This window comes from Legionella sp., from assembly GCF_047605385.1.
Classification (GTDB): domain Bacteria; phylum Pseudomonadota; class Gammaproteobacteria; order Legionellales; family Legionellaceae; genus Legionella.
Genome location: NZ_JASGFU010000008.1, coordinates 1 through 57,671, shown reverse-complemented (window position 1 = coordinate 57,671; position 57,671 = coordinate 1). Strand labels below are relative to the sequence as shown.

The following is a 57,671-nucleotide window of genomic DNA, read 5'->3' as shown; positions in this document are numbered from 1 at the left end:
TTTGCATCAAACAATATCCGGATGCTTTGGGAATCAATAAAGCTAAACCCAGTGTAGAACGTACTGGAATCCAGATAGAAGACCATTTTTGCCCGAGCATTTGTCCTTCATGAGCGGTATTCATGGTTGAAACCATTAAGGTATACATGATAATTATGCCACCGAGTGCCAAAACTGCAGCGTTAAATACTGCAAACATGCTTCCCATGATTTGGCTGCCCGTACCACTTAAAACACCATCAACGATACCAAACAAATTACCAAGAAATACAACAGAATAATCACTGGGAGGAGGAGCAAAATTTAATGAATTATCTGCGAGTGCAAGTGCAGGAAACACCAAGAGGAGTAAGGCAGCAATTAATCGATTCATTTTTTCTCCCCTAACAACCCTTGCCTAAACCATTCATTAAAAGAACATCCTAACTTCCGTTGCTTGATTTGGTAGTACCAAAAATGATAACGAAAGGCTAAAGTCAATGCGATAAGCGTAACAATCAGACTCACTATCATCGCCTTAAAAGAACCATACATCAGCTGATAGCCTGCATAGCTAAAAATTATGAACGCAGCAATAAGCATAATGATACTCAAGCGTAATAAAGCATTTTGTTTTATATGAAGATTTTCATCATTTAGATTTAATTTGGTACTTGCTTCTTTAAAGGATTGTGCTTTAAAATTTTTTTGTGGGACGAATAAGCGCTTGAAACCATTTACCAAATACAATGTAAATGCTCTTACTCTTTCCCAATCGAACCATGCCCGCACATTTAAAATACTTCCTAACAACTTCACGATCTTCGAATTAGAATGTTTTTTCATCTTTATTTACTTCTTTAATTTAGAGAAATAATATCTTTTATCTTTAATAATATACTATAGTAGTAAGTAATAAATTCGTCCATTAATCTACATAGAGTAAAAAAAGAGTAAAATCATGCCTGATCTTAGCCATAAAGCATCCGCCCAGTACTGGTTCGAATATATTGACCCAATGATATATAGAGTGATTACCTTTATGGAAAGTGTAGAAGACTGGACGCTTGATGGAAATCCAGAATTTGAAGCGGCTATTGAACAGCTTGGAAAAGAATTAGATGACATCGAAAAAATTGATATGGGATCGCTTGCAGAAGAAGAGAAATTCATACGCATCGTCGGTAATATTAAATCCGGTAGAGGATTGCGTTTACTACAAGCAATCGACACAGTTCATCCAGGAAGTGCTTCACGCGTTTTAATACACGCAGAAGAAACAAGCACAGGAAGCCATGATCCAGCAGGAGTATTTCTCAAAAGAAACATTGTGTTTGAACGTTTAAGATTATTATCACGAGTTTTTTGTCAATATCGACTAAAACTTGTATTACGAGCACTCGAAGGGGATGAATGATGAAACGATTTTCAAAATTGGCACTGATAAATTTATTTTACTTCAGTATGCTTCCAGCTTTTGCAGACGACTCAACAGATCAATACAATGCACAACAAACTGCTACAAATACACAAAACTTAGTGCAATATTTGGTGTATCTTGGTGGTTATTTAGGTTATGACATCACCAAAAACCCTAGTCAAAATAACACGAGCATCAGTCAAACACTCCTTAACGCTCAAACACTACAAACTTTACAGCTATCCATGTATAACAGCCTTTTCGGAGCAATTCCCGTGGATGCATTTAGTGCCGCATTGACTCAATTTGCCCCTAATCAAATTTCTGCCTCTTCTTATTGGAATAATTTTGCAAATTACACCTTTAATTCGCAGAACTTCAGCAATCCTTCAGCACAACAACAAGGAAATGTCTCTGTAAACAGCGGCATCGACCAACAAACCTTCCAACAAGATCCAGTCAGTCAAGCGGTATTAAATATTTTGGGAACACCAGATTACAGTTATTGCATGAATTATGATGGCACTACATGGATAGGCTGCTCATCAACAACGAGTAACAGTGGCGGTAGCTTGCTCCCCTATAATTATGTTACTGCTAATGTTATTGGGACCATTCCTTCAACTTATCAATATTATACTTATCAATATAATCAACAATTTTTAGGACAACTCAACAGTAACGTGTTAACCTCCCCACTAATGTATACAACACAAAGCGCTTCTGGAAATACCACCTCCAGCCCTAGTACCACAAATCAAAATGGTGGCTTAACAGCACAAAATCAGGCACAACAAGCCGCCAATTTTATTCGCTATGTATCCGGTATCGTAACTCCCTTGCCATTACCTAATTTAAAAGATTATGATACCTTGTATAGCCAAGCTACTCCACCTAGTTCATCATCCACACCTACCTTACAGCAAGTACAAGCCCAAACAACACTGAATAATTATTTCACAACATTACGCACCTATGCTGCACAATATTCGGTAAGCCTGAGCAACCTATACTTCATTATGTCCAAAAGATTGCCACAAGGCACAGGTTCCAGTAGTCAATCTCAAAATCAGATTCCTATGAGCCAAGCGTTAAGCGAGTTTACTATGGCAACCTGGAGATTATACAATCCTGATATGAGCACCAATAATCAATGGATAAACCAGCTTAATGGGGCTTCTTCAGCAACAGTAGAAAAAGAAATAGCGACCTTATTAGCGGAAATTAGCTATCAAATGTATTTGGATCGTCAAATACAAGAGCGAATTTTATTAACGAACAGTATTATGCTCTTGCAAAATACGCGCACCTCTCAACCCAGCTTATCTTCGAGCTCTACTGCTACAGCGGCAGCGTCATCTCAATAATAAATTGTGCTGGACCAATAAAAAGGTCCAGCCTTCCTTTCATTTTTGGTAAATAAATAATTCACCCTGAAACTCAAAAAAAGGGTGCAAAAAATGACATATATGATATGATTTCATGCAAATTGTAAGCCACTGTTTTTAGACACTATTCTTACCACAAGATCAATTGTGCTCTTTCTACAATGAGTTCAAAAATAAATAAGTAATAAAATGGGTGATTATTTATGTCCAAAACCTATGTTTTTTATGTTGATGGAATGACCTGCTCCAGTTGTAGTGACATCATAGAAACTTATATAAATAAGCACTTAGCATCCCAAGCACTTAAAATTGAAAAGTTTGATGCAGATTTCTTGGAAAATTCCGTAACGATCGTGCTTCCGGAAAATCATCCCAATCTCAAGATATCCAATGAGGCTCAAAACCAAGAAAAAAAAAATAGAAACAACAAAGATAATGCAAATTGGCTTGTTCTTAAGGCTTTAATTGAAGAAGCAGGTTTTGGCTGTGCACCTCCCCCTCTATTTTCTCACTGGTTTCAAGGAGTCGTTGGCTGTATTGCTGGAGTTTCTGTTTTAACCATCTGCATGATGTTTAATACCTTGCCCTTAGCTGCAGCAATTGTTATGGCAAGTTTTAGCGTGCCCTTAACCTTGGCTTTGGGTGCAACATCTTATTATAAAGCATGGAACAATCTGGTTAAGACACACTCTTTAACTATGGAGAGCCTTTTTGCACTCAGCACCACCATCATACTTATCGTATCTCTATTGTCTTTATTCGCCGCCCCTTGGCTACCTATGATGTTTGATTCCGCTTTATTCATTTATGGGTTCAATCATATAGGCACGGCAATAAAAGATACCATCAAAGCCAAAATCAGTACGGATAAATTCCAGGCTCAAGCAGCAAAAACTGTAAAGCAAAAAATTGCAAATGAATTAATCGATACGCCCATTGAAAACATAAAACCTAGCGATATTATTATGGTTTATCCTGAGGAAATTATTCCCCTTGACGGAATCTGTGAAAATGCAAGTAGTATTTACGATACCATTAGTACTGGCGGAACATTGCCACGATATTATACTCAATCTCAAGCAGTATTAGCAGGTATGCGCCTTGCAAAAGAAACGAACCCGTTAGAAATACGTGTCAGTAAAAATAGAGAAGATTCATACCTTAGTCAGCGAGAAGAACGAATTAAACAAGCTGCTTTGGATAAAACTCCGCTTGAAAACGCAACAAAAACAGCTCTTTCTTATTTTATTCCTGCAGTAATTGGAATTTCCATTGTCTCAGCTTTTATTATTAGTATCTTCTTCGATCCGGCAATAGCTATCCAATGTGCGGCATCCGTTCTGGTTAGTGCCTGTCCTTGCACTTTAGGCTTGATCGTGCCGCTTGCGGTGAGAATTGGAATGTACAAAGCGTTCGATAATGGCGTTCAATTTCAAAGTTCGGAGACGCTACAACAAGCAGAGCAAATCGATACAATCATTTTTGATCTCAATGGCACGCTTACTACTGGAACTCCCACAGTCAAACAATTTACGTTCTTTAAAGACAATGCTCCTTTTACTGAATCGGAACTACTTAGACGATGTGCTGCTTTAGAAAAAAAATCGTCCCACCCTATTGGCAAGGCCATTTATACCTACTCGGTAACCAATAACAATGAATTAGAAGCAACAGAAATAGATACGAAACATCATTCAGGAATATCTGGCTTAGTGGAGAATAGACGCTACACTATGGGTAGCCGCACCTTAATGCAGCACAATAAAATTCCCTTACCTGATGTAAAAATGCTTCCAACATTAGAAGCAGGTGAGCATTTAGTCTATATTGCTTGTGAACAGCAAATTGTAGGCTGTATGGTCATGACAGACCCACTTCGCGAAGACGCTAAATGCACGATTAGTGCCTTACGTGCCATGAATAAAGAAGTGCATCTCTGTACCGGTGCTGATGAAGAGGTTGCCAAAAGATTTGCACAGACACTCAACATTGAACATGTAAAAGCAAATTGTTCTCCGCAAGACAAAACAAAATACATTCAAAAACTAAGGCTCATGAAAAATAGCCGTAAAATAGCAATGATTGGTGATGCTGCCAACGATATCGAAGCAATTGCTACCAGTGATTTTAGTATCGCCATTAATTCAGAGGGTAGTGATAAAATGACCTTAGCAAACGCTGGAGCTATTATACATACAGGTAATTTATTAGCAATTGCATCTGCATTTGCTATTTCCAAGCAAACTGTAACGAATATCAAACAAAATTTATCGTTAAGTTTTGCCTATAATCTTGGGGCAGTTGCGGTTGCCAGCGGTTTTTTATTAAGGGCAGGTGTTGCACTTAATCCAGCTGTTGGTGTGGCGCTCATGATTTTCCAGGCGTGCCTTATTTTGCTTAATGTTTTTCGTTTTAAGGAGCAACCCATCCCCCATTTGCAGGAAGCAAAGCAAATCCCGACAACAATTCTTGATGATTTTAAATCATCATATCAACGCATGCATCAATGTAAAAAAGAATTACAAAAAGATAAAACGGTAAGTACAACAGTAGCTCCTTCAATGAAGGCCGTTGTACCAGAAAAAAAAGCAGCCTCTAATTTTTTTTGGTCTTATTCTGTTGACCCAAAATCAGAGACTACTAATCCAAATCATAAAACTGAATGTCGACTGTCTTAGTGACAAGCACAAGTAGGTGATTGACTACCGTCTTTACACATCTGGAAGCCAGTAGAGGTATTACATTGTGCTACCCCGCCATGACGTGAACAACAGCCTTTGGTAGAGCCAGTAGTTGTAGCTCCTTTGGTAGTCGTTGCAGGTGTTGTCGTTGTTGATTTACCGCCCCACCAACTGCGTTTGGGCTGAGTTGTTGTACTTGCAGGAGCTGTAGTTGTTGCTGGCGTGGTTTTTGTTGTTTTCTTTGGGGATTGGGTTTTTGTAGTCGTTGTTGCTGGTGTTGTAGTCGTTGTTTTTTTTGCTGCATTTTTTTTGGTGTTTTTAGGAGTCGCACACTTACAAGTTGGAGAAGCAGTACCATCTTTACACATCTGGTGACCCGTCGATTTATTACATGAAGCAACACCCCCATGACCTGCGCAACATGCAGCATATGCGCCTGCTAAAGGGCTAGCGAAAAGGAACAGTGCGATAACAAGCTGGTTTAAACTTCTAATTCTAAAAGTCAAATTAGTGTTTTTCATTTGGAACTCCCTATCCGTTATATTAACATTGTATAATATAGACCATATTTTATATTTTTTGAGTAAATATTGAAAAATCAACTGTTTTAAAATTCATTTGTTCTTTAAAATGTGATTTCATAGGAATTACTCATTCTGTTTTCTATTTATTAAATATGACAAATAATAATCTGCTATGCTTCATATAATACTTGATTATTCTAGCCACTAATTGTTATGGGCCTTGGGAAATTAGTTTCAAATCTAAAATTCAAAAAATTTAGTGTCTTAATGTGGTTTATCTTTTTATACCTTATTATTGGAGAGCTTATTGCTTTTACCATTCTGGGTGGATGGATAAGTCATTCTTTGTCACCAAGATCTTTAATTATTTTGAGCTTTGGTTCGTTGATGACTTTTCTGGTAACACTTTGTACCTACCTTATTCTTAAATCTTATAAAAAAAGTAAAGCGTTGATGGATAGTGAAACTCGCTATCGTCTGATTTTAGATGGGATCAAAGACTATGCGATTTTTATGCTCACTCCCTCTGGGAGTGTGAAAAGTTGGAATAGCGGCGCACAACGCCTTAAAGGATATACTGACAAAGAAATCTTGGGAGAACCATTTTCAATTTTCTATACTACCGAAGACATTGCTAATAATACTCCTGATACCATCTTAAAAATTGCTAAAAAACAAGGGCGTTATGAAGAAGAAAGTATTCAAATTCGAAAAGATGGCAGTACCTTTTGGGCAAAAATTTTAATTGAACCCTTATATTCTCCTGATGAACAATTGGTTGGTTTTGTAAATATTACTCGTGATATCACCAATAGTCGTGAAATGGAAATGGAGCGCTCTAAATTGATTGCCTTGATTGAAGAATCTTCTGATTTTGTAGGGATTGCTGATTTAGATGGCAATTTACAATACCACAATCCTAGTGCCCGACTCATGATTGGTTTACCTTATGATTATGATATGTCGCATATGAAAATTGCCGACATGCATCCAGCATGGGCTGCCAAGCAAATAAAAGAGGTTGCCATTCCGACAGTATATGAAAAAGGTATTTGGACTGGTGAGACGGCTCTTCGCCACAAAGATGGTAGGGAAATCCCTGTATTACAAGCCCTTAATTTACACCGTGATGCCATGGGAGAACCCTTGTGTTTTACCACCATCATGCGTGATATTACCGAACGTAAGGCCGCTGAGGAAGCAACTAAAGCCAGTGAGGAAACTTTTCGCTCTGCTATGCAATTTGCCTCAATTGCCACTGCTTTAGTTTCCATGGAAGGTAAATGGCTAAAAGTGAATCAAGCATTATGTAGTATGCTGGGCTATACTGAAGAAGAGCTACGAGCCACAAATTTCCAAGCCCTTACTCATCCAGAGGATTTAGCAGAAGACTTGGAAAATATAGAACGCATGCTAAACAAAAAAACCGATAAATATCAAATGGAAAAGCGATATTTTCATAAAGATGGACATATTATTTGGGGTTTATTAGAAGTAACCATGCTCCGTGATGCGAAGGGAGCGCCTCAATGTTTCATCTCACAGATCCAGGATATTACTGCACGTAAAAAAGCAGAAAATGCGAATAAACAATTAATGGAAGCTCTGGCAAAATCAAATAACGAGTTAGAGCGATTTGCCTATATTGCCTCACATGATTTACAAGAACCAATACGCATGATTAATAACTTTGGCGAAATGCTTCTAAATGAAAAGCAAAATGAACTGGATGAGGAAGCGAAACAATACCTCATGATTATGACAAGTGCGGGCATTCGCATGCGCGATGTAATTAATGATCTACTGGCTTATTCACGTGCAAGCAAAGAAACTGTGACTTTTGTTGATTTTAATGGTGAAGCAATTCTACAAAGTGCCTTAGAAAATATAAGGCCATTAATTGAAGAGCAAAAAGCAGAAATTACCTATGATTTGTTGCCGATACTTCATGGAAATCCAATGCAAATCATGCGATTATTTCAAAATCTTATTGCTAATGCAATCAAATACCAACCCGAAAGAAATAAACCTATTATTCATATTGGAGTTGAAGATCAAGGCCAAACTTGGTGTATATCCATTCGTGATAATGGTATTGGCATTGAAGAACAATTTATTGAAGAGATTTTCGAACCATTTCGTCGTCTGCATACTTGGGAATCGATTCGTGGCAGTGGATTAGGTTTATCAATTTGTAGAAAAATAGCAGAAATCCATAAAGGCAGTCTTTCAGTAACTTCTATTGCTGGTCAAGGTAGTGTCTTTTTATTAACACTTCCCAAACAATAAGGTAAAAGTAGGAAATTGTTGATGTGCGCAGATTTTGATGTAATGAATTGTTATAATAATTATGCCAATTGTTATATAAAAAAGCTTCAAACCTGGAGAAACTGTATGAATTTGCTGCTAAACTAGAACAATTCTGTAACCAGGTCATTTTTACCTGATAAAAAAGGCCTACAATATCCAAATTAACCAAATTTATTTAAAAATAAACATGATAGTGCAATAATTTTACAGCAAGGATGAAGAGTACTAATATTAAGAAGTAAGAAATAAATACAAACCAATAACCAAAATGAACGAAGCTGGACTGACTTAGGAAGAGTATTTAGAGCTTGATGGCAGATTAAACGAAAAGAGGAATTTTGATGAACGTAACATCTGCAAACCCCTTAAGAATATTGCTGATTGAAGATTCCATGGGTGACGCTATTCTGATAAGCAAGGTATTGCAACAAGCCATGCCACAAACTCATGTGCTGCTTAAAACATCCACAATAGGAGAAGCACTTAAAATTGTCTCTGAACAGGAATTTGACGTGGCGCTGTTAGATCGTACATTACCAGACACACGTGGATTTAGTGGTTTGCACAGTATCCAAAATATGTCTCCCAGATTACCGATAATTTTTCTTACCGGGTATAAAGACGAATACTTAGCACTGGAAGCCCTAAGACAAGGGGCACAGGACTATCTATTCAAAGAGCAACTGGATGCACATCTTATCAAGCGTGCAATACAGTATGCTGTTTTGCGCAAACAATTTGAGAGTGTCCTGATTATGCGAGCAAATTTTGACATGCTTACTGGACTTGCTAATCGGATGCTGTTTGAGAGTAGACTTGACGTTGCTTTAACCAAAATGAAGCGCTTAGGTGGCCTTATTAGTGTCTTGCTTATTGATCTTGATAAATTCAAAATAGTCAACGACACACTAGGCCATATTGCCGGCGATAAATTACTAAAAGAAGTAGGAACACGTTTAAAACAATCTTTGCGCTCTTATGATGTAGCGGCACGCTTTGGTGGTGATGAATTTGCGATATTGCTTGAAGATCTCTCTGAATCAGCACAAAGCGAAGTTGTAGCGCAAAAAATTACTCAAATGATGTCCATACCCTTTAATTTATCCGGCAATGAATTATCGATTGATGTAAGCATCGGCATTGTGAATTGCAAGAATAGTCAGAATATTAGCCGTGAAGCATTATTGTTGCAAGCAGATACAGCCTTGTATGAAGCCAAATCATCCGTTGGCAGTTCCTATTGCATCTTTAGTACCTCAAACAATGTACATAGCTCATGATCGAGAGTGTCAATAAATAAACCAAATCTAGTGACACTCTTATAAAAACACGAACATCATTATTAGAGTACAAAATTCCCAGACCATATCAGTTACATTGTCACTACTTATTTTTAAATCTGATATTTTAAAATTCATGTAGGTTGTTGTAAAAAGATCCTATAGAATAGAACCAGGGTCAGAAGGAATAAAACCATGATCAAGAATTGCTTGAACGCAATGACGTTATACCTCATTTTGACTGGTAAATTCTCACATCAAAGCAGTGAGAGATACCGTCCATGAGTCGAATTATTAGTTTTGCCTGTTCCTTGGTCATCATTTGGATCGTAGGCTATTTTCTTATTGTCGGCAGCAATATCTTAATTCCTCTAGTTATAGCGGTCTTGATTTGGCATCTACTCAATACCATCAGCAGCACTATCCAAAAGACGCCCAAATTAGGTCCTCTTCTTCCCAATTGGCTGAGCATGGTCTTGGCGTTTTGTGTGGTGATAATTTCGCTGACTATTTTTGCAAATATCATCACCAATAATATTAATAACGTCATTGAAGCCTCTGGACGTTATCAAGAAAATCTGCTGCGTATTGTCGATGGAATTGATGCGAAATACCGCATCGAACTCTTGGCCAATATCAATCAACTTGTAAAAACGATGAGCCTGCAAACCATGCTCATCAAAGTTTCGAGTATGTTTACCACGCTTGCCAGCTCTACGGTGCTGATTGTCTTGTACGTTGCCTTTTTATTCGTAGAGCAACATTTTTTTCTTAGAAAAATGGATGCATTATTCCCTTCTTGGGATAATCAAAAATTGGTGAACAACATCCTTTCACACGTTGCTCACGATACACAGGCCTACTTGGGTTTAAAATCGATATTAAGTATTATTACCGCTCTTGCGAGCTGGGGAATTATGAGGTGGGTTGGTGTAGACTTTGCTGAGTTTTGGGCCTTGCTTATTTTCTTTCTTAACTTTATTCCCAACATCGGCGCTATTATTGCTATTCTTTTCCCTGCTACATTGGTAGTGGTACAGTTTGCTAGTTGGCTACCTTTTTTAGAGGTCATTCTTGGTTTAGGAATCATCCAATTTTTTGTGGGAAATGTCATTGAGCCACGTTTTTTGAGTCATACCTTGAATTTAAGTCCTTTAATCATATTACTGTCTTTAGCATTGTGGGGAACCATTTGGGGTGTTTTAGGAATGTTCTTATCCGTACCCATTACGGTCATGATGATGATCATTTGCGCTCATTTTGAAAAAACACGGCCTATTGCCATTCTTCTATCCCAAGATGGTGATATTTTTAAGGCTTACGAAACCATTTCTGATGAAAGCATTCTTGAGAAGAACTGGCTACAATATTAACAAAAGAACTTTCGCGAAGATGAAGGTTATGTTGGCTTAGACAGCGCACTAATTCTTTTTTGTATGATTGTTTTAGGTGTATTCTCATTTAGTTTTTCGGCCCCAATTGCGCTCCAGGAGGGAATCATCATGTCACAGACACTTCTAACTAATGCATTATGTAAGAAACTGCATTTAAAATGGCCATTGATCCAAGCCCCAATGGGAGGTTTAACTACTGCAAAATTAGTAGCAACCGTGTCAGAAACTGGAGCTCTAGGTTTCTTGGGTGCCGCCTATATGCCTCCTGCAGTTATGGAAGAAACAATTAATGACGTCAAAAAACGCACCCAACGTTCTTTTGGTGTCAATTTATTTGCTCCAACGAAAATCCCACACTTAAGTGCTCAACAAATTAATTCTGCCATACAGGCAACTCATGCTTATCGTGCGGAACTTGGAATTTCCGATCCTCAGATCCAGGCACCTTTTGATGAATCATTTGATGAGCAATTTGCCGTGCTATTGAAATGTAAGCCTGCAGTCTTTAGTTATACTTTTGGGTTAATCAGTAAAGAAATGCTAAAGGAATGTCGGCAACAACAGATTATAACTCTTGGCACAGCAACCACTTTAGAAGAAGGATTACTATTGCAAGAATATGGTGTCGATGGCGTGATTGCTCAAGGAATGGAAGCAGGTGGTCATAGAGGAGCATTCTCACCAGAACAATGCGATCCCCTGATAGGTACTCTTGCTCTGACATGCAGTTTGTTGCAAGAACTAAATATTCCAGTCATCGCCTCTGGCGGCATCATGGATGGCGCCCAAATTGCTACGGCACTCATCTTAGGAGCTCAAGCCGTGCAATTAGGTACGGCATTCTTATTGTGTCAAGAAACATCAACTTCCCCGGCATATAGAGAACAAATAAGGAAAGCAAAAGATCATGACACGCAACTTACACGTGCCTTTTCTGGTCGTTGGGCGCGTGGGATAAAAAATCGGTTCATGGTAGAAATGGAACACAAAGATCAAAGCATTCTCCCCTTCCCTGCACAAAATGCATTTACTCGCGATATTCGCAAAAAAGCGGCAGAATTAGGAAGAGCCGAGTTTTTATCTTTATGGGCAGGTCACGGAGTTAGTGCAACACGACAAATGAATGCACAAGAATTAGTACAAATACTCTACGAAGAAACGCTTAAAGCCTTACATACAAACACCTAAATTGCCAGCAAAAATACGATAAAAAACTTTGGAGACGTTGCCTAGCCAAACGAAACTCGTCATCCTTAGTCATAAACTTCAGATGACGAAGCTTCTTAAATTCTAACAATTGGGCTTAGAGACCTTAACAAATAAGGCATCTGAGGAATTAGAGCGCCCCACAGGGAAGAATCCTCCTTTAAATCGTTCCCTTTCTTTATCTGGCAAACTGTTGGATTTCTCTTGAATATGATGACGCAGTTGCGAAAAATTACTTAAAAATCGTGCAAGAGAACTTCCTGGTTTTTTAACTCCAAGTTTCTTTAATTTTTCTTCATTCAATTTTCCACGTTCTATAATGGCGTCCCATAGCTCAGCCCTTTGTAATGTGGACTTTTTATCATCTTGAGAACTATCCTCGGCTAAAAATTTAAGTTCTTTTATTTCTTCTTCTTTTAACTCTTTATAGATGGCAAAAACTTCTTTAAAATCTCCATATTTTTTAACGAGAGAAGCGGAGTAATCTTTATTCTTATTGTTTTTAATTTCATCAAATTTTTTATGGTTAATTTTTAGACTTTCTGAACATTTAATTAATCCGGAACTTTTAATTTCTTTTAACTTACTCAGTGCATCTTCCATTTTGGTTAATGCATCTGCAATTTCGACTTTGGTTTTTGTAGATTTAGCAGCTTCTTTTAAAAACTTTTCTTGTTTTTCATATACATCCATGTTTTCTTGTAAAATTATTAAATCTCTTAATTGAGATGCGCTTAGTTGTTTGATCTCATTAAAAAGTTGCTCATAATTTTTCTTAATCTCCTCACAATAACGATTATTATCTGTGAAAGTAGGTTCTTGTATTTTAGAAAATTTTTCATAGTCAAAATTAAGATATTTAGCTTCTTCTTTTATTTCAGATAGAAGCAATCCATCTGCCTTTAATAGAATTATCTTTTCAATAGTTTTTTCTCGTTGATATATTTTTTCTAAAATAAATAATGCATCAATTTTCTCTTGGCGGCAAAAACGCATAGCCAATTGTTCTGTCTGAATACAAAAATCAATGTCAATCTTTACTTTTGAAATAAATTCTTGCGTTTCTTTGATTCTAAGATAAAAAGCAGAATCAAAATCATATGTCGTCCTTAATTTTTTAATAAGAACATCATCCTGTACAACATGGTTACCATTTATAATGTCCCATAGAGTATTTAAACGGTTCTGAAGTATTTTAATTTCGCTTGCAAGTTCTGGTTTAGTGAAAAAATCCTTTTCTACAACATGTTTATCCTTTTTATTGTCTAAACATGTTTGATACGTTTTAGCTGCATTTTCCAGTTCTGAACTATTTATTTCTTTCAATTCATTAACCGCTGTTAAAAGCGTATTAATTTTTCTTACTATATAATGCGGATCCCTCTCGAGCTTTGATTTCCCGGCTTTAGTTGATAAACATTCAGTCAAAGCTGCTCGAGTTTCTATATAACGGTTTAAGTTGTTTTCAATTGGTGAATAAGACATGTATTTTGATCCTAAAATCGCAAAAAACCAATTATAACCCACTAAGAGCAAAATTCAACCTTAATGACTTTATTTTGTATTCCCTAGTGATTTCCGTAAAAATGACAGACATAATTTTGCGATTTCTGGATCTACACCTTATCTGAACGTCTCGAGCCAAAATTTATCTCTTAACTCACTAAGTATAGGACATGCAACCCTCTACAATGTGACCCACAGTACTTCCTGTGCTCGCTTCTAGTGCTGGTTTAAAGAAATTATAATAATTAGTATTGTCTTTTTCTTTAATTTGGCGTTCATGTTGCAGAGTAGGGCCCTTGGGCGGACTTGCATTCACTAATATACCCTGCCGAGCTTTAATGGTTACTTCTGAAAAAATCATCCCATTTTTTTCCGCATACAAGATGTAATCTCCTGGTGGAACATTAGGAAAAAGGACTCCCCCATCTAAAGACGTGGATGTTAAAGTTCTGATAAAAGGATTCGTTTTATGAACAATTGGAAAAATACCAAAATAATAAGGTATTGAATTCGTACAAGGAGAGAGTTTTACCGTTACTCCTTCAATACCTTGTGGAATATCGTCTAGAGTTGTATTAGGTGGAGTAATAGTTGCTGCAATTTGACAAGCCAGAGGATCTTCCGTCAACCCTGTAGCAACTGCAAGAAACTTATAAGCCATATTTGAGGGAACTTGAAAGGATATATTTTTTAGATATTTTTCACTATCTATTCCTTCAGGAGGTACAATAAGGGTTGCAGTTTGTGTGGTTTTATAACCTGACCAAAACGATCCCTGTTTTTCTAACACTAAAGTGATGGGTTGCCCAACAGGCCATTCAAAAGGACCAAACTTTCCTGCGGAGTTGGTGTGAAATTTTAATTGTTCATTTTCAATAATGGTAATTGTTGCATCAGCAATAGGCATCCCCGATACAAATGAACGCGCAAATCCTGAAACTAAAGCTGTTTTATTTTTCATAATCAATATCCCTTTCATTTAAATTATAATTTAAATGCCTTTTGGTTTCAAAGAGATAATCTCAACTGACACTCTTCCATTTGATAAATTTCATATTGGATTCTTAATTACATCAATCGATGCTTACCTTTTTAAAAAATTGTCCCACGAAAAGAAATTTATTAAATCAAGTGATACATTTAACGAACACTTAATAAAAATGATATACAATTTATAAAATACTAAACAATTATTAGGATTTAAAAATGACTCCTTTATTTCCAATAGATGGGAAACTTCAAATAAAGCAAGGTGATACAGGAGATTGTTATTTGCTTACTGCGTTAGAATGTATTTACTATGCTGGTGAAGAAGCTCAAAGAGCATTTAAGTCATTATTTAAAAGAAAATATACTGGTGTAGAACTACGAATTAAGCAAATGGGCGAATCTGATCTGTTGCATACAAAAGATCGCCTCGCTAAAAAATATAATTATCACTATGATGCTAATACAAAAGAGCATGTTTTCTTTTTCACCAATGATGTTCTTCAAGAGATTGATGATTTTAAAGGAGGCATACAAACTAACTCTTTAGCAGTTAAAATTTTGGAACGAATCAGTGCTCATTTTTACAACTTTGACTGGCAAAATGAATTTAATAGTGTTACGGCACATGATAAAGAAGAGGATATTAAGCAAAGATCCCCTAGCTTTTCAACTTTTAGTTCGAGCAAGAATCAACATGACTTGGATTGGGCAATATTAAATTTATCTGAAGCTGATGGCAAATACATCGCCACTCACCCTGAACTGTATAATAAGATTTTGATAATTAAAGAAAAAAAAGATATAAATCCTGCTCTAATTAGTTATTGTATTTTATTACACAAAGAATTCCTTATTGATAAGCATGAAAAATTAATTGAACAATTAATAAAGTTACCTAAAGAAGATTGCAGCTATATATCAGATCACCCAAACTTGCATAAAATGCTTATAGAAATGCAAGAAGTAAAATCAATGGATCATAATATCATTAAAGCATGTATAGAACTTTATAAACCTAAGAATTATAAAGCAGACTTTGAAAATAAATATACACTAGCAGATACTAATGAACACCGTGAATTTCTTATTAGAAAATTAGTTGGAAAAACAACAAATGCGTTAAATGATTCTCTCCTTTTTTATAAAGACCACGCTCCTCAATTTAATCAATTACTTTCCAAAATTAATACCGATATTAAAAAAGCGGCTAAGACTCACTGTGACGATCTCAAACAGGCTGAAGCTAAAACTGAAGAAATTATAATCAAAATAAATAATTATAAGCCATGCTATGACGGATGTTTATCCATTAGCAGTTTGGATGAACAAGAAATTGAGCATATAGATTTTCTGAAAACTCTAGCTCAACTTGATAAACTTTCTGAAGAAAATCATGAAAAAGTAAGAAAAGCCTATAATAAAAAAATGAAAGAAATCTCCGACAAAAAACAAGATCATGAATTGAAGCTTACACCACCAGCAGATCTTATAATTCGCATGCATGTTGCACAAAATTTTAAACTATATAGAGACAAGTTATATTTTTTAAATCAACAACTTGAAAAAGAACCTTTGCTGGATGGACTTAATAAGTTAGAAAGTTCCATTAAGGAGATAGAGAAAAGTTCAGGATTTAAAATACTTCGTGATCATCAAAACCCAATTATTCAAAACTTCAACGCTTTTAAGCAGAGAATTATCTCTCAAAAAATTAAGTTTATTGAGAACTATACCGTTGATTTTAGCGCTTGCGCTTGCCGCAAAGAATGTGAAAACGTCAAGAACGATTGTCGAAAAGAACTCTTAATTGCACAACAAGATCCAAATCAGCAAATAGGAAATGCCCTACAGAAAAAATTAGATCAAATTGAAAACGAAAAAGAACAAGTAATGGCCAATATAAGAGCAACTAACTTTGCTATTATTGCTAAACTAGAACCGTATATCGGCGATCTGCGTACAAAAACAGCAGAAGTGGCAGAAAAAAATCAACCTTATGCGCTTGCAACAACGATATTCTGGGATTCTATAGATAAAGCAAACAACGCTTTTGTTCAGGGAGAGATAAATGCATTTGATCTTAAAACCCAATATCAAAGCGCTATTAATGTCGTTCAATCCACATTGCAAGAACATCGCTCTTTATTTGTTAAAATCTTGCAATATATTGCTGAAGCACTAGGTATTTACCACACAGGAACTAATTCATCCAGCTTCTTTGCAACTGATTCTTCTAAAAAATTTAACTCTTTAGCTGAAGCTGTTAAATTAAATACTCAAAGAGACCCTGCTTCTGGAGGGTAACATCTTTCTTTTTAAGAGTAACGTTCACGGCTCCTGCTGTAGTTCATATGGATAGCAAACTAAAGCATTTGCAAGAGAGAAAACTTGCTTCTTAGTTAGATTTTTGATAAAAATATGATCATAATGATTTATTATCAATACAATAGCCTATAATTATAAAATATAAGTCTCAGGAGTTTTCTATGCCCAAACAAAAAAAACGCGTAACATTCACAGAAGAAAAAAAATTTTATGAATATGAAAAGGTTCCTATCGAATACGAACCAAATCAACTCAACACAACAAACAACGACACTGAAAAAGAAACAGCAGATAGAAAAATTAATGAACGACTGGAAACCGCAGAAAACGCACACAAACAAGAAAATATGGATACTATAGGAAGAGTGATACAAAAATATTTAATTGCAAAGTTTCCTATTAATTTTTCAAAAATAGATTCACTAGAAACACTAAATGAGAAGGTCAATGACTTGATCACACCTATGAGCAAGAATTCATTTTCTGACCAGTTAACTGATTTTTTAAAAAAACATTTTGATCAATCATCAGATCTTCTAATTAAAGTTAAGATAAAAGCAATTACAAATTCTTATATATGTGAGATAAGAAGAAAAGGAAAAGAGCGGCAAGAAGAAATAACTACAAGAGATAATAGAGCAGCAATGAATTTTTCTGATTGTAATGATCTCAAGGAATTAGAAGAAAAATATGAATTTCTAAGCATAATCATACCTGAAAGTTTATCTAATGAATTAAAGCAAAAATATCAAGACAAAAAACATCAATCCCAACAAGAATCAAGAAAAATAATTAAAGAACACATTGCCTCAGATTCGCAAATAAAAGAAAATGAGATAATAGAAAGAGTTATCGAAAATTATTTAATTGCAATGTTTCCTATTGATTTTTCAAAAATAGATTCATTAGAAATACTAAGTGAAGAAGTTAATAACTTAACTATGGCTATCAGCAAAAACTCATTTCATGACGAATTAACTCATTATTTAAAAGAACATTTTAAAAATAATCTATCCTCAGACCATCTAATTAAAATCAAGATAGATGCAATTATAAATTCTTATATACGTGAGATAAGAAAAAAAAAGGATGCGCGAAAAGAAGAAATGGATTATAAAGATAATCGAGCACTAATAGATTTTTCTGATTGTAATAGTCTTAGTGAAATAGAATTCATTTATAACGATCTAAGATTCAGAATGCTTGACAATACAGCTTTATCTAATGAATTGCAGCAAAAATATCAAGACAAAAAACGTCAATTCCATCAGGAATCAGAAGAAGTAATTAAGGAATATCTGAATAAAATAAAGAATGTTCTCATTGATTTTTCCTCGATAACCTCAAAGGAAAAAATAAAAGAAACATCAGAAAACTTGACTAAAACACTTGATAAACTGTACATAGAACCTGATCTTCAAAAAGCTTTAAAAAAAAACAAGTTTCCCCAGATAGGAACACATAGCATAGAGCAAGCAATTCAAATTCGAAAAAAAGAAATTAATGAAAAAGCTCAAGCAAAAGAAAAAGAATTAGACATCAAAGACTTGAGGAGTGAGGAAGAGCAAAACATAGCTCATACAAGAACAATTAACTCTGCTGTGATTGCTAAATTAAAACCGTATTTCAATGAGCTTCATATACAAGCTGCAACAATAACAACAAGAAATCAAACTCATGCGATTGCAGCAAAAACCTTTTTGGACGTTATAGACAAAGTAAGTAGAGCTTTTGCTAATGGGGATATCAATGCCACTGAGTTTAAAACTCAATGCCAGAATGCTCTTCTCGTCGTTCCATCTGGATTGCAAGAGCATCGTTCTTTATTTGGTAAATTCATGCAATATATTACTGAAGTGTTGAGTATTTCTCAAGCAGGAACAAATACATCGAGTTTCTTTGCAACTGATTCCTCTAAAAAGTCAAACTCTCCTCCAACAGATGAATTAAATATCCAAGGAGGTCCTGCTTCTGGAAAGTAACATCTTTCTTTTGAGAATCAGAGATCTTAAACAGCTCGTCATCCTGAGGAGTTACGACGAAGGATGACGCACCCTCTCATTATTTTTTACAATAAGACTTGTGCCAATTTCTCCATAACCTCATCCACAGTAATCAGTTTCATGCTTTCATCACCATGCACGTGCTCTCCCCAAACTTTCTCCAAAGAGGCACTTCCGAGAATTTTTTCCGCCGCTTCCGGATAGCGATTAACCACTAAATGCGGGAATAAATAAGGGCCAGAAATTAAAGGATTAGTCACTGCGTGTAAAGCAATCACCGGCGTATTAACTGCTGTGGCCATATGAGAAGGCCCTGTATCAGGACAAAGTACTACCGTTGCTTTACTAATCAATGCTAATAACTGTTTAGGTCTGGTTTTGCCAGTCAAATTAGTTGCAGGAACTGCGTGAATAATTTGTTCTGCCAATTGCTTATCAAATTCGCCTGGCCCACCGGTAATCACTACCTGCACGTGCCATTGTTTACGTGCTAATTGTAATACTTCAATATAGCGTTCAACAGGCCAACTACGCTCCGGCTTACTTGCAGCAGGGTTAATGATTAAAATAGGTGCATCGTCTTTAGGTAAATGCTGTTCTGCCCATTGATAATCAGCAGCAGAAATAGGTAAATCCCAACGAATAACTCGTTTATTAATTCCCAAAGCATGGGCAAATTTCAAAAAACCATCTAAGGTGTGCTCTAGGCCAGGAGCAATACGTTCGTGGACAAACCAACGATGTCCGTCATTAGCGCGACGATCATCATAGCCAATTTTACGCTTTGCTTTGATTAAGGGATAAAGAAAATTAGTACGTAAACTCGCTTGCGGTGCGAGAAGTACATCAAAAATACGCCCACTTAATTGCCGTTTAAAATGCCAATAGTCTATCATTCGCTGAGGTTTATCAATCACAATAAATTCTACACCATCCATTCCCTCAACTAAGTCATAGGCGGGTCTAGAAATAATCCAGGTTAATTTGGTTTTTGGCAAACTGGCTTGCAATGTCCTGATGAGAGGCACTGCCATCAGCACATCGCCTAAAGCAGATAATCTGACAATACAAATAGAATTAATCATTCTGCAATACAAATCTCGAACCGCAATAGGGACAAACTTCCACGCCTGTTTTTTCTATTGGCAAATAAACTTTAGGATGAGCATTCCATAACAACATCTCATCAGTAGGACAACATAATGGCAATTGATCACGATGCACAACATAATTCTTTTTTGCGCAAGCGAGTTCTAATTTATCGTCAGTCATGATCTTCCTCATTATAAAACCATTCTCCCTCAAGGTATTTAAAATGACCTAAAGAGAGCTAATTGCAAAAATATTCAGAGATTATCTAATATTTCCCTTGTTTTCGCTACAATCTCATCACGAAAAGGTGTATTTTGTGGATCATAATACAGCACATTCTCCCAATGTCTTAACCAAGTTAACTGTCTTTTTGCAAGTTGTCTGGTTGCAGCAATACCCTTATCGCGTAAGATGTTTTGATTATAATCACCTTGTAAATATTCCAGCGTTTGCCGATAACCAACACAGCGCATCGAAGGCAAATTCATCGTTAGAGCCCATTTTTGCTGCAATTGCTGCACTTCAGCAATAAATCCTTGCGCTAGCATTTGATCAAAACGCAATGCAATGCGCTCATGCAGCCAAGAACGTTGTTGAGGAAATAAGGCTATATTAATAAAACGATATGGGTTTTCTTTTTTTTGTTGCTCTAAAAACTCTGATAAGGAAATTCCAGTAAGTTGATACACTTCTAAAGCACGTTGAATACGTTGTGTGTCATTGGCATGAATTCTTGCTGCTGCCAAAGGGTCAACCTGAGCTAATCGCTGGTGTAAGGCTTCCCACCCTTGTGTTACCGCTTCATTTTCTAATTGCTGGCGCAGCTCAGAATTTGCCTCAGGCAAGGTCGATAAACCTTGTTGTAAGGCATGAAAATACATCATGGTACCACCAACTAATAAGGGAATTTTTCCTTTATGTGCGATCGTTTCTACCAAAGAAAGTACATCAGAGCAAAATTGCGCCGCAGAATAAGTTTCTATAGGATCGATAATATCAATTAAATGATGCGGCGCTACCTGTAATTCCTCTGGTGTAGGCTTTGCTGTGCCAATATTCATATCCCGGTAAATCATCGCCGAATCAACACTAATAATCTCAAAAGGAAACTGGCTTAGCAAATCGCAAGCCAATGCCGTTTTACCAGAAGCAGTAGGGCCCATTAGGCAATAAATCAATTTAGACATTCAATAAATTCCGACAATCTTCAATGGTTAAGGCTTTAAAAACACCTGTTTTTTTCTGTTGATGTCCATAAAATTTCATTAGCAATTGATTTAATTCCATTTTTTCAGCAGCGCTTAATAGCCTGGGCTCAAAAACTTGTGACTTAATCATCAACACGAGTAATTGCTCTGGAGATAACTTCTCCAGAGTAATCATAGCATCTAAAAATAAGCGCAGTTCCAAATAAGGCAGGCTAATTGGAATGCTTCGAATTAATAATTCATGAGTATTACTTTGCTCTAGTTGTATTCCAAGCTGAAACAAGCTTTGCTGTAGTTTAGCGATCTCACCTTGTAATGCATTAGGCAAGGAATAGCGCACCGGAACCAATAGCGGCCTACTTGGCAAAGGCAAGACAGACTGTTTCAAACGCTCTTCAATCATTTGTTGGTATAAAGCCTGTGCATCAACTAAATAAGGCTGTTGTTGCACCAAAGCTAAAATATAGCAATTATTTAAAATCACCCAAGAAACTTCATCATTTGGCTGCTCTATTCGTGGCTCAGGCACAAAGGGTTGGGGATAGGGTTCACAAAGATGTTTCTGAGCTTGAGGCGGCTCAGAAATCAACTCATAAAGCACCTCTTCTTTTTGCTTTTCTCCTGCATGTAAAGCCATACTTAATTGAGAGGTGAAAAAATCATGCACTAAACGTGGTTGTTGAAAACGTACTTCGTGTTTGGTCGGATGCACGTTTACATCCACTTCTTCCGGGTTAATCGTTAAATATAAAACACAGGCAGGAAAACGCCCCGGATGTAAAATGTCTTCATAGGCTTGCTTTATTGCATGATTTACTAATTTATCTCGCACCATACGTTGGTTAATATAAACCCATTGCCGATCATTTTGACTGCGTTGAAAATTTGCACCACTGATCCAACCATAAAGACGCATCGAACCACGCTCTACATCCAGGTAAATTGCTGCCTTCATAAAGGCAGTACCTAAAAGACGTGTCATGCGTGTCAGCAACACGTGTTCATTGCTGGCTGAAGGCAAAGATAATACTTGCTTGCCATTATGCTTTAAAGTAATAGCAATCTGCGGCGCAGCTAAGGCAAAACGCTTGACCACAGTCTCAATCGCTTGAAACTCTAATTTTTCGCCTTTTAAAAAGCGTTTACGTACAGGCGCATTAAAAAATAAATCAACTACATCGATGGTGGTGCCCACTGCACGTGCACAAGGACCAACAGAAATATCCTCAGCTTGCACACGTAACATCACGGCAGTCTCTTGCTCTGCAGGACGAGAACTAATCGTCAGTTTGGCAATAGAGGCGATACTGGCTAAAGCTTCACCGCGAAACCCCATGCTATCAATGGCATATAAATCATTAAGCGTTTTAATTTTACTGGTGGCATGAGCAGCAACTGCCAAAGGCAAGTCTTCCGCAATAATGCCCATGCCATTATCACTGATTCTGATTTGATTCAAACCACCATAACCCACTTCAATAGTAATGCTATCTGCACCTGCATCTAAAGAATTCTCCAATAACTCCTTTACCACAGAAGCTGGGCGCTCAATCACTTCACCTGCAGCAATTTGGTTGGCAATCAAAGGCGGTAATTGCTGTATTCTCATGCTGTTGGAATCACCAGTTTTTGTCCAACTTTAAGGCGGGTTATGCCCTGTAAATAATTTGTCTCTTGCAAGGCGTTGACCGTCACACGATAACGTGCGGCAATCATCGGTAAAGTTTCTCCTGCTCGCACAAGATGGATTTTATTCACAACCATTGCTTCAATACGTGAGCCATGAGGGGGATTTTCCCAAAAATAACCTTTGATACCTTGAAAAATCGCCTGGCTCAAACGCATTTGATATGCAGGATTAGTCAAATTACGTTCTTCATGAGGATTAGAAATAAATCCGGTTTCGACTAAAATCGATGGAATATCTGGAGATTTCAATACCACGAATCGTGCTTGCTCCACTCGCGTATTATGCAAACTGGCAAAACTCCCTAATTGACCTAAAACACGTACCCCCATTTGCAAACCGGCATTAATCGTTGCCGTTTGTGATAAATCAATAAGTACTGAGCGCACAACGCCATTCTGGTCGTCTAGCTCACCTAAATTAACTCCACCTAATTCAGAGTAGTTTTCTTTTTCTGCAAGCCATCGCGCTGCCTCACTGGTTGCTCCTCCTTGTGATAAAGCAAATACTGAAGCGCCATGAGAGTTAGGGTTATGAAACGCATCAGCATGAATGGCAACAAAAATATCCCCATTGTATTTTCTCGCAATATCCAAACGCTCTCGTAAGCCAACATAATAATCCCCTGAGCGCGTTAATACGGCATGCATTCCTGGTTGCTGATCGATTAAACGTTTTAACTTTAGTGTAATAGCCAAAACTACATTTTTTTCCTGGCTATCATGTGGCCCTTTAGCACCGCAATCCTTGCCGCCATGTCCGGCATCTAAAACAACAATGACATCTCGTAATCGTTTTGCGGGATTATTACCTACCTTCATCAACGCTTTTTGGTGCAAAATTGGTGATGGTTTGACCATTGTCACAGCACCTATTGGCTTGATAGCAGCAGTTTTCTGTGTTCGAGCTGAAGAGGCCACAGCCATTGGCTCATGTTGATACATTAAATCCACTCGTACTCCATAAGATCCACTTGGCGGCAGCCAAGGAGTAGAGCGAATTTGTACTTGCTGACTGACATCGAAAACCAAGCGCAGCATGTGCACATTCGCACTTCCGGTACGAATACGCTGAATCAGCGCATTATGTAAATAGGATTGATTTAAGTTCACAGCCAAACGTGTTTCGTTTAAATCGACAACAACGCGTTCCGGCTGAGATAATGAAAATAACTTATGCGTAAACGGCCCATCAAGAGTCAAAAATACTGAGGTTCGATTTTTTTGTTGTTTTACATCAACAGCAACGAGGTGAGCGGCGAATGCCCCTAGTGAGCACAACCATAACATGGCAAACAAAAACCATAAGCGACGAATCATAACTCACCTGTTAGGTGAGCTAAAATGTTTTTGCCCGCATCACTAAATGATGTAATTTGCATTTCGCGTCCAGCCCCTTTCATAGTTAACTTAAAACGAATGTCTCTTTTAGGCAAGGCCCTTCCTGCTTTTTCTGCCCATTCAATACAACAAATACTTTCCTTAGTGAAATAATCCCTAAAACCTAAATACTCCAACTCCTCTTCGTGATGAATACGATATAAATCAAAATGATGCACTGGAATATTGTGGCAAAGATAACTTTCTACCAATGAAAAGGTAGGACTTTTAATCGCGGACTCCACACCTAAATGTTTTAGCATAGCGCGAATTATAGTTGTTTTGCCCGCACCTAAATCCCCACTAAAAGTCATGATTAGCGGTGGATTTAATAAAGATGCCAAGCAAATTGCAAACTGCTCACTGGCTTGTTCATCCGGTAAATCTAAAATAACCATCTGGTTCAATTCATTCACAGCTATTCAATACTAAAGGTAAAACATCACATAAATCACTGGCCAGAATACCAGCGCCTCCCAGATCAAGGGCCATTGCATCTCCAGCCTTCGCATGGGCATATACTCCACATTGAGCAGCATCAGACAATGACAGCCCCTGGGCACAAAGGCCTGCAATAATACCGCTTAATACGTCTCCCATGCCAGCACTTGCCATTGCAGGGCTACCTTCAGTACAAACAAAGGTATTATGCTCTGTGTTTTGAATAAGAGAGCCTGTCCCTTTAAGTACGACGATACCACCGTATTGTTTTTGTATTCTTTCTGCAGCCTGATAGCGATCTTTTTGAATTTCTCCAGTAGAACAAGAAAGCAATGCAGCTGCTTCACCAGGATGAGGCGTTAACACCCAATTATCATCCATTTGAGGATGCTCTGCCAAGAGTCTTAGTGCCGAAGCATCGATCACCATGGGTAATTGCGAACTTATGGCTTCTAAATACAAGCTCACTGCCCAATCACTGTCCCCAAGACCGGGGCCAAGAATACCAATGGTTGCTCTAGTAAGTAAAGGTTGTAATTCTTTGGCGGACTTGATGCCATAAATCATTGCTTCAGGAATCAATGCCAATGCACCTTTAGCATACTCTGGCCAAGTTGCTACGGTTACCGAGCCTGCGCCAATACGCATAGCAGCCTTAGCGGCCAAACTCACAGCTCCCGGCATTCCTGGACCACCACCAATAATTAATACATGACCAAAATTGCCTTTATGGGAATTTTTTTTACGTGCTGCTAAGGGTAATGGTACAGTTGCATTATTTAATAGATACGCAGCTGGAATTTGTTTGGCAACACATGTTTCCAGTTGTATCGGGCAACAATAAATACTCCCACAATGATCTGGGCCATCGGCGGTGTATAAACCGGTTTTAAGAGCAATAAAGGTTAACGTCGCAACAGCATTCACACAAAAATTTTCTACACATCCTGTATCAGCATTAAGACCAGAAGGAATATCTAGAGCAATAACGGGTAATTCACTGGCATTAATTTGTTGAATTGCAGCTGCAATCATACCATGCACTGGGCCTTTTAGGCCAATACCTAAAAGTGCATCCACAATTAATTCCACATCAGCATCTAAAGGTTCATCTGCTGGCTGGCATTCGACACCGACAGCGGTTGCCATCAAAGCAGCATAATGTGCAGCCGCAGGTAAATCAACTAGTGCTTTACATTGATAAATAGTCACTGCCAGTCCATGCTCATGGGCTAAACGCGCCACAACATAACCATCACCAGCATTGTTGCCCACACCACAGAATACAGCAATGTGTTTTATATGTGGGTATAATTTTATAATATAAGCAAAAGCCTCCGCACCTGCACGCGTCATTAATTCATTTTCATCAATTTGATATACAGAAGTAGCGAGCTGCTCACAGGCTCTTATATGTTCACAACGATAAAGGGCAGTTTCTGGTTTTATCACCTTTTTGCTCCAAGATCGATTAGATTTTGCGGATAAATACACAATTTGCGCATTTATTCAAATTAAATCAATTACTTCTCAACTAATTTTAGCGATGGCTTGCTGCCTTTACCTGCCAAAGATTTAACATCTACTGTAGCCGCTGGAGGAGGTGGTGGTGGTGACTCTTCTATCTCAAAAGGAATTCCACGACCATTTTCCTTAGCATAAATTTCCAATACTGCCCCTGGAGGAATAGAAATTTGTTCAGTTTTTCCTGAAAAACGCGCAGCAAAGTCAATTCGATCATTCTCTAACAGCAAACCACGTGTTGCAGCTGGCGAAATATTCAACACAATCCGTCCTTCAACAACGTGCTCCTTAGGAACCTGTACCCCAAAATAGTCAGTACTCACTAAAATATAGGGCGTTAATCCATTATCCACAATCCAATCGTAGGCTGATCGGATTAAATAGGGTTTGATTGATGTCATATTCATATTATTTATGCCGCTCTTAATTGTCTCTCAGCATCAGTTAAGCTTATTTGGAATGATTCACGTTTAAATAAGCGCTGCATGTATGCCAATAATCCTTTATGTTCCAGTGCAATATCAATTCCTAATCGTGGCAAACGCCACAACAAGGGAGCTAATGCACAATCTAATAACGAAAATTCATCACTTAAAAAATAAGGTTTATCTGCAAAAACCGGATCAAGACTGGTTAAACTTTCAAACAAGTTTTGGCGTGCTTTTTCAGTATTAGTATCATGGAGAATTTGATTCATTAGTGAATACCAATCATGCTCAATACGATGCATCATTTTACGTGTTTCCGCGCGCGCAACCGGGTAAACAGGTAATAATGGCGGATGAGGAAAACGCTCATCTAAATATTCCATAATAATACGTGGTTCATAAAGTACCAACTCTCTATCAATCAAGGTGGGTACAGTTCCATAAGGGTTCAGAGCCAATAAATCTGCGCTAGGCTCACTTTGTTTTACAGCAAGAATTTCAACATTAACACCTTTCTCTGCTAAAACAATACGAACCTGATGACTGTATACATCATCAATATCAGAAAATAAAGACATTATAGTGCGCTTTGCAACAATTGCCATGAGCAACTCCTATGATTTATGAAAAGCAAAAAGGGACCTTACCGTACAAACCTCACACTTTACCACATTTTTAACTTTTTTGGGGGACTTTATTAAAGCTTTGGTATTTTTCGCCAATATATTCTCTTTAAGCAAAGCATTACTAACCCTAAAATTAATAATAAACTCATTACCGGTGGGCCAATCTGTTGGCGTTCTATTTTAGTCGGTTCAGCAACATAGGCAAGAAAAGTTACTAGATCCTGCAAAAATCGATCCATTTCTTGTGGTGACAACTCACCTTTGCTAACCATAAGCAAATGCCCTGCCTGTTCTTTGCTCTGCAGGATTAAAACCTTTTCGCCAATTAAAGGACCTAAAATATTTGGCATAGCCACTCCCGGCACCAGCAGATTATTAGTACCAAAAGGACGTGAATTATCTTCATAAAATCCCTGTAAGTAGGCATAAAGCCAATCAATCCCTTTGGATCTGGCAATTAAGGATAAATCATTGGGTATCACCCCAAACCATTGACGCGCATCTTCTGGTGGCAATGCAATGCGTATGGGATCATTAATCGCCGCTTGAGTAAAAATAAGATTATTTTTTAATAAATCCTCATCCAAATGCCCATTAACAAACAAGCCAAGGCCTTCTGCCATACGGTTGTAACGCAAATATTTTAAAGAATGACAACCGGAACAATAATTCATAAATGATCTCGCACCACGCTGCAGGCTCGTTTTATCATGCAAATCAATTTTGAGGTACTGGGCAAACACCTCCTGACTCACAAACAACAGCAACAAACTGCTAAACCATGCATATAGAGAAATATAATACCTTGCTCTATTTATTTTCATTGGTGGCACCTAGAAGGCAATGAGCGCACCGTTTCCCAACGGGTATAAAACGGCATTAATATAAAATAAGCAAAATACAAGATTGTACACAACCGCGCACTCAATAGACGCCCAGGATTAACCGGTATAGTGCCTAAAAAACCCAAAACGATAAATGCGACCACGGCAAGTACTAACATAATCCGCGAACTCGCTCCTTTATAACGCATGGAGCGTACGGGACTGCGATCGAGCCAAGGCAAAAAAAATAGTAAAACAACTGCAGCCCCCATACACACAATCCCCGTTAATTTATCAGGAATTGCACGTAACATTGCATAAAAAGGTGACATGTACCACATAGGAGCAATATGATCCGGAGTACTCATGGGATCTGCCGGTATAAAATTAGTATTTTCCAAAAAATATCCGCCCATTTCGGGAGCAAAAAATACTACTGCAAAAAAAAGAATAAAAAAGACGACAACACCCAGAAAGTCTTTAACGATATAGTAGGGATAAAAAGGAATACCATCTATAGGCTTACCTTGTTTGTCGCGCTGAGCATTAATATCTATTCCCTCTGGATTGTTAGACCCTACTTTGTGCAAGGCAACAATATGCAAAAAAACTAGAAATAAAATTAATAAAGGTACACCAATCACATGCAAAGCAAAAAAACGCTGCAAGGTAACATTAGTTACTGAATAATCTCCACGAAGCCAAACCATTAAACTTTTACCTATTACAGGGATGCTACCAACTAAAGAAGTGATTACTTCTGCCCCCCAATAAGACATTTGCCCCCACGGCAACAAATAGCCTAAAAAAGCGGTACTCAAAAGCAATACGTATAAAAGCATGCCTAACAGCCAAACCAGTTCTCTTGGACGTTGATAAGAACCATATAAAAGACCACGAAACAAATGCAGATAAATAACAATAAAGAAAGCGGAAGCACCAGTAGAATGCATATACCGCAATAACCAACCATAATTGACGTCACGCATAATATATTCCACTGAAGAGAATGCTTCTGCTGCGGTTGGTGTATAAAACATGGTGAGCCATAAGCCAGTAATGATTTGGTTGACTAAAACGACTAAAGCAAGTGAACCAAAAAAGTAAAAGAAATTTAAGTTTTTGGGTACATAATAAGCACTGAAATAGCGCTTCCAGGTGCTTGCCAAAGGAAAACGTGCATCAAGCCAATTAAATAATCTTTTCACTATTTAGTCTCTTTTATTTCCTGGTCCATCCTCACCAATAACCAAAGTTTGCTGATTAATAAAATAATGTGGGGGTACTTCCATATTAATTGGTGCGGGAACATTTTTAAATACGCGTCCTGCCAGATCAAAAGTAGAACCATGGCAGGGACAAAAAAAACCACCAGGCCAATCAGTTCCTAAATCACCGAGAGTTGGTTTATATTTTGGAGAGCAACCTAGATGCGTACAAATGCCAACCAATACTAAATATTGAGGATTTAGAGAACGATGCTCATTTTGCGCATATATAGGCTGCTGCGCTACCCGAGATTGAGGATCGCGTAAACTTGTTGTATTGCCAGAAAGTTGTTGTAACATTTCTTTGGTACGGCGAATGATCCAGACCGGTTTACCACGCCATTCCACAGTAACCTGCTCTCCAGGCTCAAGCTTACTTAAATCAACTTGTACAGGAGCAGCATCTGCTTGAACTTTAGCACTGGGCAACCAAGAAGACACTAAAGGAGTTAAAGCACATAGTGCACCTACACCCCCCAAAATACAGGTGGTAGTCAGTAAAAATCGACGTCGCTCTTCATCAACAACATCTTTATTTTTTTGATCATTAGAGTCACTCATGATGAGATCACCTCAAGAAAATCCAAAAATATAAATGAGACGAAGCCCTGCCTGTATACAACGTAAAGAAAAGGCGCGGCAATAAAAAACCCCGCTTGAGCGGGGTCTTCGTATCCAATAAACGATTAGCGCTTGGAGTATTGAGTTGCGCGACGTGCTTTGTGCAAACCGACCTTCTTTCTTTCCACACGGCGTGAGTCGCGAGTTAATAGACCACGTGCACGTAATTTTCTACGGAATGAATTTGGATTAGGCTCTGCATCTTCCGCTAAGTCTTTTTCGTCGTAAGCAACTAAAGCCCGAGCAATACCTAAACGTACAGCACCTGCCTGGCCAGAAATACCGCCACCAACAACAGTTACATAAACGTCAAACTTATTAACCAAGTCAACAGTTTCTAATGGCTGCATGACAACCATGCACGAGGTTTCGCGGCAAAAATATTCTTGTAAAGTGCGACCATTCACTTTGATCTCACCTTTACCTGGACGTAAAAACACACGAGCTGTTGAACTTTTTCTACGGCCAGTGCCATAGTATTGCTTCACTTCAGCCATAATACTTATTCCTCAATCTCAAGTTGCTTGGGTTGCTGAGCAGCATGTGGGTGATCGCTACCAACATATACTTTTAGCTTGCGATACATTTCACGACCCAATGGGTTTTTAGGTAACATGCCTTTAACAGCAAGTTCAATAATCCGAACAGGATTTCTAGCCTGTAATTTCTCAAAAGAATCAGATTTTATCCCACCTGGGTGACCAGTGTGACGATAATACATCTTATCAGTGAACTTACGACCAGTCACAGTAATTTTTTCTGCATTGGTGACAATAATGTAGTCGCCAGTATCAACATGGGGGGTATACTCAGCTTTGTGCTTACCGCGTAAACGACGGGCAATCTCCGTAGCTAAGCGACCTAAAACTTTATCGCTGGCATCAACCACGAACCAGTCACGCTTGACTTCATGGCTTTTGGCACTAAATGTTTTCATTAAATGAACTCCGAACTGCCTAAATTAGTAATCTTTTATCATGGACGGGCGATTTTAACCAAAACTAGAACATCCTACAAGTAAAAAGGATAAAAATTTACAAACAAATGGTTAAAACGCGGTAAATCTAACAAAATCTATACTCAAGTAAGGTCCTCATAAACCTCTTAAATTTGCAACAAGAACCAGGGTCTTGGAGTCTGTTGACATTTCGCTTGCGGACCAATAAATTATTTAAAATTCTGTAGGTTGTTCTGACTCAAGAACGAGTTTTTGGACAACGTGACCGGAAATTAAGTGCGATTCAATAATTTCATCAATATCTGCAAAAGTAGAATAACGATACCATACACCCTCAGGATAAATCACAATGCACGGACCCAAGGCACAACGACCCAAACAGCCGGACTTACTGACACGAATTTTTCCTGGACCATGCAAACCCAGCTCCGCCAATCGTGATTTCATGTAGGCAAAATACTCTTCACCCCCAGAATTAGCACAGCATTGCTTGCCTGCAACCTTCTGGTTTGTGCATAGAAGTACGTGTTTCGAATAATAACTCAACGAACTACTTTCCTATTTCTTCAATTTTATTTTTTAATTTAAGTCCAGCCTTAAAGGTAACTACTCTTCGAGCTACTACTGGAATTTCTTCTCCAGTTTTGGGATTTCTCCCTGGTCTTTGTGGCTTATCCCTTAAAATGAAATTGCCAAAGCCAGATAATTTTACATGATTTCCATGTTCAAGGCCATGACGAAGAATTTCAAAAAAATTTTCGACCATTTCCTTTGATTCAGCTTTGGACAGCTTTAATTCATCACACAAGGTTTCTGCCATTATTGCTTTGCTCAATGCATTCACGATTTATTCCCTCAATATGATTGAAAATTTATTTTCCAACGATTTGAGTATAGCACTGATTAAAGAATTGATCTCAGAATCAATCAAAGTACGATTATCATCTTGTAAAGTCATTGCAATTGCAAGACTTTTCTTGCCCGCTGGAATACCTGGACCGGTATAAACATCAAATACATTAAAAGCCTTGAGCCAATTTTCTTTCACGCTCTCTCTAACAACAGACTCAATCTGCAGCACACTAATCTCTTTATCAACCAAGAAAGATAAATCACGGCGGATCTGTGGATATTTAGAAATCGCTTGGTAGCATGGCGCACCATGACCTGAAAGAAGAGCTAAATTTAATTCAAATAAAAATACATCGCGCTGCATATCCAAAGCATCAACTAAACGAGGATGCAATGCACCAATCCATCCAGCAAAAACACCATTAATTTGGATTTGTGCAGATTGTCCTGGGTGTAGGGCTTCATGAGGTGCAACTATAAACTCTACATGATTTAGTTTTAAAGCAGTAAACAACGAGTGTAAATCACCTTTTAAATCAAAAAAATCAAAATGGCGCGTGGTTTCACTCCAATTCATACTGCCTTGCTCACCGGTCAATAAACCTGCAACGCAAGAACGCTCAGTGAGTTGCTGTTGCTCAACATCAAATACCACTCCAATTTCAAAAAACTTAATCAGATTTTGTTGACGATGAACATTATAAATCATTGATGCGATCAAACCAGGCCACATCCCTGCACGCATCTGGGATAATTCGGAAGAAATAGGGTTAAGTAATTGCATTACCTCATGTGAAGGATAAAATGCTTCTTGTAATTCAGGATCAACAAAGCTATAACTGATGGTTTCATTGTAGCCTCTACTACTAAACCAACGAGCAATACGGGTAGCTACTTCTTCATTAGCACATGCACTTCCAGCATGTACTGGGATATACAAAGGTTCGGCCTTTAAATTATCATAACCATAAAGACGGATGATTTCTTCGACTAAATCAACATCTTGTTGAATATCAAAACGATGTGAAGGAACAATTACATCAAAAAGATGCTCATGTTCATTAGTGATTGTAATGCCAATACCTTGCAACAAGGTTTTCATTTCCGCACGGGAAATGGCAAGACCGGTCAATTTTTTTACTTTATCAGTATCAAAAGTAAAACTTACTGTCGCTGGAACATATTTTGGCTCCTGCACTTCAATTACTGGCCCTGCTTCACCACCTACTATAGATAAAATTAATGCAGTTGCTTTTTCTAATGCTTTACCTTGCAATTGTGGATCAACCCCACGCTCATAGCGTTGTGAAGAGTCACTGAATAAACCAAATTTTCTCGCAACACCTGCAATTATTACAGGTGTGAAAAACGCACTTTCTAAAAATAAATCCGTTGTATCTTCTTGAACTGCACTGTGTGCACCGCCCATAACACCGGCTATAGCCAAAGGCTTCTCTTTATCAGCAATAACGAGCACTTTGTCATTTAGCGTTAACTCTTGGCCATCAAGAAGTTCAATTTGCTCTTTATCATTACTAAAGCGAACACTAATTTCGCCTTTAATTATTGATAAATCAAAAGCATGCATGGGTTGACCCAACTCAAGCATGACATAGTTCATGATATCAACCACAGGATGGATTGCTCTTATGCCAGAACGACGCAGACGCTCATTCATCCATAAAGGGGTAGTTGCCTGGGGATTTATACCACGAATTACTCGACCAAAATAACGTGGGCACGCTTCTGCATTCTTTAAATGCACAGATACCACATCATCAATACTTGGGGTAACCACGTTCACTGGCTGTTCTAATAAAGGCAGCTTATTTCGCACCGCAACTTCACGTGCAATACCTAAAACACTGAAACAATCTGCACGATTAGGAGTAAGATCAACATCAATAATATAATCATCTAACATTAAATATTCGCGTAAATCCCTACCTACAGGCGCATCACTGTCTAACTCCATGATGCCATCTGACTGCTCTGCCATGCCAAGCTCAGTGGCAGAACACAGCATACCTTGTGATAGTTGGCCACGTAATTTTGATTCCTTAATTTTAAAATCACCTGGTAAGTTTGCACCAATCATTGCTAAAGCAACTTTTAAACCTGCGCGCACATTGGAGGCACCACAAACAATTTGCAATGGCTTATCGGCATTGATATTCACTTCACATAGAGTCAATTTATCTGCATCAGGATGAGGCTTGGTACTAAGTACCTCTGCAACGATGACATGCGTAAAGGGACCGGCTACCGGACTTACTGCATCGACTTCCAATCCAGCCATAGTCAATTGACTGGCCAATTCATCTTCAGTCAATGAAAAATTAACCCATTCACGCAACCATAATTTACTTAATTTCATCTATAGTCCTTACCACCTGATTAAATTTTTATATGCACTGCCACAAATACTTAAAACTGACTTAAGAAAGTAAGATCATTTTCAAACATCATACGCAAATCATCGATACCATAATACAACATGGCTAATCGATCCATACCCATACCAAATGCCCAACCCTGATATTCATCAGGCGAAATACTCACTGCTTTTAACACATTAGGATGTACCATTCCGCAACCCAAAACTTCCAACCAACCGGTGAATTTACAGGAGCGACAACCTTTACCACTGCACTGAGTACACTCAATATCCACTTCCGCCGAAGGCTCTGTGAAAGGGAAATAAGAAGGTCTGAAACGCAAGGCTAATTCGCGACCAAAAAAGTTAGCAAAAAAATCGTGCAACAACCCTTTTAATCCTGCCAACGTAGCTTCTTTATCAATGAGCAAACCTTCTACTTGGTGAAACATAGGGGTATGTGTCAAATCAGAATCACAACGATAAACACGGCCAGGCGCAATAAGACGAAATGGGGGAGTGCGTTGCTCCATAGTTCGAATTTGTACTGGAGAAGTATGTGTTCTTAAAAGCCGGCCATCACCAAAATAAAAAGTATCATGCATTGCACGTGCTGGATGATGTCCGGGAATATTTAAAGCTTCGAAATTGTAAAATTCTGTTTCAATTTCAGGCCCATCAACAATATCAAAACCTAAACGAATGAAAAACTCGTTAATTCTATGTTTTACTTGGGTGACAGGATGTAATGAACCACATTCATTGTTGCGCCCGGGCAATGTCACATCGACACGCTCAGCAGAAAGTTTTTCTAATAATTGTTTTTCTTTGAGTGCGTGCATTTTGGTTTCAATCAAAGCAGTAATTTCACGTTTTGCCTGATTGACTAATTGTCCCACTTTGGGTTTTTCTTCCACAGATAAGTGAGCCAAGCCCTTTAAAATTTCGGTCAACTTGCCTTTTTTACCCAAAAAATCAACGCGAATTAATTCTAATTCAGCAACATCGTGTGCTTTCTCAATTGCGTTTGCCGCCTGTTCTTGTATGGTGATGATATCCCGCATAATTATACCCACAAGTAAAAAGGAGGCCTAAGCCTCCTTAAGTAGTTCATTATAATCATATCTCTTGCATATGTTGAGCCGCAGCACAACGAGCATAGAATAATTAATTTGCTAATGCAGCTTTCGCTTTCTCAGCTATTGCAGCAAAAGCCACTTTGTCGTGAATAGCCATATCAGCCAATACTTTTCTATCTAATTCAATCGATGCTTTTTTCAAACCATCGATCAAACGACTGTATGACAAGCCACATTCACGAGCTTGTGCGTTGATACGAATAATCCATAATGCACGAAATTGGCGCTTTTTCTGACGTCGATCACGATATGCATATTGGCCCGCTTTAATTACAGCTTGCTTAGCAACACGATAAGTACGACTACGAGCGCCGTAATAACCTTTTGCTAAATCCATTATTTTCTTATGACGTGCTTTTGCAGTCACACCACGTTTAACTCTTGGCATTATTCATTCTCCCCTTAACTACCGTGCAACATACGTTCTGCTAAACGAGCATCGCACGCTTTCAAGCTACTAGCACCTACGCGTAAATGACGTTTTGCTTTGGTAGATTTCTTGGTGAGAATGTGATTTCTGTAAGCGCCACGGCGTTTAACTCGACCACTTGCAGTTTTAATGAAGCGCTTAGAAGCTCCACGATGTGATTTTAACTTCGGCATAACACTCTACTCCGCATTGTTTTTGCTACTTTGTTTTTTTGGGCGCTAAAACCATTAGTAATTGTCTTCCCTCGCGTTTTGCATGTTGTTCAACAACAGCAAACTCAGCAGTATCCTGCTGAATACGTTCAAGAATCTTCATACCGAGTTCTTGATGAGCCATTTCACGACCACGAAAACGTAGCGTAATTTTGACCTTATCGCCATGATTCAGGAAACGTATCAGGTTGCGTAGCTTGACCTGATAATCCCCATCTTCCGTTGTAGGACGGAATTTTAGTTCTTTAACCTGAATTTGCTTTTGCTTTTTACGGGCTTCAGCTTGTTTTTTGCTCAGTTCAAAGAGAAACTTACCATAATCCATAATACGACATACCGGCGGTTTGGCTGTTGGTGATATTTCCACCAAATCTAACCCACCTTCTTCTGCCGCACGCAGGGCTTCGCGAGTTGAAACAATTCCCGCTTGATTACCATCGACATCAATTAAGCGTACCTCAGGTACATTGATCTGTTCATTAATTCTTGCGCGATCACTTTCACGCTTAGTCGGTGCACTAATGGCTTAATCTCCCCTGCTTGTTAATTGGTCATTGATCCCTTACGGGCAATTTCTTGCGTTAAGGTATCACAAATTGTATCTATTGTCATCACACCCAAGTCGACTCCTTTACGAGTACGTACTGCTACCTGGCCTGATTCGACTTCTTTGTCCCCAATCACTAATAGATAAGGAACCTTTTGTAAGGTATGCTCGCGAATTTTAAAACCAATTTTCTCATTTCTCAAGTCAAAGTTGGCGCGAACACCTCTTTTTTGCAAACTTTGTGTTACTTTTTCTGCGTACTCGTTTTGTTTTTCACTAATTGTAAGCACTGCCGCCTGCACTGGAGACAACCATAACGGCAGCTTTCCAGCATAATGCTCAATCAAAATTCCCATAAAGCGCTCAAAAGAGCCAAGGATAGCACGGTGCACCATTACTGGTGTTTGCTTACTGCCATCTTCTGCAACATAACTGGCATCAAGACGCCCTGGCATGGAAAAATCAACTTGAATGGTTCCACACTGCCAAATACGACCTAAGCAATCAGCTAAAGAACATTCAATCTTAGGGCCATAAAAAGCGCCTTCTCCAGGTGCATCCACCCACTCAATATTTCTGTCAGTCATTGCCTGCTTCAGCGCAGCCTCTGCTTTATCCCAAACAGCATCGTTACCTACTCGTTTTTCGGGGCGTAAAGCCAGACGGTATTTAATTTCGCTAAATCCAAAATCAGTATAAACAGATTGCACGAGCTGCAACATCATGTCTACTTCAGATTGGATTTGGTCTTCAGTACAAAAAATATGCCCATCATCCTGTACCATATTACGTACACGCATTAAACCATGTAAGGAACCTGATGGTTCACAGCGATGGCAATTACCAAACTCAGAAAATCGTAGAGGTAAATCTCTATAGCTTTTTAAACCTTGGTTAAAGACTTGAATATGGCAAGGACAATTCATTGGCTTCACCGCATAGAAACGGTTGTCGGTCTCAGTAACAAACATTTCATCGCGAAAATTCGCCCAGTGCCCGGACTTTTCCCAAAGCACACGGTCTACTAGTTGTGGTGTTTTAATTTCTTGATAGCCAAAATCAACCAGACGTAAACGCATATAGCGTTCCAATTGTTGGTAAATGGTCCATCCTTTGGGATGCCAAAACACCATGCCTGGAGCAATGTCTTGAAAATGGAATAACTCCAAGGCCTTACCTAATTTGCGATGATCTCGCTTTTCCGCTTCTTCGATACGGAATAAATAGTCAGCCAATGCGTTCTTATCTGCCCACGCGGTACCATAAATACGTTGTAGCATTTCATTATTAGAATCACCACGCCAGTAAGCCCCCGCTACTTTAGTCAGCTTAAATGCTTTTAAGAAACCGGTTGCAGGGACATGGGGACCACGGCATAAGTCTTCAAAATCTCCTTGTTTATAGAGAGAAAGAATCTCTCCTTCAGGGATATCTTCAATAATTTTCGCCTTGTACTCTTCTCCAATGCTTTTAAAGTATTTAATCGCTTCATTTCGCGGTAATTCTCTGCGTGTAACCGAATAATTCGCTTTCGCAAACTCAACCATTTTGGCTTCAATGCGTTCTAAGTCTTCTGGCGTAAACGGACGATCAAACGCAAAATCATAATAGAAACCATCTTCAATCACCGGACCAATGGTCACCTGCGCACTAGGAAAAAGACTTTTCACTGCTTGCGCGAGTAAATGCGCTGTAGAATGACGAATAACTTCAAGACTTTCACTCTGTTTTTCGGTGATTATCACTAACGCGATATCTTTCTGAATAAGAAATGAAGTATCAACTAAACGATCATCAACACGCCCAGCAATCGCTGCTTTAGCTAAACCTGGGCTGATACTGTGAGCAACATCATACACAGTCACCGGTGCTTCAAAATGTTTTACACTTCCGTCAGGCAGTTTAATGTTTGGCATGATTGTATCCGTCGTTCCGTAACCACTTCTTTTCAAAAAAAAACCCTGCATCGCAGGGCTTAAACCGTAATAACTTAATGCCGGAAAAGGCATATCATCTTATTCTAGCAATGTATTGTAAATTCATTGTATGGTAGGCACGAGTGGGATCGAACCACCGACCACCACCATGTCAAGGTGGTGCTCTACCACTGAGCTACGTGCCTATAAACAGACCTGAGTCCTTATTTGGCAAGCAGTATATAATAAGCAGATATTATAATGCAAATAATTTAACTGTTTTCCCCGGTTAATTTTTTATTGACTTTTGACTGTTTACATAACTTTTTTACACCTATGTGTTCCACTATTATTTTGTATCATCAAAAAAAGGCCTGAATGATGGGGGTTATTCAGGCCTAGATGTCTGCGAGGTTGTAACCACTATGGGTTAGACCACTTTTTCCGTTTGTTGAACTGTGTGATACCTGTTCCATCGTGTATCACGATTTTTCCATGTTTGTTTGGACTATTTGTGAAATTTTTTCCGTAAATTTCACAGTCATTATATCGATTTAGTTTCTATTGTCAACCTTTAATTTCCAAAAGAAACTAAAAGTTTCCAAAAATACTAATATTTGCAGGTTAGCTTTCGCTTTGTTACACTGTATGAGGCCCTCAATCTATAGGTTTTTTGCACATTCATGGAAAAAGTTGATCTAACAAAACAATTTGCATACCGTTTACGGGATGCCATGATTGCTGCTGGATTTAATTCTCAACGCTCCACATCTGGGGTAAGTATCCATAAACTTTCTGAAATTACTGGTTACTCTTTACAAATTTGCAGAAAATATCTCCGGGGTGAAACAATTCCTGAACCACTAAAACTGGTAGAAATTGCGGCCAGACTAAATGTTTCACCCGGATGGTTATTATTTGGTGAATCTCACACTGATCAAAATATTAATGAAAACAAAATCGCTATTAGCAAAATTTTACTGCACTATATTTTCACTAAAGCGGCAAACCTATATAATGATGCGCTAGGAAAAGAGGAAGTGACTGATTTTTTAATGGAGTTAGTTCATGATGTAAGTATGATTAATGCAAATGAAGAGCAGTCTAAAAAAATTATTGATTTGGCTTTAGCTTCAGTAAAGCATTTTAGCCATCCACATGGAACATAAAATAAGAATGGTTTTATGGAAAGAAGTCGTAATAATGTAAGGCTCCACCCTGATATTCTCGAAATGCTGTTTGCTTTTAAAGGTAAAGTCTCCTCTGTATTTCGTGATGTATTAGGCATCCATGAAATTGATCATATTGCATGTACGCGTATTAGCAAAGACAATCAATTACTTACTTTATCTTCAACTCCATCCTTAGAATTTAATTTATTTAGTAGCCCACTTTGGCGTTGTGATAAAACTTATAAATTTCAATGGCTTAAATTATGCCAACATGATTATTGGCAAAATTTATATTCTCATAACCGTTATGACGAGCTTTATTACTTAAAGCAAATTAAGCACGCTTATCCACTAGGAATAAGCTTGGCCGCACAAATTGAAGAAGAATATATGATTTACTCTTTAGCAAGCAAAAAATCCTGTGCCCATACTCGCGACTTATTCGCAACTCAAAGTGAGGATTTTTATAAAATAGGCCAGTATTGTTCCAACAGATTATATTCAATTTTTAAAACATGTGACACTATAGGCGTGGATCAACGTCTGCAGGAAAATAGCTGCCGATAATTAGTTACAAAAGCGCAAGGCCCATGTCTGTCAGACTAAAGGCCCTGATTCAACATCCCTACGCAACTTCTTTAACAGAAAGAACGGTAACTTCTTCAACAGGAACATCTGCATGCCCTTTGCTTTGTCCTGTTTTTACCTTAGCAATGGCATCAACAACATCCATTCCTTCGGTCACTTCACCAAACACACAATAACCATAGCCTTGCATGTTTTCTCCGCTGAAATTTAAAAAAGCATTATCTGCGACATTAATAAAAAACTGTGCTGTAGCAGAGTGAGGATCCATCGTTCTTGCCATAGCAATTGTTCCACGTTTATTGGGTTTCGCATTTTTAGCTTCATTCTTAATAGGAGTTTGTGTTTGCTTTTGTTCCATATCAGAATTCAAACCACCACCTTGGATCATGAAGCCAGAAATAACACGATGGAAAATTGTGTTATCGTAAAAACCACTACGAACGTAGCTTAAAAAATTCTCTACAGTAACGGGCGTGCTTTCTGTATCTAATTGGAGATGAATATCCCCTTTAGATGTGCTAATAACTACCATTATTTCTCCTGTGAATTAATTACGAAATCACGCATTTTATCACAAACATCATGCATCACATGAACATTATGAATCGAAGCTAATGCCGTAAACAAATTAGCCTTTTGCTTAAACAATTGGTGTAGATAAGCGCGTGAATAATAACGGCAAGTGTAACAGGTACAATCCGCCATAATCGGTGACATATCCTCAGCAAAACATGATTTCTTAATTTGAATGCGTTCATTCTCATGCTCACTGGCAAAACGTAACCAATTTCCTTCTTGCACAACTTTGCCACAATATAAAGCTCCATGTCGTGCATTACGTGTTGGCGCAACACAATCGAACATATCTATTCCTTCAGCAACAACATCCAAAAGATCTTGCGGAGACATACCAACGCCCATGGTGTAGCGTGGTTTGTTTTCCGGTAAATAATCACGCACCCAACGAATGACCTCAACTGTGATTTTCATATCAAAGCCAACCGTTTCACCACCAATGGCAATGCCATCCGTATTCATTGAGGCCACAAAATCGGCACTTTCGCGGCGTAAATCTTTAAAAATGCCTCCTTGAATAATACCAAATAAAGCTTGTTGGTATCCATAGCGCGAACAAAGATGAGTTTGGTGATAACGTACTGACTGCTGCAACCACCGATGAGTACGTGTCATAATTTGCCCTACTTCATCCTTGGTACAATTATCAGGGGTGCACTGATCAAAAGCCATAATGATATCTGCGCCAATGATCTTTTGCGTCTCTAAAGACATTTCTGGCGTCATATGAATAAGCCTCTGTGTGCCAGGTAACTTAAAATGAGCCCCTTCTTCATCAATAGTACAGATTTCTTTATTCTTAGAAAGGCTAAATACTTGAAAACCACCACTGTCGGTGAGCATAGGCCCATGCCATCCCATAAATGGATGCATCCCTCCAGCCTTTTCAATAACTTCCATACCTGGAGCGCAGAGCATATGATAAGTATTGCCACCTAAAATAATTTGGCTATGCGCTACCTGCAATTCTGCAGGAGTCATATTATTCACACCAGCCCGAGTACCTACAGGCATAAAAGCAGGTGTTATAAATTCACCATGTGCCGTAGTCACGCGAGTCACACGCGCTTTAGTTGCCGAGTGTCGATACAACACTTCGCAGGAAAAGGTTTTCATTAAGATAATGACGTAATTCAAAAAATGCGATGATAGCTAACTCAACTATAGATTGCTAGTATTTAGAATATTACTTGCTGCTTAATCTATGATAAAATCATGCACTAATTTACAAGAGGACTACAATTTATGCCATTGCAATTCATGATTGATATAGAAGGAACTGAACTTTCTGAAATTGAATGTGAACTATTAACGCAAGCTAATGTAGGGGCAGTTATCCTGTTTACACGCAATTTCATCAATGGCAAACAATTACAAAAATTAGTCACTGACATTAAAGAAATCAATCCAGATTTGTTCATTGCTACAGATCATGAAGGTGGCAATGTACAACGCTTTCAGCGCCGTGGTTTCAGTTCTATTCCTGCCGCTCGCGCTTATGGTAAAGTGTATGATAAGGATCAACAAATAGGCCTGGAGTTTGCCCAAGAATATGGTGAAATAATGGCCAATGATCTCTTAGTGCATGGCGTTAATCTAAGCTTGGCTCCCATTCTTGATCTCCATAATCAGTGCAGTATCATTGCCGGATTAGACAGAGCATTTCACCACCACCCCGATGCAATTATTGATTTAGCCAGCGCCTTTATTCAAGGCATGAATAAAGCAGGTATGCCAGCAGTCGGTAAACATTTTCCCGGTCATGGCTCAGTAAACTCAGATTCCCATATCAGCATGCCTGTATCCAAAGCCAGTCTTGAAGAATTAATGGCTAATGATTTAAAACCCTTCATCGAGTTAATCAAAAAGGGATTATTGCCTGCTCTGATGCCAGCACATGTAACCTATGAGGCAATTGATAAAGAAAATCCTGCCGGTTTTTCAAGTACTTGGCTGAAAACAATTTTACGCACGCAATTGAAGTTTCAAGGCTTAATTCTTAGTGATTGCCTGAGCATGAAAGGAGCTGATATTGGTGATCTGAACACACGGGCACAAAGAGCATTATCCGCGGGATGTGACATGCTGATTGTATGCCATCAACCACGAAAATTATTATTAGACTTAGTACAAAACCAAGCAATTGAACATAATCCCGAATCTGTAAAGCGTATTGCAGCATTTAAAAAATTAATGTCTCAAAGCAAAACAGCACTCTGCTCACCCTCCTCGTTTTTTGAAGAAAAACCATCCAAGGTGAAAAACACCACTAGGAATGATGAGGAACTTAATAAAACCTTAACAATTTAAGTAAAAATTAACTCCAGGTAATATCGCTTGAAGTTACAATAAAGGATTATTTCTATTTACACCCAATGGACGTGTACACCAAAATAAAAAAAGCCCCATAAGCAACATAAACGCAAAATACATTGCCGACCAACCAGCCATGGAAATCCCCCACAGATGCCAGGTTGCTTCCGCACAATCACCTGTTCCCCACAGCATTGTTTGGGCAATAGTCTTCCATGGAAAATAGCGAACTAAAATATCGAATCCTGGCATACAGGCAGGAACTTGTGACTCCGGTAAGGATTGTAACCATAATTGTCGCAAGGCAAAGAATAATCCTGCAGCAGCAAAAAAAACTTGCAGAAAACTAACCCAATGCGCTCGCCTTAACGTGCGAAAACTTAAGGACATTAGCCCTAATAAAATAAACACACAAACACGCTGCATAATACACAAGGGGCAAGGCGCTAAGCCTAAACCATATTGAAAATAAAAAGACGCAAACAAAACAAACAGCGTCACCAAAGCATTAAATGTTTGGATTCGTTGATGCATTAATTTAGTCATGATTTGGGCAACATATAAGCGATCGCAGCGTTCAGATCATCCTCACTGCATTTAAGACAAGTTCCTTTTGTAGGCATAGCATTCAAACCTTTTATTGAAGAAGCAACTAAATCATCTAATGTTCGACCAAGCAAACGAGGACTCCAATCGTGTTCATTTCTAAATTTTGGTGCACCCGCCAAACCGTCTTTGTGACAAACTGTACAATGTTGCTCATAGATTTCCTGGCCCGGTTCTTTTTTAGGCACCGCCTCAAGAGCTTTCGTCGCCATCGTCGCCGAACCGTCTATCGTCACTTGGCCTACGGGTTGAATTCTTAATTGTGTTTGCTCACGCTCTGTGTCTGCGCTTACATCAGGGACCAAAGAACAACAAAAAAGTAAAACAACAAACTGCTTCATACCCATACACCTCATAAACACAATTTAAAATCATACCCATAAGTAGGTTTTTTTTCCAGCTTAGCAGTACTAATTCGCTTAAAAACATAGCAATTAATTGCTCTCACTCTATAAAATCAGCCTTCTTTATAGAAATAGGCTATATTAAAAGTTAAAACCACAAAAAGGAACTGATATGACTAATAATAAAAATGTTGTGGATATTCCGGATACAGAAACATTTCAACGTCATTGGGGATGGCTCCTAGGCTTAGGTATCCTGCTCTTAATTTTAGGTTGTATTGGCTTAGGTATGGATATTATGCTAACGATTGTGAGCATGTATTTCTTCAGTGCCCTGCTCTTGGTTTCTGGATTGTTCCATTTTGCAGATGCATTTAAGTACAAGCAATGGAAAGGAGCTGTGTGGCAAATTCTGATTGCAATTCTTTACATCATTGCTTCCGGTATCGTCTTATACGATCCTTTATTAGCGTCAACCATTATCACGGCGCTTTTAGCTTGGGCTCTTATTATTATAGGAGTTGTCCGTATTGCCATGTCGTTCTCTGTTAGAGATACCAAAGGTTGGGGCTGGATCTTATTCGCAGGGATTATTTCATTAATGTTGGGAATGCTTATTTTACTGCAATGGCCAATCAGTGGTTTATGGGTCATTGGAATGTTTATTGCCATTGATATGATCGTCAGTGGTTGGACTTATATATTCATTGCTATTGCTTTGCGTGCAGCAAAATAATCGCGTTGGACCACAAAAGGTCCAACCTACACAAATTAAAATAAAATGGTATCATAGCCCATCATCAATCAAATGGTTGTTGCCTATGAGCACCAAAACAATCCGCATTGCAACTCGTCAAAGCCCTCTAGCCTTATGGCAAGCCAATCATGTCCGCGATCTTTTACTAAAACAGCACTCGCAACTGACCATAGAACTTTTGCCGATGACCACTTCTGGTGATAAATTTCTTAACGATAAATTGTTGACTGTGGGTGGTAAAGGGTTATTTGTCAAAGAACTGGAAGAGGCATTACTTGCACAAAGAGCAGATTTTGCAGTGCATTCTGCCAAAGACATGCCTGCGGAATTTCCTGCAGGATTAAATTTAATGGCTATTTGTCAACGCGATAATCCCTTTGATGTACTCGTAAGTAAAAAATATCATCACCTCGACAAACTCCCGCAAGATGCGATTGTTGGTACAAGCAGTCTTAGACGTCAATCACAATTACTGGCATATAGGCCTGATCTCACCATCAAACCGTTACGTGGCAATATCAATACACGCTTAGCCAAACTTGAGTCTGGAGAATATCATGCCATTATTCTGGCGGCAGCAGGTTTAGAGCGCATGGGTTTTAAGCAAGAAATTAGCGAACAGTTATCTGCTAGGATCATGCTCCCTGCTTGCGGGCAAGGGGCTTTAGCCATTGAATGTCGCACAGATGATGATGAAATAAACGCCTTAATTGCAGGTCTAAATGATCAAGTATCTGCTATTTGTGTACATACAGAGCGAAAAGTAAATGCCTTATTAGGAGGAAATTGCCATGTACCACTTGCTGTATTTTGTGCCCCAACGAAGGATAAGCGACTGATACTACGTGCAAAAATTCTAAATTATAACGGCAGCCAAATGCTCGAGTATGAACAAATCGACACATTGGAAAACGCACCACTGATGGCTACTCGATGCGCTCAATCACTGCTCGACCAAGGAGCAGAAAAATTACTTGCGTCAATTCCTAAATGAAGCGATTACTGCACAATTTACGTGTTTTAAATACACGTCCCCAAGGACAAAATGCACCTTTGAGTCAAGCCATTCGTGATGCGGGGGGTATTGCCATTGAACTACCTACGATAAAAATTGAAGCAACTCAAACTTGGGTACGCTCCTTACCTGATTTAAGCACTATCCAAAAAGCAATCTTTATCAGTGCCAACGCTGTTGAGCATTATTTTAGTGTGCTAAAACAACAGCAAATTCTATGGCCTGATTCTATCGAAATCATTGCTATTGGTAAGGCCAGTGCCAACGCCCTGCAGCAGTTGCATATTCGCGTCAATGAGGTTCCTGAGCAAGCAAACAGCGAACATGTTTTAGCATTAAACACACTCACGAATCCTGGTCAGCAAAATATTTTGCTCATCAAAGGAGAAGGCGGAAGACCGCTAATCGAAGAAACACTAACGCATAAAGGTGCTAATCTGCACGTCTTGCGCGTGTATCAACGGACGTTACCGAAAATAAACCATCAATTTATTAAATCAATATGGCATGATGATTTAGTGGATATTATACTGTTAACTAGTGAGCAATCCATCAATCATCTTTTTCAGTTATTTGAAGAAGAGGCTCATACTTGGCTACGCAATAAAACATGCCTGGTGCTCAGCGAACGCCTGGCAGAGGCAGCCTCGTCATTGGGGATAAAAAATATTATTCGTAGTCATCCAGACGGGATAATGGACTCGTTGTTTGACTATGTTACCAAGGATTAACTTATGGCCAATAGCACTAGAGAACCTAAAAACACTGAAGAAAATAGACTAAGTTCAACTGTGAAGCCAAATCCTAACTCTGGAAGCAATTCCAACACTTTTGCACCTAAAAATAAATCGTTTATGACTGCAGGAGCAATGCTGATTGCCTGCGGAGCCTTAGCCACTTCGATTTATACCATTTCTCAAAACCAACACATACAAAATCAGTTAAAAGATAAAAATAATCTTTTATCGGCACAAATAGATACAGTTGCACAAAAACAAGAAAAAGTACAAGAGCAAATTGAAACGAAAACAAATACCATTGAAGAAACACGCTCTTCTTTACAAGCCAAATTTGATGCATTAAATAATCAATTACAAACGGCAATGAGCCAAAAATTTTACCAAAATCAAAATTGGCAGTTACTCAAAGCACGCTATTATCTTGAATTGGCTCAAATTAATGCTCATTGGAGCAAAAATTTTGATTCAACAGTGGCACTCTTACAACAAGCCGACCAATTATTACAACAGGTTCATGATCCTAAAATCTTCGCGATTCGCCAAGCTATTGCTAAAGACATTGCACAAATACAAGCGCTTCCAAAAATTGATCTTGCAGGGATTTTAAGCCAGTTAGATGCAACTCAAACCAGTCTAAATGATTTGAGCATTCTAGCGGTCATCAACGATGAAAAAACAAAAGCAGAAGAACAACTCGACTCATCAAAAAAGGCTTTACCTGTTTGGCGCTTGCGTTTACAAGACAGTATGCAAGTATTGAGTAAACTGGTGGTCATTCGCCGCAATGATGAGCAGATAAAGCCACTTATTTCTCCAGCCTATGAAGCCATAGTAAAAGAAAACATTTGCCTTAATCTGCAAGAGGCACAATGGGCAGTTTTAAATGGTAATCCGGAGGTGTATAAATTAGTGTTAACTCAGGCCATTACTACGCTTAAAAAAAATTTTAATCAACATGCGCAAAACACTATGGCCTTAATCAACAAACTCAATGAACTACAACAAATTCAAATCACACAGAAAAGACCAGAAATTGGCACAGCCCTGCCTCTACTAAATCAATTGATTGCCTCTCAGGAATCATCAACAAAACATTCCAGCACCATTAATCAGGGAGGAAACGCACAATGACCCGTTTGTTTCTCTCTTTTTTTATATTACTAGCAGCAATCATTGTTGGCATACAGCTGAATAAAGATCCAGGTTATGTATTGATTGCCCTTAATCACTGGACGATTGAAACCACATTATGGATAGCAATTTTAAGTCTTCTGTTTTTATTTTTACTGATATACCTATTTATACGTCTTTGCCATAAAATTTCTCATACACCTAAAGCCATAAGTCGCTGGCATTCCAAACGTCAGGCGCAAAAAGCACAAGCAATTACGCGTAAGGGATTGATCGAATACAGTGAAGGTTATTGGAAACAAGCCCAAAATCATTTGATCCAGGCGTTACCTAATACGGATACCCCTCTACTCAATTATTTAACTGCAGCCCGTGCAGCACAAAAAATGGGAGACAGTCAATTACGTGATGACTTCTTACGTGAAGCACAGCAATCTATGCCAGAAGCTAAAATCGCAGTCGAATTAACACAAGCTCAGTTACAATTAGCCAATCATCAATGGGAGCAAGCTTTAGCAACCCTAAGACATCTTCATGATATAGCGCCACGCCATCCTTATGTATTAAAACTACTCGTACAATTATACCAAGAAGTACGAGATTGGCCGCAATTAATTGCCTTATTATCAGATATAAAAAAATATCACGTCTTTGAACTACAAGAATTTGAACGCTTACAACGTAATATGTATTTACAGGCATTGATGGATCTGGCCAAACAAAATCAGGTTGCAGCAATAAATTCATTATATCACTCCATGCCTAAAATCTTAGCTACGGAACCCGAAGTGATTGCGGAGTACGTCCAGTTTTTACTAAAAAACAATGATAATGACACTGCAAAAAAATTATTGCGTCGTGCTCTGCGTAAAGAATTTAATCCACAATTGATTACACTCTACAGTAGCTTACCTGGTGATGAAAAACAGTTAGCATTTGCTGAAAGCATGCTAAAAAAGAATGTGCACTCCGCTGCACTTTATCTATGCCTTGGTCAACTATGCATTAAGCAACAATTATGGGGAAAAGCGAGACATTATTTAGAACAATCCAATGAAATAGAACCCTCACCTATTGCTTATGCAACCTTAGGTAAACTGCATGAAAAACTGGGTGATCCAGTACTTGCAAGCGCAAGCTACAAACACGGCTTGGAGTTAGCAACAAATAAGAGATAAAATCATAACAAAGTCACTAATAAGTGTTTCCTATCCCATTTGCATCCTTAAAATAGCGGTAAACGTTCAGACAATGGCTCATGGTCAACCTGCTCCAATTAAATCTTTTGCTTTTGCTGTTAAAAATTGCCGCGACTTAACAAAAATAAGTTGCGAAGTAAAAAATTAAATTGGCATTTTCTAACACATTGTCCTATATTTTTAAGGGAAATTTATTAAGGAGAATAAAATGAATAAAGATATATTTGAAGGAAAATGGGAAGAACTCAAAGGTAAAATGAAAAAAACTTGGGGTAAATTAACTGATGATGACTATAAAGTTATTGAAGGAAACCACCAAGAAATTTTTGGAAAACTTCAAAAACATTATGGTTACTCCAAAGATGAAGCTGAGAAAGCCGTTAAAGACTTCCAAAATGACACAAGACATTAATTAAAAACTATGAAACAAGGAAATGTTATGAAAAAGTTAATTATTTGCTCTTTAGTTTTAAGTTCATCTATTGGCTTTGCTGCAACTCAAACAGATATGAATTCAAAATGGATTTGTACTACAAATGCGAGTAGCAGTGATAATCCTAGTGATAAATCTGCAGATGATAAAATGGCGAATACCCAAGGTTCTGCAGCCCAATCTTTTTCTTTTGCAGCTCAAAATTGTCGCGATTGCACAAAAATAACTTGCGAAGCAAAAGATTAATCATATTAAATGAAGCTGGATAATATAATCCAGCTTCATTTATAAACTTATTATGTTTATTAGAAATCAAGCTCTTGCAAGCTGGGGATTTAAAATTTCTTTTTGGATTAGAATCTACTCAAGGAAGAAAATATGAAAAAAATAATTTTTGGGGCTTGTTTCATCGGCTCTTCCTATGTATTTGGGGCTAATACCATCAATATAAACAGTAACTACTAACGATCAAACTGCTGCCGGAATAGGATACGCTGTTAACGGTAAAAAAATAGGAGGCTCCGGTAGAAGTTATACGGGTAAAAGACCTATTAATAGCAACTATTCATTTGGATATAGAAAAAACACTCCTCAAAGCAAAGATATCTCTTGTGGTTCTCATCGGTTAACCAAAGATAGCCAAGTTTATTTAATTGCGAAAGGGAATAAATGTCTAAGCATCGTAAGACGATAATTACAAAATACCTAATAGGGTCACCTAATACCTCACTGAATTTTAAACATATAATTCCGAATGAAGTTTATCAAAACTAGCCTCACATTTTAAATGAGTTTTCTTCCAACACAAATGAACTGGAATAGGTGATTTACTTTTTTTAAGCTATATTTAAAATGGTTATCCGAAAAAGGAACTTTGAGATGAACTTAATTTTACTCATAATATTGATTGTACTTATAGTAGGGTTACTCCCGGCATGGCCCTATAGTGCGGGTTGGGGATATTATCCTAGTGGTGGTGTTGGATTAATACTTCTAATTTTGCTTATTGTTCTGCTTTTACGCGGAGGACCACCTTAGTCAAAAGAGAGTTCCCTGGTATCACATCCTAATTTATTTAAAAAAATTTCCGCAATTATATAAATTGCGGAAATATATATCATTGATTTCTCTATAAGTTAGCCTTCATCAGTTGTTCTTCTTTTTCACAGCACATACCGTAGCAGGCACTAATACAACTTGATATGCCGCCAAGAAAAAATAATACAAAAAGTATCCAACCCTTCCAATGTAATTGTTTCGGATTAGTATCCATCATTTTTTGTGTTGAAGTATTTTGTGAAGGAGTCACAGAGACGTTAACATCTGCTGAAGATATTTGTGTAGGAGCAAGATTAGGATCTAAATTTTCCTCATAAAACGATACATAATGGGTAAAAGGCATGATTAACAGGGCACTTAACATTAATACCAAGCTCCAAGTAATAAAGCCATAAATGACCCCTCCATGACAATAACAATGATGGAATCGACCTAAATACCCCGCTACAAATCCTGCAACCCCCATTGAGACGATAACTCCTATTAGTAAACCTAAAACCCCACCTATTGCAATAGTAGGAGCTACATTTGGTAAAGAGCTATAGGCACTTAAACCAATTGCCATGCTAAAAATATTAAGCAAAAAACTAAGTCCCACCCCAACAAAGGCTCCTGCAATAATCGCAGTCCAATGAATATGAGTTAAGGTCGCTTTATAACATTTTTGATTATCCATAATAAAAGTATCCTTATTTTAAATGTGAGAAACCAACCAAATTAATACTAATAAACTGACCGGAACACCCAACAACCATGCAATGATGTATCCCATAATTTTTCTCCCTGTGATAAAACCTTATTTTGCTTTAAAAATTATAGACTAAAAACAAAGGGTCACTATTTTTTTGCTAGCTGGGGTCAGAAGAATTAGAATAGAGGTTATAATCAAGCAGCTAAATCATTTGCATAATCTTAATCTTCTTGACTTCTAGCATACTCATCTTGAGGCTTGATTAAAAACCAATGTTTTTCATCTTTGAAGCGAATTAAATTCCAGCGGCCTTTTAACTTTTCTGCATGTAGAATAAAGCGTAAATGGCCATTTTCATAGGCTTTATAAGGATTTTCATCTAAAGAGTCTCAAGTTCCTCTATCTCATAACATATAGCATTGCCCGCTACCTCCTCTACTCTATAATTTGTTATAATTTTTCTTTTATAACAAGGATGTAATGAGTGCCGTATAGTTTGGATTTAAGAAGACGAGTAGTATCAGCAGTTCATGGTGGGATGAAAAAGACAGAAGTATATAAGCTATTTTCTATATGTAAGTATACATTGTACAGCTGGCTGGAACTGGAAAGAACTACTGGAAATCTAGAGCCGCACACTGGATTTCAGAAAGGGCACAGCCATGGGATTAAAGATGTGGAGGAGTTTAAAGAGTTTGTGGACGCACATCCAGACTACACCCAAAAAGAAATGGGCCAACATTATGGGGTAGGTAAATCAACCATTGGACGATGCCTGAAAAAGATAGGCTATTCTAGAAAAAAAAGAGCCAAACTTACTCCGAACGCAGTGAAGAAAAACGAAAAGCCTACATAGAAAAGATAAAAGACATTGAGGCTGAACAGATAGTATATGTGGATGAATCTGGAATGAATGATAATGATTTTTATCCCCATGCATACAGTGCCATTAGTACTAGGCACTATGAAGCTCACCCTAGACATTATATAAGAAGAATCAGCATGATAGGCGGGTTATCCAGCCAGAATTTCATAGCCCCCTTTATTTTTGATGGGCATTGTAATACCGTTGTTTTTGAACTGTATGTTGAGCAGGTACTGGCGCCTGTATTAAGTAAAGATATATTGGTGGGGATTGACTATGCCAGCTTTCATAAATCAGTAAAAATCAGGAATTTGATTGAGGCCACTGGAGCGAAGCTCCTTTATTTACCGGCCTTATTCTCCTGATTTAAATCCTGACTTTTACCCATAAATAAAAAGTACTAAGATAATCGTATGATTTATTAGACAATTTAAAATATAAGCTATAGAGAGATTATGGAAAGAAGTTCTACTAGTAAGCATTGGATAGAAAAGGAATTGCAGCATGTTAATCTTGGTGATAAAAGATTAAATAGGCGTTTTTTAAAAACAAGTAAACTTATTGAAGCCAAAGCATCGGGTTCAATTAATCAAAGCTGTGGTAGTTGGAAGGAGGCAAAGGGAGCGTACCGATTGTTTCGTCATGAAAAATTAAAAGAGGCTGATATCTATTCCTCTCATGCACAGGAAACGTGTAATAGGATAAAGGGACATCCCTTCATTTTGTGCGTTCAAGATACGAGCTATTTGGACTATGATACCCATATAAAAACTCAAGGGCTAGGAAGTATTTCGAAAGCTTATACAAAACACAAACAAGGTTTGCTGCTTCATAGTACGTTGGCCTTGAGTGAGGATGGATTACCCTTAGGTCTAACCTCTCAGCAGAGAAAACGAATATGAGGACACACCTACAAAGCCTATCAAATAAAAAAGAAGTACTCATTCATGTTCCTCAAAAAAAGAATGCCCCTGCAAGAAAAGCATCTGTTGAAATTAAATTTTCTTCAGGACTTATTTCTATTCGCTCAGCTTCAATTTATGGTTCTAAAAATAGTTCCCATAAAATTAGTGATAAGCTATAGCCTAGTCCCAATAAAATGATTACAAGCAATGGAAGCGAAAAAGGTCGTCAATAGAACAATTAAAAGTTCTACGTAAGCTTTTAGCTTGAGCCCATTTATGTTCAATAGGATTAAGGTCTGGAGAGTAAGGAGGTAAATATTCTAAACTTACTCCAGCTTTCATTAATTGCTCCTGCATTGTTTTGTCTTTATGAAAAGCAGCGTTATCCATAATAACTACACTTTTTTGGGGTAGCTTGGGTAATAAATCGTGCTCAATCCAACTATTAAAGGTTGCTGCATTAATTGTTCCTTCAAATAAGCTTACCGTCAGTAATTGATTATCTCGTAATGCCCCGATGGCATTGATTCGGCCTCCCTCTCCCCAAGCACGCTGCCCATAGCATCGGGTTCCCTTTAAGGAGTAACCATGAGTACGCGGCATATTGTGTGCAAAGCCGCTTTCATCCAGCTAAATCAGAGGACGTCCTTCTTCTTGATAGGCAGCTATTCTTTTTTGAAAAGAACAACGCTTTTCCTCATCTGCTTTAGGATGATTCCATGTTTTTTTATAGCTTAATTTTAACCGAATTAAAGCAGAACGGATCCCCGTCTTACTTACTTTAAAACGCGCAGCTCGTTCATATTGATAACTATCTGGATACTGTTCTACATCTTTTTTAAGAGCTTCCATATCTATTTTGGTTGCTGGTTTATTTCGTTTTTTTTGAGGTTCCAGAGCAATAAGCCAGCGCATCACGCTTGCTTTACCTACGCCAAAACGAATAGCTGCCGCTTCGATACTTAAACCTTCTTCAGCTCTTATCTTTAATACCTTTTTTCGAAAATCTAGTGAATAAGTCATAAGTAATTGATTATAATCAATTTACTGGAACTAGGCTATATGAATATGAACGAAACAGAATTTATTATGACATCACTTTTTCAGTCATCCAAAAAAATCGTAATTTAAAACCCAACCCTTACCTTGTTGATACAGCGAAACACTTATTTGCTACTGCTTTAGGAGCAGCTCCTGGTTATGCTCCTGCAACAGATAATAATGCGTTACCTGTTGATATCTTGCAAGAAGCTTTTGTTGAGTCTTATGGCTTAAAAAAATATAAACCAACCATAATGCAACCTAAGCACTTTAATTTTGAAACAGATTATTTCCCAATATATTACTCATTACAGCATCCTGCTACTCGTGTATTCTCACCAAGATCACGCTTAGCCGCCAGTACAATAAATGAAATGCGTGAACTGGAACATATCATGAATATTTTTATTGAAGAATTATCAAAAGATGGGACATTGTCCTCTGATACTGTTGTCGGACAAATTGCAAAATTCGTTAAATTCAACTATTTTCATAACGCTATAGATACTCATAACATACTTAGAAACTCTCTCGAACTATTAAATAATGATCGTCGATTCAATAATACTTTATTTCCACATACCTCAGAAGCAGTATTTGCAGCAGATGCCTCCTTCTTAAGAGGTTGTGTCAGTATAGATTCTGCTGAAATACCAACACAGCAAAAAACACATTGTCCCGATGAGCATGCTGCAATGCCAGAGTAAATTTCCACCCCAATTCTGATAAATGATACCGCCTAATGTTGATCCTATCACATTACTTGTTGCAAATGCAGTTTGAAATAATCCCAAGCTTTGTCCTGTCTTCTGATGGCTGCTGTGCTCATAACATAGAAGTTGAGCTGTAGAAATAAAGAGCATTTCACCCGGTGTCCAAATAATGCAGGAGAAAACAGCCAGAGCAAATACAGAAGAATAACTTAAAATCAGCATTCCCAAGCCCATTAATAAAGCTCCAAATCCTGTCACCAATAATTTATTTTGCTTACCTGCCAACGTAGTCAATGGCGCTTGAAAAAAGACAATCAAGAATGTATCTAAAATAAATAAAATACTTACAGCTTTCACTCCTAAATATGGAAATAACCTTTGAATATACAAGGGATAAGTAGAACTTAGCTGCGCAATAATTAGTCCGACGAAAAAAACACATGAAATAACCAATAATGAGATTATCTTAGCTCCATTTGTATGGCTGTCATAATACTGTTCTTTAATTGATAATGGTACGTTAATGCTCGGATTATTTTGGAATAAAAGATAAAGTGCAGAGCACAAAAGTAACAAGCTTGATAAATAAAAAATTGACTGAAAGCCATAAGTGATCATACTCGCAATGAGCACACCGGATAACCCTAACCCAAAATTAGCAGCAACATGAGAAATACTAATCGTTTTATAATGTAAATTTGCATCATTTCTACACATACCAAGCATCCAGACATTGTTGGATATTTTAAATCCATAAGCTGCAAATCCAAGCAAAAACAAATTAACCATCAACATAAAGGCTGATTGTAAGTAAATTAAAAGAAAAAACACAGCAGATTGCACTAAGAGACTAAAGATTGAAATATGTCTAGGGGAGAATCTATCCGACAACTTACCAATAATAAGCCCACCAGATATAGTACCTAAACCATAAGAAGAAAGTAACAGTCCAGTCATCGATGGAGTAAAGTGTCGAACGGTAACAAAATAAAGCGACAGAAAAAAACAAATACCTATTGTAAATGTATTAATACAAATTAACATAATACCTTGCCAACAAAACCTGGGTAATCCTTTATAGTTTGCTGCATATTTTCTAGCAAAAGTTATTAAATAATCCGTCATTTTTATTTTAATCTACTTAATATTGCCTGATTGCAAAGAGCTTTTTTACAGGTGGAACATATAAAGTTGAAAGAGTAGATAATTGAATATCTGGTAAATACTGTAACTGTATCCGGATTATTTTAGGTTCAAAACCAGGATATTGTGCTGCTTCATAGATAATAATTTCATCTACAGGCTGATAAAAATGCTTTAAATAATCCAACAAAAGCAAAATACCTGTTTTTTTATTATTTGTTGATCCATGATCAATAATGCCTACCGCATCAATTTGCCACAAAATCAAATGAGATGAAGCATCAAACTGTCGCTGATGAATTAAAAAATCCGTTGCTTCAAATGATTGACACCCTGAAGAGCCAGGATCTATCAATAGATCAGCAAAAAGACAAGCCTCTGCAGATATGGCAGGTAAAATTTTTGCGAAATAACCTTTTTTTTGCGCTTGTTTAACTGCTTCTAATCCTGGTTTGGAAAAAACACTTGGATGACCATACAGAGCAAAGCATACATGTTTTTTTTTGATAGAGATGCTCTAAAACATAATTAGTAATACTCTGATAAGCTTCCGCACGAAAAGAACACGAACCATATAAAAGATCCAATGATTCTGTATTTTGATTTTGTTTTTGTATCCATGACTTCAGAACTGGATCATTTACTAAATAAAGAACAATATCAGATTGTTGTATATAAGCAATTGCCTCTGTAGTTAAATGAGCACAAAACTTAATTCCACATCCAACAACAACTAATGAAGATTTATCTGAATTTATTTGCATGTCTAGCAAAACAGCATCTTGAAAATCTAGAGATCAAAAATTGTAGTTCGATCAGCAAGCATTGCCTTTTCATTGAAAATGAGCTTTTAGAGATGATGCATCATTCTGTATCAACATACGTTGTATGCTCTCATGTTCTTCTTTTAATAACTCTTCAAAATTTACTTTATGGTGAGTTGTGCTAGCCAATTGCTCGAAAAGTGTCACGATACTCATACTGCAGCCCCTCATTGATTAAGTTTTGATTCTAATACAGGGTTATAATAGTTTAAATCTGATTAAATTTAATTTTTACTGGGGAGAAATTGTAGGTGGTCTATTTTGAGTAAATTATGCAGGAGATAGTAGTTTGATCTTGTGAGTTTATTAAATCAAGCCTATAACTATAAAAACATAAAGGGAGCTTGTGATGTCAGAAAAAAAATCTACAAACCAAGTAGACTCTGCTGGAAATGGCAGGCATGGCTTCTATTCTCGGAAAAACCGATTTTGAGATGCCTTGGGCCGATACCGCACAAATATTACGTGAGCATGATTTAAAGGTAATGACATTAAATACACCACTCGAGGTCGAAGAAACAGTAACCTTAGCATCAGGACAGCAGGTTATTGTATTAACAAGAAAAGCACCTTTACATGATGAGCAAGGTAACGTCATTGGCATCATTGGAACCTCATTAAACATCACTCATCGTAAAGAAGAAGAATCTATTCTTCGTTCTACACAAGAGCAAATGCAATCCACTTTAGAAAACATCGTCACCAACATGCCAGGACATGTATATTGGAAGAGCAAAAATGGCATCTATCTAGGCTGTAACAATCGTCAAGCAAGAAGTCTAGGCTTTCAATATGGTCATGAAATCATAGGAAAAACTGATTTTGATTTACCTTGGGGCGAGAATAAAGCGGAGCTGTTTCAAAGAAATGATCAGCACATTATGGACACAGGCGAAAATGAAATTATGGCGATTGAAGCAAATATAGCGCTTTTGCTTACTCAAAATGGTTCAGAAAATAAAATAATTGTAACTCCCCAGGTATTTAATTGAGCTCACCGGCTTCCCCTCTCCCCCGCGCG

64 protein-coding genes and 1 tRNA gene (1 of these 65 running past the window's edge) are annotated in these 57,671 nt (G+C 37.9%); 26 read left to right on the top strand and 39 right to left on the bottom strand.

The window, feature by feature from the left end:
• Positions 1–373 carry the 5' end (the start) of a type IVB secretion system protein DotA gene (dotA, locus tag QM652_RS03440; protein ID WP_415072903.1) on the bottom strand. Its footprint begins 2,687 nt before the window's first position, so 373 of the gene's 3,060 nt are visible here — the first part of the coding sequence; it begins with the start codon at positions 371–373; its stop codon lies beyond the left edge, outside the window.
• Positions 370–825, bottom strand: a complete 456-nt coding sequence (gene icmV, locus QM652_RS03435) for a type IVB secretion system protein IcmV (protein ID WP_415072901.1) — start codon at positions 823–825, stop codon at positions 370–372. The genes dotA and icmV overlap by 4 nt, the downstream gene beginning before the upstream one ends.
• Before the next feature lie 115 nt (positions 826–940).
• Here icmV and icmW point away from each other — a divergent pair, with 115 nt between their 5' ends.
• The 3 genes from icmW (at position 941) to QM652_RS03420 (ending at position 5,465) form a co-directional block, all read left to right on the top strand.
• Positions 941–1,396 carry a type IVB secretion system protein IcmW gene (gene icmW, locus QM652_RS03430; RefSeq protein ID WP_415072899.1) on the top strand — a complete coding sequence of 152 codons (456 nt, stop codon included), beginning with the start codon at positions 941–943 and terminating at the stop codon, positions 1,394–1,396.
• Positions 1,396–2,766, top strand: a complete 1,371-nt coding sequence (gene icmX, locus QM652_RS03425) for a type IVB secretion system protein IcmX (protein WP_415072920.1) — start codon at positions 1,396–1,398, stop codon at positions 2,764–2,766. Before icmW ends, icmX begins: the two co-directional genes overlap by 1 nt.
• A 224-nt stretch (positions 2,767–2,990) precedes the next feature.
• Positions 2,991–5,465, top strand: coding sequence for a heavy metal translocating P-type ATPase (locus tag QM652_RS03420; RefSeq protein ID WP_415072898.1), 2,475 nt, complete (start codon positions 2,991–2,993; stop codon positions 5,463–5,465).
• Here the strand turns inward: QM652_RS03420 and QM652_RS03415 are convergent.
• Positions 5,462–5,989 (bottom strand): hypothetical protein, encoded by a 528-nt coding sequence (locus tag QM652_RS03415; RefSeq protein ID WP_415072896.1) that lies wholly within the window; start codon positions 5,987–5,989, stop codon positions 5,462–5,464. The genes QM652_RS03420 and QM652_RS03415 overlap by 4 nt on opposite strands.
• Positions 5,990–6,259: 270 nt before the next feature.
• Here QM652_RS03415 and QM652_RS03410 point away from each other — a divergent pair, with 270 nt between their 5' ends.
• The 4 genes from QM652_RS03410 to QM652_RS03395 all read left to right on the top strand — a co-directional run bounded on the left by QM652_RS03410 (position 6,260) and on the right by QM652_RS03395 (position 12,164).
• Complete coding sequence (locus QM652_RS03410) at positions 6,260–8,281, top strand: PAS domain S-box protein (RefSeq protein ID WP_415072894.1); 2,022 nt, start codon at positions 6,260–6,262, stop codon at positions 8,279–8,281.
• 362 nt (positions 8,282–8,643) lie between these two features.
• The gene (locus QM652_RS03405) at positions 8,644–9,582 is read left to right on the top strand and encodes a diguanylate cyclase domain-containing protein (protein ID WP_415072892.1); all 939 of its coding nucleotides are present in this window, start codon (positions 8,644–8,646) and stop codon (positions 9,580–9,582) included.
• 281 nt (positions 9,583–9,863) lie between these two features.
• A complete protein-coding gene (locus tag QM652_RS03400) occupies positions 9,864–10,955 on the top strand; it encodes an AI-2E family transporter (protein WP_415072890.1) in 1,092 nt (363 codons plus the stop codon).
• Between the two features lie 129 nt (positions 10,956–11,084).
• Positions 11,085–12,164: an NAD(P)H-dependent flavin oxidoreductase gene (locus QM652_RS03395; RefSeq protein ID WP_415072888.1), complete on the top strand. Its 1,080-nt coding sequence runs from the start codon at positions 11,085–11,087 to the stop codon at positions 12,162–12,164.
• 102 nt (positions 12,165–12,266) lie between these two features.
• Here QM652_RS03395 and QM652_RS03390 read toward each other — a convergent pair whose 3' ends face one another.
• Positions 12,267–13,667, bottom strand: coding sequence for a hypothetical protein (locus QM652_RS03390; protein ID WP_415072886.1), 1,401 nt, complete (start codon positions 13,665–13,667; stop codon positions 12,267–12,269).
• Positions 13,668–13,845: 178 nt separating this feature from the next.
• Positions 13,846–14,649 carry a carboxypeptidase regulatory-like domain-containing protein gene (locus tag QM652_RS03385; protein ID WP_415072884.1) on the bottom strand — a complete coding sequence of 268 codons (804 nt, stop codon included), beginning with the start codon at positions 14,647–14,649 and terminating at the stop codon, positions 13,846–13,848.
• 245 nt (positions 14,650–14,894) lie between these two features.
• Between QM652_RS03385 and QM652_RS03380 the strand changes: the two genes are divergently transcribed.
• Entirely contained in the window at positions 14,895–16,982 is a 2,088-nt protein-coding gene (locus QM652_RS03380) for a hypothetical protein (RefSeq protein ID WP_415072882.1), read from the top strand.
• A gap of 182 nt (positions 16,983–17,164) precedes the next feature.
• Positions 17,165–18,985 carry a hypothetical protein gene (locus QM652_RS03375; protein WP_415072880.1) on the top strand — a complete coding sequence of 607 codons (1,821 nt, stop codon included), beginning with the start codon at positions 17,165–17,167 and terminating at the stop codon, positions 18,983–18,985.
• A gap of 86 nt (positions 18,986–19,071) precedes the next feature.
• Here the strand turns inward: QM652_RS03375 and QM652_RS03370 are convergent, their stop codons facing one another.
• The 23 genes from QM652_RS03370 to QM652_RS03260 all read right to left on the bottom strand — a co-directional run bounded on the left by QM652_RS03370 (position 19,072) and on the right by QM652_RS03260 (position 38,741).
• Entirely contained in the window at positions 19,072–20,091 is a 1,020-nt protein-coding gene (locus QM652_RS03370) for a glycosyltransferase family 9 protein (protein ID WP_415072878.1), read from the bottom strand.
• On the bottom strand, positions 20,084–20,278 hold the full coding sequence (locus QM652_RS03365; RefSeq protein WP_415072876.1) for a zinc-finger domain-containing protein: 195 nt from the start codon (positions 20,276–20,278) through the stop codon (positions 20,084–20,086). The genes QM652_RS03370 and QM652_RS03365 overlap by 8 nt, the downstream gene beginning before the upstream one ends.
• 74 nt (positions 20,279–20,352) lie before the next feature.
• Entirely contained in the window at positions 20,353–21,285 is a 933-nt protein-coding gene (gene miaA, locus QM652_RS03360) for a tRNA (adenosine(37)-N6)-dimethylallyltransferase MiaA (RefSeq protein ID WP_415072874.1), read from the bottom strand.
• A complete protein-coding gene (gene mutL / locus QM652_RS03355; RefSeq protein ID WP_415072872.1) occupies positions 21,278–22,915 on the bottom strand; it encodes a DNA mismatch repair endonuclease MutL in 1,638 nt (545 codons plus the stop codon). The genes miaA and mutL overlap by 8 nt, the downstream gene beginning before the upstream one ends.
• On the bottom strand, positions 22,912–24,312 hold the full coding sequence (locus QM652_RS03350) for an N-acetylmuramoyl-L-alanine amidase (RefSeq protein ID WP_415072870.1): 1,401 nt from the start codon (positions 24,310–24,312) through the stop codon (positions 22,912–22,914). The genes mutL and QM652_RS03350 overlap by 4 nt, the downstream gene beginning before the upstream one ends.
• Positions 24,309–24,794 carry a tRNA (adenosine(37)-N6)-threonylcarbamoyltransferase complex ATPase subunit type 1 TsaE gene (gene tsaE / locus QM652_RS03345; RefSeq protein WP_415072919.1) on the bottom strand — a complete coding sequence of 162 codons (486 nt, stop codon included), beginning with the start codon at positions 24,792–24,794 and terminating at the stop codon, positions 24,309–24,311. The genes QM652_RS03350 and tsaE overlap by 4 nt, the downstream gene beginning before the upstream one ends.
• Positions 24,781–26,265 (bottom strand): NAD(P)H-hydrate dehydratase, encoded by a 1,485-nt coding sequence (locus QM652_RS03340; RefSeq protein ID WP_415072868.1) that lies wholly within the window; start codon positions 26,263–26,265, stop codon positions 24,781–24,783. Before QM652_RS03340 ends, tsaE begins: the two co-directional genes overlap by 14 nt.
• Positions 26,266–26,336: 71 nt before the next feature.
• Positions 26,337–26,744, bottom strand: coding sequence for a ClpXP protease specificity-enhancing factor (locus tag QM652_RS03335; protein WP_415072866.1), 408 nt, complete (start codon positions 26,742–26,744; stop codon positions 26,337–26,339).
• 5 nt (positions 26,745–26,749) lie between these two features.
• Entirely contained in the window at positions 26,750–27,370 is a 621-nt protein-coding gene (gene sspA, locus QM652_RS03330; protein WP_415072864.1) for a stringent starvation protein SspA, read from the bottom strand.
• A 92-nt stretch (positions 27,371–27,462) separates the two neighbouring features.
• On the bottom strand, positions 27,463–28,215 hold the full coding sequence (locus QM652_RS03325; protein ID WP_415072862.1) for a cytochrome c1: 753 nt from the start codon (positions 28,213–28,215) through the stop codon (positions 27,463–27,465).
• Positions 28,212–29,423, bottom strand: coding sequence for a cytochrome b (locus tag QM652_RS03320; protein WP_415072860.1), 1,212 nt, complete (start codon positions 29,421–29,423; stop codon positions 28,212–28,214). Before QM652_RS03320 ends, QM652_RS03325 begins: the two co-directional genes overlap by 4 nt.
• Before the next feature lie 3 nt (positions 29,424–29,426).
• Positions 29,427–30,044, bottom strand: coding sequence for a ubiquinol-cytochrome c reductase iron-sulfur subunit (gene petA / locus QM652_RS03315; RefSeq protein ID WP_415072858.1), 618 nt, complete (start codon positions 30,042–30,044; stop codon positions 29,427–29,429).
• Between the two features lie 125 nt (positions 30,045–30,169).
• Positions 30,170–30,601 carry a 30S ribosomal protein S9 gene (rpsI, locus tag QM652_RS03310; RefSeq protein WP_415072856.1) on the bottom strand — a complete coding sequence of 144 codons (432 nt, stop codon included), beginning with the start codon at positions 30,599–30,601 and terminating at the stop codon, positions 30,170–30,172.
• 5 nt (positions 30,602–30,606) lie between these two features.
• Positions 30,607–31,041, bottom strand: coding sequence for a 50S ribosomal protein L13 (gene rplM, locus QM652_RS03305; protein ID WP_415072854.1), 435 nt, complete (start codon positions 31,039–31,041; stop codon positions 30,607–30,609).
• 234 nt (positions 31,042–31,275) lie between these two features.
• Positions 31,276–31,608 (bottom strand): (2Fe-2S) ferredoxin domain-containing protein, encoded by a 333-nt coding sequence (locus QM652_RS03300; protein ID WP_415072852.1) that lies wholly within the window; start codon positions 31,606–31,608, stop codon positions 31,276–31,278.
• A 4-nt stretch (positions 31,609–31,612) separates the two neighbouring features.
• Positions 31,613–31,906, bottom strand: a complete 294-nt coding sequence (locus tag QM652_RS03295; RefSeq protein ID WP_415072850.1) for an integration host factor subunit alpha — start codon at positions 31,904–31,906, stop codon at positions 31,613–31,615.
• A 3-nt stretch (positions 31,907–31,909) separates the two neighbouring features.
• Positions 31,910–34,291, bottom strand: a complete 2,382-nt coding sequence (gene pheT / locus QM652_RS03290) for a phenylalanine--tRNA ligase subunit beta (protein WP_415072848.1) — start codon at positions 34,289–34,291, stop codon at positions 31,910–31,912.
• A gap of 50 nt (positions 34,292–34,341) precedes the next feature.
• Positions 34,342–35,355 (bottom strand): phenylalanine--tRNA ligase subunit alpha, encoded by a 1,014-nt coding sequence (pheS, locus tag QM652_RS03285; protein ID WP_415072846.1) that lies wholly within the window; start codon positions 35,353–35,355, stop codon positions 34,342–34,344.
• Positions 35,356–35,458: 103 nt separating this feature from the next.
• Positions 35,459–35,818 carry a 50S ribosomal protein L20 gene (gene rplT, locus QM652_RS03280; protein WP_415072843.1) on the bottom strand — a complete coding sequence of 120 codons (360 nt, stop codon included), beginning with the start codon at positions 35,816–35,818 and terminating at the stop codon, positions 35,459–35,461.
• 14 nt (positions 35,819–35,832) lie between these two features.
• A complete protein-coding gene (rpmI, locus tag QM652_RS03275) occupies positions 35,833–36,033 on the bottom strand; it encodes a 50S ribosomal protein L35 (RefSeq protein ID WP_415072841.1) in 201 nt (66 codons plus the stop codon).
• 25 nt (positions 36,034–36,058) lie between these two features.
• Positions 36,059–36,595, bottom strand: a complete 537-nt coding sequence (gene infC, locus QM652_RS03270; protein WP_415072918.1) for a translation initiation factor IF-3 — start codon at positions 36,593–36,595, stop codon at positions 36,059–36,061.
• Positions 36,596–36,615: 20 nt separating this feature from the next.
• On the bottom strand, positions 36,616–38,535 hold the full coding sequence (gene thrS / locus QM652_RS03265) for a threonine--tRNA ligase (RefSeq protein WP_415072839.1): 1,920 nt from the start codon (positions 38,533–38,535) through the stop codon (positions 36,616–36,618).
• Positions 38,536–38,666: 131 nt separating this feature from the next.
• Positions 38,667–38,741 (bottom strand) — tRNA-Val (locus tag QM652_RS03260).
• A 477-nt stretch (positions 38,742–39,218) separates the two neighbouring features.
• On the opposite strand from QM652_RS03260, the gene QM652_RS03255 reads away from it, so the two are divergent.
• Complete coding sequence (locus QM652_RS03255; protein WP_415072837.1) at positions 39,219–39,704, top strand: helix-turn-helix domain-containing protein; 486 nt, start codon at positions 39,219–39,221, stop codon at positions 39,702–39,704.
• Between the two features lie 15 nt (positions 39,705–39,719).
• Positions 39,720–40,274 (top strand): hypothetical protein, encoded by a 555-nt coding sequence (locus QM652_RS03250; RefSeq protein ID WP_415072835.1) that lies wholly within the window; start codon positions 39,720–39,722, stop codon positions 40,272–40,274.
• A 58-nt stretch (positions 40,275–40,332) separates the two neighbouring features.
• Here the strand turns inward: QM652_RS03250 and QM652_RS03245 are convergent, their stop codons facing one another.
• The gene (locus tag QM652_RS03245; RefSeq protein ID WP_415072833.1) at positions 40,333–40,827 is read right to left on the bottom strand and encodes a peptidylprolyl isomerase; all 495 of its coding nucleotides are present in this window, start codon (positions 40,825–40,827) and stop codon (positions 40,333–40,335) included.
• Complete coding sequence (gene tgt / locus QM652_RS03240; RefSeq protein ID WP_415072831.1) at positions 40,827–41,987, bottom strand: tRNA guanosine(34) transglycosylase Tgt; 1,161 nt, start codon at positions 41,985–41,987, stop codon at positions 40,827–40,829. The genes QM652_RS03245 and tgt overlap by 1 nt, the downstream gene beginning before the upstream one ends.
• A gap of 129 nt (positions 41,988–42,116) precedes the next feature.
• Between tgt and nagZ the strand changes: the two genes are divergently transcribed.
• Complete coding sequence (gene nagZ, locus QM652_RS03235; protein ID WP_415072829.1) at positions 42,117–43,181, top strand: beta-N-acetylhexosaminidase; 1,065 nt, start codon at positions 42,117–42,119, stop codon at positions 43,179–43,181.
• Between the two features lie 33 nt (positions 43,182–43,214).
• Here nagZ and QM652_RS03230 read toward each other — a convergent pair whose 3' ends face one another.
• Both QM652_RS03230 and QM652_RS03225 read right to left on the bottom strand, forming a co-directional pair.
• Positions 43,215–43,730 carry a disulfide bond formation protein B gene (locus QM652_RS03230; RefSeq protein WP_415072827.1) on the bottom strand — a complete coding sequence of 172 codons (516 nt, stop codon included), beginning with the start codon at positions 43,728–43,730 and terminating at the stop codon, positions 43,215–43,217.
• Complete coding sequence (locus tag QM652_RS03225; RefSeq protein WP_415072825.1) at positions 43,727–44,131, bottom strand: c-type cytochrome; 405 nt, start codon at positions 44,129–44,131, stop codon at positions 43,727–43,729. Before QM652_RS03225 ends, QM652_RS03230 begins: the two co-directional genes overlap by 4 nt.
• A gap of 175 nt (positions 44,132–44,306) precedes the next feature.
• Between QM652_RS03225 and QM652_RS03220 the strand changes: the two genes are divergently transcribed.
• The 8 genes from QM652_RS03220 (at position 44,307) to QM652_RS03185 (ending at position 50,447) form a co-directional block, all read left to right on the top strand.
• Positions 44,307–44,870: an HdeD family acid-resistance protein gene (locus QM652_RS03220; RefSeq protein WP_415072823.1), complete on the top strand. Its 564-nt coding sequence runs from the start codon at positions 44,307–44,309 to the stop codon at positions 44,868–44,870.
• Between the two features lie 85 nt (positions 44,871–44,955).
• Positions 44,956–45,885, top strand: a complete 930-nt coding sequence (gene hemC, locus QM652_RS03215; RefSeq protein WP_415072821.1) for a hydroxymethylbilane synthase — start codon at positions 44,956–44,958, stop codon at positions 45,883–45,885.
• Positions 45,882–46,637: a uroporphyrinogen-III synthase gene (locus QM652_RS03210; protein ID WP_415072819.1), complete on the top strand. Its 756-nt coding sequence runs from the start codon at positions 45,882–45,884 to the stop codon at positions 46,635–46,637. The genes hemC and QM652_RS03210 overlap by 4 nt, the downstream gene beginning before the upstream one ends.
• A gap of 3 nt (positions 46,638–46,640) precedes the next feature.
• The gene (locus QM652_RS03205; protein ID WP_415072817.1) at positions 46,641–47,777 is read left to right on the top strand and encodes a uroporphyrinogen-III C-methyltransferase; all 1,137 of its coding nucleotides are present in this window, start codon (positions 46,641–46,643) and stop codon (positions 47,775–47,777) included.
• Positions 47,774–48,955: a heme biosynthesis HemY N-terminal domain-containing protein gene (locus QM652_RS03200; RefSeq protein ID WP_415072815.1), complete on the top strand. Its 1,182-nt coding sequence runs from the start codon at positions 47,774–47,776 to the stop codon at positions 48,953–48,955. The genes QM652_RS03205 and QM652_RS03200 overlap by 4 nt, the downstream gene beginning before the upstream one ends.
• A gap of 229 nt (positions 48,956–49,184) precedes the next feature.
• Positions 49,185–49,388 (top strand): CsbD family protein, encoded by a 204-nt coding sequence (locus tag QM652_RS03195; protein ID WP_101901931.1) that lies wholly within the window; start codon positions 49,185–49,187, stop codon positions 49,386–49,388.
• Between the two features lie 27 nt (positions 49,389–49,415).
• Positions 49,416–49,655 carry a hypothetical protein gene (locus tag QM652_RS03190; RefSeq protein ID WP_415072813.1) on the top strand — a complete coding sequence of 80 codons (240 nt, stop codon included), beginning with the start codon at positions 49,416–49,418 and terminating at the stop codon, positions 49,653–49,655.
• 606 nt (positions 49,656–50,261) lie between these two features.
• Entirely contained in the window at positions 50,262–50,447 is a 186-nt protein-coding gene (locus tag QM652_RS03185) for a DUF3309 family protein (RefSeq protein ID WP_415072811.1), read from the top strand.
• Between the two features lie 91 nt (positions 50,448–50,538).
• Here QM652_RS03185 and QM652_RS03180 read toward each other — a convergent pair whose 3' ends face one another.
• Complete coding sequence (locus QM652_RS03180; protein WP_415072809.1) at positions 50,539–51,144, bottom strand: hypothetical protein; 606 nt, start codon at positions 51,142–51,144, stop codon at positions 50,539–50,541.
• Between the two features lie 499 nt (positions 51,145–51,643).
• Here QM652_RS03180 and QM652_RS03175 point away from each other — a divergent pair, with 499 nt between their 5' ends.
• From QM652_RS03175 to QM652_RS03160, 4 genes are all read left to right on the top strand, one after another.
• Positions 51,644–52,015 (top strand): IS630 transposase-related protein, encoded by a 372-nt coding sequence (locus QM652_RS03175; protein WP_415072807.1) that lies wholly within the window; start codon positions 51,644–51,646, stop codon positions 52,013–52,015.
• 38 nt (positions 52,016–52,053) lie between these two features.
• Positions 52,054–52,389 (top strand): transposase, encoded by a 336-nt coding sequence (locus tag QM652_RS03170; RefSeq protein ID WP_415072805.1) that lies wholly within the window; start codon positions 52,054–52,056, stop codon positions 52,387–52,389.
• A gap of 90 nt (positions 52,390–52,479) precedes the next feature.
• Positions 52,480–52,926, top strand: a complete 447-nt coding sequence (locus QM652_RS03165) for a transposase DNA-binding-containing protein (RefSeq protein ID WP_415072803.1) — start codon at positions 52,480–52,482, stop codon at positions 52,924–52,926.
• Entirely contained in the window at positions 52,923–53,108 is a 186-nt protein-coding gene (locus QM652_RS03160) for a hypothetical protein (RefSeq protein ID WP_415072801.1), read from the top strand. Before QM652_RS03165 ends, QM652_RS03160 begins: the two co-directional genes overlap by 4 nt.
• Before the next feature lie 19 nt (positions 53,109–53,127).
• On the opposite strand, the gene QM652_RS03155 is transcribed toward QM652_RS03160, so the two are convergent.
• Positions 53,128–53,532, bottom strand: coding sequence for a transposase (locus QM652_RS03155; RefSeq protein ID WP_415072799.1), 405 nt, complete (start codon positions 53,530–53,532; stop codon positions 53,128–53,130).
• 27 nt (positions 53,533–53,559) lie between these two features.
• Complete coding sequence (locus tag QM652_RS03150; protein ID WP_415072797.1) at positions 53,560–53,952, bottom strand: IS630 transposase-related protein; 393 nt, start codon at positions 53,950–53,952, stop codon at positions 53,560–53,562.
• 218 nt (positions 53,953–54,170) lie between these two features.
• Between QM652_RS03150 and QM652_RS03145 the strand changes: the two genes are divergently transcribed.
• Complete coding sequence (locus QM652_RS03145; protein ID WP_415072795.1) at positions 54,171–54,677, top strand: hypothetical protein; 507 nt, start codon at positions 54,171–54,173, stop codon at positions 54,675–54,677.
• Here the strand turns inward: QM652_RS03145 and QM652_RS03140 are convergent.
• The 4 genes from QM652_RS03140 to QM652_RS03125 form a co-directional block, all read right to left on the bottom strand.
• Complete coding sequence (locus QM652_RS03140; RefSeq protein WP_415072793.1) at positions 54,588–55,808, bottom strand: MFS transporter; 1,221 nt, start codon at positions 55,806–55,808, stop codon at positions 54,588–54,590. The two genes, QM652_RS03145 and QM652_RS03140, sit on opposite strands and share 90 nt — an antisense overlap.
• A 16-nt stretch (positions 55,809–55,824) precedes the next feature.
• Positions 55,825–56,181 carry a hypothetical protein gene (locus tag QM652_RS03135; protein ID WP_415072791.1) on the bottom strand — a complete coding sequence of 119 codons (357 nt, stop codon included), beginning with the start codon at positions 56,179–56,181 and terminating at the stop codon, positions 55,825–55,827.
• 76 nt (positions 56,182–56,257) lie between these two features.
• Positions 56,258–56,590 (bottom strand): hypothetical protein, encoded by a 333-nt coding sequence (locus QM652_RS03130; protein ID WP_415072789.1) that lies wholly within the window; start codon positions 56,588–56,590, stop codon positions 56,258–56,260.
• Between the two features lie 69 nt (positions 56,591–56,659).
• A complete protein-coding gene (locus QM652_RS03125) occupies positions 56,660–56,806 on the bottom strand; it encodes a hypothetical protein (RefSeq protein WP_415072787.1) in 147 nt (48 codons plus the stop codon).
• 245 nt (positions 56,807–57,051) lie between these two features.
• On the opposite strand from QM652_RS03125, the gene QM652_RS03120 reads away from it, so the two are divergent.
• Positions 57,052–57,642, top strand: coding sequence for a PAS domain-containing protein (locus tag QM652_RS03120; RefSeq protein ID WP_415072785.1), 591 nt, complete (start codon positions 57,052–57,054; stop codon positions 57,640–57,642).
• The last annotated feature ends 29 nt before the right edge of the window (positions 57,643–57,671 follow it).

Bases quoted from the DNA above. Each gene is read 5' to 3' on its own strand.
- icmV (WP_415072901.1), bottom strand. From the start codon at position 825: ATGAAAAAACATTCTAATTCGAAGATCGTGAAGTTGTTAGGAAGTATT.
- icmW (WP_415072899.1), top strand. From the start codon at position 941: ATGCCTGATCTTAGCCATAAAGCATCCGCCCAGTACTGGTTCGAATAT.
- icmX (WP_415072920.1), top strand. From the start codon at position 1,396: ATGAAACGATTTTCAAAATTGGCACTGATAAATTTATTTTACTTCAGT.
- QM652_RS03420 (WP_415072898.1), top strand. From the start codon at position 2,991: ATGTCCAAAACCTATGTTTTTTATGTTGATGGAATGACCTGCTCCAGT.
- QM652_RS03415 (WP_415072896.1), bottom strand. From the start codon at position 5,989: ATGAAAAACACTAATTTGACTTTTAGAATTAGAAGTTTAAACCAGCTT.
- QM652_RS03410 (WP_415072894.1), top strand. From the start codon at position 6,260: ATGTGGTTTATCTTTTTATACCTTATTATTGGAGAGCTTATTGCTTTT.
- QM652_RS03405 (WP_415072892.1), top strand. From the start codon at position 8,644: ATGAACGTAACATCTGCAAACCCCTTAAGAATATTGCTGATTGAAGAT.
- QM652_RS03400 (WP_415072890.1), top strand. From the start codon at position 9,864: ATGAGTCGAATTATTAGTTTTGCCTGTTCCTTGGTCATCATTTGGATC.
- QM652_RS03395 (WP_415072888.1), top strand. From the start codon at position 11,085: ATGTCACAGACACTTCTAACTAATGCATTATGTAAGAAACTGCATTTA.
- QM652_RS03390 (WP_415072886.1), bottom strand. From the start codon at position 13,667: ATGTCTTATTCACCAATTGAAAACAACTTAAACCGTTATATAGAAACT.
- QM652_RS03385 (WP_415072884.1), bottom strand. From the start codon at position 14,649: ATGAAAAATAAAACAGCTTTAGTTTCAGGATTTGCGCGTTCATTTGTA.
- QM652_RS03380 (WP_415072882.1), top strand. From the start codon at position 14,895: ATGACTCCTTTATTTCCAATAGATGGGAAACTTCAAATAAAGCAAGGT.
- QM652_RS03375 (WP_415072880.1), top strand. From the start codon at position 17,165: ATGCCCAAACAAAAAAAACGCGTAACATTCACAGAAGAAAAAAAATTT.
- QM652_RS03370 (WP_415072878.1), bottom strand. From the start codon at position 20,091: ATGATTAATTCTATTTGTATTGTCAGATTATCTGCTTTAGGCGATGTG.
- QM652_RS03365 (WP_415072876.1), bottom strand. From the start codon at position 20,278: ATGACTGACGATAAATTAGAACTCGCTTGCGCAAAAAAGAATTATGTT.
- miaA (WP_415072874.1), bottom strand. From the start codon at position 21,285: ATGTCTAAATTGATTTATTGCCTAATGGGCCCTACTGCTTCTGGTAAA.
- mutL (WP_415072872.1), bottom strand. From the start codon at position 22,915: ATGAGAATACAGCAATTACCGCCTTTGATTGCCAACCAAATTGCTGCA.
- QM652_RS03350 (WP_415072870.1), bottom strand. From the start codon at position 24,312: ATGATTCGTCGCTTATGGTTTTTGTTTGCCATGTTATGGTTGTGCTCA.
- QM652_RS03335 (WP_415072866.1), bottom strand. From the start codon at position 26,744: ATGAATATGACATCAATCAAACCCTATTTAATCCGATCAGCCTACGAT.
- sspA (WP_415072864.1), bottom strand. From the start codon at position 27,370: ATGGCAATTGTTGCAAAGCGCACTATAATGTCTTTATTTTCTGATATT.
- QM652_RS03325 (WP_415072862.1), bottom strand. From the start codon at position 28,215: ATGAAAATAAATAGAGCAAGGTATTATATTTCTCTATATGCATGGTTT.
- petA (WP_415072858.1), bottom strand. From the start codon at position 30,044: ATGAGTGACTCTAATGATCAAAAAAATAAAGATGTTGTTGATGAAGAG.
- rpsI (WP_415072856.1), bottom strand. From the start codon at position 30,601: ATGGCTGAAGTGAAGCAATACTATGGCACTGGCCGTAGAAAAAGTTCA.
- rplM (WP_415072854.1), bottom strand. From the start codon at position 31,041: ATGAAAACATTTAGTGCCAAAAGCCATGAAGTCAAGCGTGACTGGTTC.
- pheT (WP_415072848.1), bottom strand. From the start codon at position 34,291: ATGAAATTAAGTAAATTATGGTTGCGTGAATGGGTTAATTTTTCATTG.
- pheS (WP_415072846.1), bottom strand. From the start codon at position 35,355: ATGCGGGATATCATCACCATACAAGAACAGGCGGCAAACGCAATTGAG.
- rplT (WP_415072843.1), bottom strand. From the start codon at position 35,818: ATGCCAAGAGTTAAACGTGGTGTGACTGCAAAAGCACGTCATAAGAAA.
- rpmI (WP_415072841.1), bottom strand. From the start codon at position 36,033: ATGCCGAAGTTAAAATCACATCGTGGAGCTTCTAAGCGCTTCATTAAA.
- thrS (WP_415072839.1), bottom strand. From the start codon at position 38,535: ATGCCAAACATTAAACTGCCTGACGGAAGTGTAAAACATTTTGAAGCA.
- QM652_RS03255 (WP_415072837.1), top strand. From the start codon at position 39,219: ATGGAAAAAGTTGATCTAACAAAACAATTTGCATACCGTTTACGGGAT.
- QM652_RS03250 (WP_415072835.1), top strand. From the start codon at position 39,720: ATGGAAAGAAGTCGTAATAATGTAAGGCTCCACCCTGATATTCTCGAA.
- QM652_RS03245 (WP_415072833.1), bottom strand. From the start codon at position 40,827: ATGGTAGTTATTAGCACATCTAAAGGGGATATTCATCTCCAATTAGAT.
- tgt (WP_415072831.1), bottom strand. From the start codon at position 41,987: ATGAAAACCTTTTCCTGCGAAGTGTTGTATCGACACTCGGCAACTAAA.
- nagZ (WP_415072829.1), top strand. From the start codon at position 42,117: ATGCCATTGCAATTCATGATTGATATAGAAGGAACTGAACTTTCTGAA.
- QM652_RS03230 (WP_415072827.1), bottom strand. From the start codon at position 43,730: ATGACTAAATTAATGCATCAACGAATCCAAACATTTAATGCTTTGGTG.
- QM652_RS03225 (WP_415072825.1), bottom strand. From the start codon at position 44,131: ATGAAGCAGTTTGTTGTTTTACTTTTTTGTTGTTCTTTGGTCCCTGAT.
- QM652_RS03220 (WP_415072823.1), top strand. From the start codon at position 44,307: ATGACTAATAATAAAAATGTTGTGGATATTCCGGATACAGAAACATTT.
- hemC (WP_415072821.1), top strand. From the start codon at position 44,956: ATGAGCACCAAAACAATCCGCATTGCAACTCGTCAAAGCCCTCTAGCC.
- QM652_RS03210 (WP_415072819.1), top strand. From the start codon at position 45,882: ATGAAGCGATTACTGCACAATTTACGTGTTTTAAATACACGTCCCCAA.
- QM652_RS03205 (WP_415072817.1), top strand. From the start codon at position 46,641: ATGGCCAATAGCACTAGAGAACCTAAAAACACTGAAGAAAATAGACTA.
- QM652_RS03200 (WP_415072815.1), top strand. From the start codon at position 47,774: ATGACCCGTTTGTTTCTCTCTTTTTTTATATTACTAGCAGCAATCATT.
- QM652_RS03195 (WP_101901931.1), top strand. From the start codon at position 49,185: ATGAATAAAGATATATTTGAAGGAAAATGGGAAGAACTCAAAGGTAAA.
- QM652_RS03190 (WP_415072813.1), top strand. From the start codon at position 49,416: ATGAAAAAGTTAATTATTTGCTCTTTAGTTTTAAGTTCATCTATTGGC.
- QM652_RS03185 (WP_415072811.1), top strand. From the start codon at position 50,262: ATGGTTATCCGAAAAAGGAACTTTGAGATGAACTTAATTTTACTCATA.
- QM652_RS03180 (WP_415072809.1), bottom strand. From the start codon at position 51,144: ATGGATAATCAAAAATGTTATAAAGCGACCTTAACTCATATTCATTGG.
- QM652_RS03165 (WP_415072803.1), top strand. From the start codon at position 52,480: ATGGAAAGAAGTTCTACTAGTAAGCATTGGATAGAAAAGGAATTGCAG.
- QM652_RS03160 (WP_415072801.1), top strand. From the start codon at position 52,923: ATGAGGACACACCTACAAAGCCTATCAAATAAAAAAGAAGTACTCATT.
- QM652_RS03155 (WP_415072799.1), bottom strand. From the start codon at position 53,532: ATGCCGCGTACTCATGGTTACTCCTTAAAGGGAACCCGATGCTATGGG.
- QM652_RS03150 (WP_415072797.1), bottom strand. From the start codon at position 53,952: ATGACTTATTCACTAGATTTTCGAAAAAAGGTATTAAAGATAAGAGCT.
- QM652_RS03140 (WP_415072793.1), bottom strand. From the start codon at position 55,808: ATGACGGATTATTTAATAACTTTTGCTAGAAAATATGCAGCAAACTAT.
- QM652_RS03130 (WP_415072789.1), bottom strand. From the start codon at position 56,590: ATGCAAATAAATTCAGATAAATCTTCATTAGTTGTTGTTGGATGTGGA.
- QM652_RS03125 (WP_415072787.1), bottom strand. From the start codon at position 56,806: ATGAGTATCGTGACACTTTTCGAGCAATTGGCTAGCACAACTCACCAT.
- QM652_RS03120 (WP_415072785.1), top strand. From the start codon at position 57,052: ATGGCTTCTATTCTCGGAAAAACCGATTTTGAGATGCCTTGGGCCGAT.